The organism is Bilifractor sp. HCP3S3_D3, from assembly GCF_052063915.1.
In the GTDB taxonomy this organism is placed as follows: domain Bacteria; phylum Bacillota; class Clostridia; order Lachnospirales; family Lachnospiraceae; genus Bilifractor.
Genome location: NZ_JBQHWP010000011.1, coordinates 57,672 through 115,342, shown reverse-complemented (window position 1 = coordinate 115,342; position 57,671 = coordinate 57,672). Strand labels below are relative to the sequence as shown.

Genomic DNA, 57,671 nt, shown 5'->3' with positions numbered 1-57,671 from the left:
GATCCGACAGCTGTTCCATCAGCTGATCCGTGAACGCCCGGATGGTTTCCGCATCCAGCGGATCTCCCTTCTGATTCAGCTCGGTCGTGACACGATCTTCCTCGTTCATGACCTTGATATTTTCCCGGACCGCTCCCTCCGCCATATATGCCTCATAATGAATACCGAGCGCCTCCAGCCCCTTCGAAAAGTCCTGCCCGTTCTTCGTGTAATTGATGCCGAAGGTCCGCACCGGAATTCCAAGCTGATTCAGCACGATGGAGACGTTAATTCCTTTTCCGGAAAAATCTGACCGCTTCGTCTGAACGCGGTTCAGCCCGCCATAGGAAAATCCACGGATGGTGAGGGTTTTGTCGATACAGGGATTCATCGTTACTGTTGCGATCATGATTGTTCCTCGTCTCCCTCATACGCCGCGATCTTCTCCAGGTAATCATCGTCCGACAGCGTCTCCATCTCATCGAATGGAATGGTGTATTCATAGTTATTGATAATCCGGAGGTATCGGCTGTCCAGATCAATGATGTACACATAGTCCACGACATCCGCGTAGTCCTCGCTGTTATACAGCTTCATCGAGCCCTTTCTCCAGAGAAGCCCCAGGATATCGCCCGACCGGTCCGTTCTCGCGTCCGTCTGCGTCTCATCATAGGGAATGAACTGACACCCCTGGACGATCTCTGCGAACTTCTCCATCTCATCGTTCCGAAGCCGATCCTGCAGAAAGTGCAGGATGTTCAGGCCGGTCATCGCCGGATGTCCATCCTCCGGTCCGAACTTGTCGATTCGTTTCTTGTCCTCAAGGAAAATATATACTGCGCTGGAAATTTCCATATCTGATTCCTTCCTGATCATACATATGACAGCTGCGTTATTCATATTCTGATGCACCATCCGCTGGGCATAGTGTTCTGTTATTATCTTACTGTATAAAGCCGTCGTCAAGCGAGCAGTTTTTGGGCATGCAGAGCATGCACAGGAAACTGCATGCTTGAACGACGCTAACATGTATGAGCATGGAGCGGTGTGAAACACCGCGAGAATGCGAATACATGTGGCAACTGCGAGAGTTGCGAAGCAACGGAGCAGCTGGCTTTATACAGTATGTGGCACGACTTATCGTATGGGGGTTTACTATATATCGTCTGAATCTGGTCTGAAAATTTTATTTTCGTCGAATTCGTCAGCCTCTGAATAACTGCGGAAAGCATTACCCGAATTAATAGTGACGGCATGAAACTTCAAGCTTCTTTGAAGTCGTCAGCCCCTGAGTGACTGCAGCAGCGGAAGCTCCCGGCGCACCTTGTCCACCAGCGGCAGGTCCAGATCCGTGATCTGCACGCCCTCCTTTTCATCCATCTCTGCCACGACATCTCCCCACGGTGAAACCACCATGGAATGTCCCCAGGACACGTAGGAAAAGGATGGATCTCTGGCGTCCGATGTCCCGACCATATAGCACTGGTTGTCGACCGCCCGCGAACGGAACATCAGCTCCCAGTGCGCAGGACCCGTGGTCATATTGAAGGATGCCGGAACAAGCACCACCTTCGCGCCGGACAGGACCATCTCGCGCACCATCTCCGGAAACCTGCAGTCAAAACAGATACAGATACCCATCCTGCAGAACTCCGTGTCGAAGACGGTCGCCCCCTTTCCAGCTGTCAGCGTATCCGATTCCCGGAAATGCTGCCCGCCCTCTACATTGATATCAAACAGATGCGCCTTCCTGTGCTTTGCGATCTGTCTTCCCTCCCGGTCAAACACATAGGCCGTGTTGTATACGCGGCCCTCTGCGTCCACCTCCGGGATGGACCCGGCAGACAGATAGATCCGATGCTTTCTCGCCATATTGGAAAGCTGTTTCCAGCTTTCGCCGCCTTCCGGCTCCGCGTATCCCGGAAAGCAGGAGGTCTCATAGGGCGTCGTGAACATCTCTCCGACCGCCACCAGATCAACCGCTTCCCCGTCGAGTCCGTTCAGCTTCTCCGCCAGCATGTCCAGATTTTCCTGTTTGTTTTTGTACACATGCGATTGAATCTGCGCAATCCTCATCGATGTCCTCCTGTTTCGCTTATAACGCTTCTGACGCAGTATACGGCAGTATGTGGCAGTATGGCTCCATAATGAATCATATAGCCATTTGTGGTTCCTTTGCTCTGCTGTACTTCTGTTTGCTGTTCTTTTGCCTTGCGGTTCTTCTGCTTAGCGGTTCTTTTACTTGCCTAATGATTTCGACACAAACTCAACCGGATGCTTTTGGATTTATTATTTCCTTATTCATTGTAGCCTGTGCGGCCGCCCTCTTCAACGGCTTACATGACTTTTTCTTTCTTCCTTAATAAAAGATATAACAAATAATCGCAAATACAACAAGATAAACCAGATATCATCCCGATATCATTCATTTGTTCTTCCGCGATTCGAGATGTATATCCGGAACCAGACCTATGACTGCATGTAACCTGCAAATTCTAGATTTCTTTCGCCTGTCCATGCTGTCTCAAGCGAAGAATTCCGCCTTTTCTTCATTTCCGTCGCCCGGCCGTTCTGGCTCATGCGAAGCTTTCAGCCTTTTCTTCATTTCCGTCGCTCGGCTGCTCTCTCTCAGGCGACGATTCTCGCATTTTCTTGATTTCCGCCGCCCGACAAGCTCTTCTTTTGTTTTGATGAGTTTTGATGAGTTTTGATGAGTTTTAATCATCCTGTCAGATATCATACTGCCGTCTTTACGCCGTCAGTACAAGAAAAACGCGGTCATATGACCGCATTTTTTCTTGTACTGATTTTCTGAGAATTTATCTGTCCTCAACGTATTTCGTACGCACTTTGTCTTGCTTACTCAAAGATCGGCTTCAGCGCTGCCGCGAGTTCTTCCTTCTCGGCCTCGGCCTCCGCAAGATCCTTTCCCTTTGTCGTATAGTACGCCTTGATCTTCGGCTCCGTCCCGGAAGGACGCACAACAACGGAAGCGCCGTCCTCGAGACCGTAGATCAATACATTGGCCTTCGGAAGGCCTGTCTTCTCAGGCTCCTCATAATCGGTGATGCTTACCACCTTCCTGCCCGCGAAGTCTGCCGGAGGATTCTGGCGAAGCTCCGCCATGATTCCCGCCATCTTGTCCATTCCGGAAAGTCCCGGGAACTCGAAGCTGTCCACCTTGTTCAGGTAACGGCCGTACTCCCTGTAGATCTCCTCCAGACGCTGTTTGATGGAGGAACCGATGCTTCTGTAGTACGCCGCCATCTCGCAGATCAGCATGGATCCAATGATGGCATCCTTGTCGCGTACATACGGGCCTGCGAGATAACCGTAGCTCTCCTCAAATCCGAAGATGAAACGATCCACTTCTCCAGCTGCTTCCAGCTGCGCGATCTGATCGCCGATCCACTTGAAGCCGGTCAGCGTATGTCTCAGCTCCACGCCGTAATGCTTTGCCACAAGATCCGCCAGCGGAGTCGATACGATGGACTTCACCGCCACCGGGTTCTTCGGCATGGTTCCCTTCTCGATGCGTCCGGCGCAGATGTAATCCAGCAGAAGCACACCCATCTCATTTCCGGATACCAGCTCATATGAGCCGTCCGGGCACTTCATGGCAATGCCGACACGGTCCGCGTCAGGATCTGTCGCCAGCATCAGATCCGCACCGGTCTTCTTCGCCAACTCAAGTCCGTATTTCAGGGCCTCAAAAATCTCTGGGTTCGGATACGGGGCGGTTGTGAAATATCCGTTCGGGTACTCCTGCTCCGGAACAATCGTGATATCCGTGATTCCGATATCCTGCAGAACACGGGTAACCGGTACGAGTCCGGTTCCGTTCAGCGGAGAATACACGAGCTTCAGTCCCGCGGTCTTTGCAAGGCCAGGTCTTACCTGTCTCGCCTCGATCGCGGCATATAATGCCTCCTTGCAGTCGTCGCCGACGAACTGAATCAGCCCCTTCTCAACACCCTCCGCAAAGGACATATACTTTGCGCCTGTCAGCACATCGGTCTTCTGAATCGAATCGTATACAACAGCAGCCGCGTCATCGGTCATCTGACATCCGTCCAGTCCGTAAGCCTTATATCCGTTATACTTTGCCGGGTTATGGGAAGCGGTCACCATGATGCCGGCGTTGCACTTGTAGTATCTGGTCGCAAAACTCAGTGCCGGAACCGGCATCAGCTCATCGTAGATGCGCACCTTGATTCCGTTTGCCGCGAGCACGCCCGCCGCATCTCTTGCAAAATTCCATCCCTTCAGACGGCTGTCATAGCTGATTGCCACGGTCTGCGTTCCGCCCTGGGTCTTCACCCAGTCCGCCACACCCTGGGTGGCCTGTCTTACAACCCAAATGTTCATCCGGTTTGTGCCGGCGCCGAGCGTTCCGCGAAGTCCTGCCGTTCCGAACTGTAATTTCACCGCAAAACGGTCCTTGATCGCCTCGTCATCGCCCTCAATATCACGAAGTTCCTTCTTCAGATCAAAATCAATGAGATCCGCATTTAACCAGCGTTTGTAATCGTCCTGATACATTTGATTCCTCCGTTCTTCCTTATCATTCCGGATATTTGCATGGGTCGGCTGCCGCCTGAAAACAGGGGATTCCCGTTCTGACTATCCCGTCGGAGCGCCTCCGTCTTTACTGGCAAAACCAACAAATCGGTTTTGAAGCAGGCACGTATTTTCGTGCTTTTCATGCAAAATAATTTTACTGAATTTCGTATAGCTTGTCAAGGAATGGGCAGTTACTGGCATGGGGAATGGACAGTTGCGGGCAGGGGAGCGATCCTCCCCGGTTTTTTAGAATTCTTTTACCTCAAGTCCACACTTTCGACACAATTATCCCGTAATGTATAAGTCAGACAGCTGATAGACATACCGGCTGTCACATCTCCCCCCTCATTTAAAGAAAAGACGTCGAAGTGAGTCAGAGTCGCTTCGGCGTTTTTGTGTTACAATAATATAAAATATAAAAGGAGAAACACTATGTCCAGATACCGCCGGCGCAGACGCCGTTCTCATATATTCGGAAACGTTCTGCTCACACTCTTTTTGCTGCTCATTGTCGCAGCTGCTGTTCTCTATGTGAACCGCAGCCACGTTCAGAAGCTGGCCGCGGACGCAATCACGGATAAGCTCAGCGATACCATCACAGAGCAGATCCTTGAAGCTGCCGGAAACAGCCCTGACTCCTCTGCCATTCAGCAGGCGATTGGCTCCATCTCCGATTCCGACAAGGAAGAGGCCGCACAGATTCTGCAGAACCACCTGACGCCGTCCACCATTGCTGCCGCAGGCTCCTACATCCAGAACCGCGACTACGACGGGCTGATGCAGTACGCAAAAGAGAATCTCAGTACCGAAGAATATGACAGGCTTTCCGAACTCTACGAGAAGTACGCGTCCCAGCTTCCCGGCTGACAGAGCAGTAAGAATCCCGCCTCATATTTCTTTCAAATTACCTTGTACAGGTCTGAAATTAACCTCCCTTTAACGCACATTTAGCTGTCCGGTGATAGATTCGCACAACACCTTTTACTATTGTAAAGATAGCAGGAGGTGTTACTATGAATGCGACTACGAATACCATTTCGAATACTTCAAATACAATTATAAACAGTACAGATACTACCACTAACACAATACGGAGGTTCCATATCTTCTCCTCCAAAAAGTTGTCCCCGCAGAAGAGAATATCAATTATGGTGCGTCTGTCCTGCCTCTCATTTCTGGTGGTACTGTTCACCATAATCTGGAATCTCTGACATTGTTCACAGCTTTTTCGCTTTTTCTCACGCCTCGGTTGTGCTAAAATTCTTTTCGTTAATGAATACTGACACTGATGAGAAGAAGGGTCTTTCGCGGAAGAAAGTCCTTCGATACAGCGCATCTTACGAAGGTCATGCATAAATCCTTCCATTCAGCACAGCTGAGGAAGGGAAAAGGCGAAAATTATGAAAAACAATTACCGAATCTTATCTTTACTACTAGTACCCGCTCTTGCCACGGCGATGCTTGCCGGATGCGGCTCCTCATCTTCCACCAGGGTCAGTGCCCAGACACAGTTATCTCCCGCGGCAGTTGACGCGAATTCTGATGATACTGCAGCGGATGCGGATCTGGTCTCCGACGCGGACTGGTCCGTCGATTCCGCAGATACGATTCTGGATTCCATCCTGTCCTCAGATCTCACCGACAGCAAGGTGGTTCTCGATGTTCCCGAGATTCTGCAGAATCCCGAGCTTCCCACCGGCTGCGAGTCCGTCGCTCTTACAATCGCTCTGAATTCCCTTGGATGTGACCTTCAGAAAACAGAAATTGCCGAAAATTATCTGGAATACGGCGACAATCTTGCTTACCAGTACGCAGGTGATCCCCACACAGAAAGCGGAGCCGGCGTTTTTGCGGGAGGAATTGTGAACGCCGCCGAGAAGTACATCAAGGAAAAAAATCTTGACATCGCGGCCATCAACACCTCGGGCACCTCTCTGTCCGATCTGTGCAAGGTCGTTGCGGCAGGATATCCCGTCGTTATCTGGGGCACGATGTATATGTCGGATCCCCTGATCACATCGCAGTCCTATGAGTACGACGGATACACCTATACCTGGTATCAGAACGAGCACTGCATGGTTCTGGCCGGCTATGACCAGGATGCCGGAACCGTCGTGATCAGCGATCCCCTCTCCGGAATTGTGGTCCGGGATGCCAACGCGTATGAATCCTATTTCAACGAAACCGGTATGTACTCCGTTGTCCTGATGAACAAAAGCGGTGTGAAGAAAACCGATCTGGACACTTCAAAAACGGACTCCGACAGCAAGGGTACTTCCGGCTCCGACGCGCCCGACAATATCGACGATATTATCAGCAGCCGCCAGAATACCTCAGACTACTACTACAACCAGTATCAGTCCTATGGCAGTCAGCCCGGAGGAACCTGGTATGAGACTTCTCCCGCTGTATCCGGGGGTACATCCACATACGATGGTTCTTCCTCATCCGGAGGATCTTCGAGTGGCTCTTCCGCGAATTCACAGAATGCTTCCGACTCCGGAAATCAGCAATCCTCCGGCAGCGGTGATTCAGGACAGGCAGCCTCTCCGTCCGGCGGTAATTCCGGAACGAATACAGGAACCGGAGACGGGGTTTCCGGCGGAACAGGCGGCGATGTCACGGCCGGAACTGCAGGCAGTGCCGGAACTGACGGCGGTGCCACGGCAGGAACTGCAGGCAGCGGTGCCGCGGCAGAGACCGGCGGCGGTGCCTCTGCTGAGACCGGTGGCGGAGCTTCAGCAGGGACAGGCGTCACAGAAAGCACAGGCGGCGCAGATTATTCAGCGCCATCTCAGGATGCCTCCGCAGCCACCGGAAACGCAGCCGGCGGGGAGTCCGGTTCCTGATTCCTCATCCTTCCTTTCCGTTATATACAGTAAACGGCCATACGATAAGCCGTGTCACATTCGATATATTGTGACACACACTGTATAAGCTGCGGATTGCTCCGTGCCCCGCACTTTCACAAACCTTGTTTATTTGCGGAAGTACCTCAATTCTTATTCTACCCCTCCGTTAATTTTTCCTTGTTCTCCCCTGCTTCTTCCCGGCTCTGCTGCATCTCCAGAATCATCATGCTGAGCAGCAGATACATCCGGAGTTCCGGATCATCCAGATCCTCCTTCAGGATGCTCTGAATCTTCCCAAGCCGGTAGGTGATGGTATTCCGATGGGCGTACATCTCGGTAGCGGTTCGCTGAATGGAGCGTTCACTTTCCAGAAATGTCTTCAGCGTGTCGTATGGCTCGGTTTTTCCCTTTCGCACCTTCTGCTCCCACAGGCGGACCACCGCCGGATGGCAGGCACAGATCTTGTCCTGCATGGCCGGTGTCTCGATGATAAACCGGCTGGCATAGCTTCCAAACCGGAAGATATGCCGGAGAAGCTCATCCTCCTCCATCAGTCTCTCATCCCTTTTTCCTGCCTCCAGAGCGTACACGGCCTGCCTGTACAGGGACGGGATGTTCTCTATGCCGCGCACCTGCAGACTGAAGCTGCTGTACACGGAATTCTGCTCGGTAAACGACACCAGAAAGGTCTGAAAGACGCGATCCCGATAGAGGTTCCGGTTGGTCAGAATAATCACATACGGCGATTTCTGGAGCACAAAGCATCCCGAAAAATTGTGCATGATCGCATGCTCGATGACGTTTCTGGCCTTCGTGGGATTCATCCCGTTGTCCATTCCCTCCGGATCCAGCAGCGCGATCTCAAAATTCTCATCCTCACTCCAGCCAAAATGGGCGAGCTGACGCAGAACCTTCTCCTTATCCCCTGAATGTTCAAAAAGATAATCATACAGCGGATTCTCGGGTCTCACCTGATTCTGCATCGCGATGCCGATATACGGCTGAAGAATCTGCCCAAGCCTGTCCAGAAGCTGCACATCTCCCGCATTCACCACGTGGCCGCGCTCGACGACGGAAATCCTTCCACACTCTGTATTGCCGATATACAGTGCCTTGGAAATGCCGTGAAACGAATTCTCCACCTTCTGCTTCCAGTGAAACACAGAGCAGCTCTCCCGGTTCTCCGGTTCCAGATTCTCATACTCAATCTGATAGATACTGTTCAGAGATGAATAGCCGTAGCGGGCGATGTACTGCCACTCCGAATCCATGGATTCTAACTTGTCCACATGGCTCATGGCCAGAACCTTGGTATTTCCGTCCTGTATCAAAATCGGATTCCGGAAGATAAACTCCGTCTGCTCGATGATGTCCCTGTAATTTCCTTTGCGGACATCCTCCTCTACCCTGGCCTCCCAGTCCTGATAATAGTCAAATACGCCCTGAAGGATCTCAAACGCCTCCAGAACACTCAGATTATAGATCTGGATACGGTCTCCATCTTCGCCCTCATAGACGACATAATCCTTTTCCGCATAGACATGCACACAGTTCGTTGCATAAGCCAGCCGCGCGCTGCTCAGAATCGGCCTGGCATCCTTATGAATCTCCGTCCGGATATCCATAAGCGGTGCCAGACGGTTGGCGATCATCCACATACTTAATTTCATTTTTTCTGCTCCATTTACGCCTCGCCCGTTTGCGCGGCATGTCGGCTGCTGTATAAGTTCTTCGAAAAAACAGACCGACAAAGTCGGTCACCTGCAGAATTGCAAGAGTGCGGAGCACGGAGCAATCCATAGCTTATACAGTTACTTAGATTTTCTGTATTTTAATATATAAAATATTACTCCCTTCTGTCATTTTGTGCAATAAAGACCAATAGCGTGCCCTTTCGGACACGCTATTTTATCTGAAAGTTTTATTTTTTTGTGCAAGCAATGAAGGGAACCGTCATCTCCTCTGCGGTCAGTCCCGCATAACTTCCGATCTTCTTCTTCTCCCGCTTCCTCCGCTTCCATCCAAGGCTCACGTCTCCGGCGGCAACCGCCAGATAGTCCCCGATGGCACCGTACGTCTTCTCTCCGGGGTGCCCGGATCCGAGCAGTCCTCTGTCCAGAACCTCTTCCCGGCTCAGGAGAAGAAAATCACTTCCGAACAGATCGCGGAAAACCTCCTCGAATTCCAGCTTCCTCCCATCCCTGATATACAGAGCCGCCGCACGCGGCTCTACGGAGGGGGCTCTCTCCAGAAGTCCGGCAAGATGCGGGTAATCCTCCAGATAAATCCAGTGCGTATCGATCATTCCGTGATCCGAGGTGACAACCACCAGCGAATCTGACAGATCTCCGGAGAGCTTTTCGATCTCGCGGTTCAGAAACCGCATCCGGTTGTGTGCCTTTCCGGATGCCGCGCCGAAAGTATGCATCTCCAGATCCGGCTCATCCCAGAACAGACAGATATATTTCTTCCCGGAACCTGAAGCGATTTTCCGGATCCGCTGCATCGCCTGACGGAAGCTCCAGACTCTTTCACCCTCGCGGTGCGAGAGATAATGCGTCTCCACCAGGGAATCCGCCTCGCGAATCCGGTCTGATAGCGGGCGATACGGAATATACTTCAGCGGAACATTATAGTTCGCCGCCTTCTTCCGCGTCCCCTGTACCCGATTGCAAAAAAGCGAGATGTTTCGATCCACCTCGGAAAAATAAAGGTCTCTTCCAAGCCACGAATGCTCCAGCGGCGATTCCCCGCTCTGCAGCGTGGCGCATGCCGCGGCTGTCGACGAAGGGAAAACCGCCGACAGATCACACACTTTATTTGCCCGAAGAAAATCCATCTCCGACAGATGCCGGTTCAGATTTGCGGTTCCCATCCCGGACAGAACAATCACAATCACGCGGTCCGCGCCCTGCCCCAGAAGCGAATCCATCTCCGGCAGTGTGGTATGTCCATAATCACAGACTCCGTAATATTTCAGAACGGAAGCTGTCAATGCCAGAAGGCTCCTGTCATAATCCGGATATCTGATCTCGCTGCTCATGCTGCTCCTCTCAACCTGTTACTGTATAAGTCCAGTCGCAATGTTCTTGGCCCACGGGAAGCTTGCTCACCAGTGGGCAAGAACATTAGCGACGACAACAGGTATGAGCATGGAGCGGTGCGAAGCAACGCGGGAATGCTCATACCTGTTAGCGGCACGGAAGCTGCGAAGCAGCGAAGTGACGCGGGGACTTATACAGTATGTGGCACGACTTATCGTATGATAGTTACTGTATAAGCTCTTCGAAAACGCAGACAGTAACTTTTCCTGTTATTTTAACACGAAACTCTCTATACTTATCATCTTTAGAGAAATATAATAAATCCCCCGGCATGGCCAAGGGATTTACCTGCAGGATCAGGATTGTTAAAATGCGCAGCACGGACCAATCCGTAGAATCCATAGCTTTACAGCTTGTGATGCCCCGCCTGCGGGGCATTATGGTTACTTATTCTCAGTTTTTCACAGCTTCCGTCATTATTGCCTTCCAGTTTCAGATATCGCTGTTCTCAGACACCGGAAGCGCCATAGTTGGAAAGCACGCGGGCGGACGGGTCGTTGACGTCGCAGCCCTCCCACTCCTTGTTCGGCATCCAGTACGCCGGAATCAGCTGATCCTGATCCGGGTAGTACTTCTCAAAAATCTCGCGGTAGAGAAGCGATTCTTTCGTAAACGGCTGCACATAGGTGTACTTCTGGATTTTTTCATGGAATTCCTCATCTGTGTAGCAGCTGTCCGCGTATTCAATGATATCGTTTCGAAGAGAATGTCCCACCGCGTCGGAGAATGCGGCCTTCTCACGCATCAGAATGCTGTGCGGGATGCACGCGTCCTTCTCGAAGGCGTGACGCAGAAGATACTTTCCGATTCCATAGGTGTTCATCTTCTTCTCCGGATCAATGTGCATCACGTAATCCACGAAATCCAGGTCGCCGAACGGAACTCTCGCTTCCAGCGAGTTCACGGAGATGCAGCGGTCTGCGCGGAGCACGTCGTAGACATTGATCTCACGGATCCGCTTCTCGGCTTCTTTCTGGAATGCCTCCGCGTTCGGCGCGAAATCCGTATATTTGTACCCGAAGAGCTCATCGGATATCTCACCGGTCAGAATGACGCGGATGTCGGTGTTCTCATGAATCCACTTGCACAGCAGATACATGCCGACGGAAGCGCGGACCGTGGTGATATCGTAGGTTCCGAGCGCCGCGATGACAGGATCCAGGGCATTGATGACGTCGTCTCTCGTGATGATGACCTCGTGATGGTTGCTGTGGATATATTCCGCGACCTCTCTCGCGTATTTCAGATCAATTGCGTCAATATCCATTCCGATGGCAAAAGTCTCGAGAGGCTTGTCCAGCATCTTCGCGGCGATGCCGCAGACGAGCGACGAATCCAGGCCTCCGGAGAGAAGGAAGCCGACCGGTGTATCGGAATCCAGCCGTTTCCGGACACCCTCGACCAGTTTATCATGGATGTTCGCGCTGATGGTCTCCGCGTCATCGTGGCTGTAATCCCCGCCGACATATGACGGATCATGATAGGTGTGGAACTCGCCGTCTTTATAGTAGGTGCCCGGAGGGAACGGATAAATCTTGTCGCACAGACCGATCAGGTTCTTCGGCTCAGAGGCGAACAGGATCACATGTCTGCTGTCATACCCGTAGTAAAGCGGACGGATGCCGATCGGATCCCTCGCGGCGATGTACTCGTCCGCGTCCGCGTCGTAGATCACCAGCGCAAACTCGGCATCCAGTTTGCGGAACATGGAGACGCCGTATTCCTTATAGAGCGGGAGAAGAATCTCACAGTCGCTGTCTGACCGGAAAGTATACCCCTTCCGGATCAGCTCTTCCTTCAGAGGACGAAACCCGTATATTTCTCCGTTGCATACGCAGTAATTGCCGTTCAGTTCAAAAGGCTGCATTCCTTCCGGTGTAAGACCCATGATGGCCAGACGATTGAATCCGAGAAATCCCTTTTCTGTGTTGATCAGTCTGGAAGCATCGGGTCCGCGGGAGGTGGTTTTTCTCAGGGCTCTGGCAAGTGCTTCTTCCGATCCGCCTTCACTGCAATAAGCTAGTATACTGCACATAATCTCATCCTCTTTCTTTCATAATGTAAACAGCGCCACATACGTATAAGATGTGGACTGCTGCGTGCTGTTCGCGTAAAAAAACAGGCAAAGATACTCTGCTGAAAGCATCTTTGCCTGTCATCAGTTTCCTATTCTATAAGAATAAGAGCCCTTTGAAAATACTTATTTTGAAGTATGTGTGATCCGACTGTTCCGGAATCCGCGCATATCACAGCCGCCGCAGTCAGTACAGACTTCCAACTATGTACAACGCGTGGCGCGCCTCTTCCGGGGCGTGACGATTTTATCCTCACGCTTCTCTCATGTTGGTGTAGCCCATCAGATACTCGTCGACGCTGCAGGCGCACTTTCTGCCTTCGGTGACCGCCCAGACCACCAGGGACTGTCCGCGGTGCATGTCGCCGGCTGTGAAGACCTTCTCCACGTTGGTCTTGTAATGGTCCGGCTCTGTTTCAACGGTATTCCTGGCCGTGAGCTTCAGTCCGAATGCCTTCGCCACATAGTTCTCGCACCCGGTGAACCCGGCAGCAATCAGGAGCAGATCGCAGGGAAGAGTCTTCTCCGTTCCCTCGATCATGACCATCTTGCGGTTTTCAAATTTGACCCTGACGGTCACGATTTCCTTGAGGTTGCCTTTTTTGTCGGTGTGATATTCCTTGACTGTGGTCTCGTAGACTCTCGGATCATGACCGAACAGACCGATCGCCTCTTCATGACCGTAGTCGGTCTTCTTCACACGGGGCCACTGCGGCCACGGATTGGAAGCGCTTCTCTCTACCGGCGGCTCCGGCATCATTTCAAGCGCTGTGATGGATTTGCAGCCGTGCCGGATCGATGTACCGATACAGTCATTTCCGGTATCGCCGCCGCCGACAACGACGACGTTTTTGCCCTTCGCGCTGATGAAATCCTTCTGCTTCAGAAGGGTCTCGGCATCGCGGCTTGCCTCGGTCTTCCAGACACCGTCCGTCATGCCGTGATCGAGAAGGCTCTTTGTCGTCGCCTTCAGGAAATCAACCGCGTAGTAAATCCCGTGAATCTTGTCCGGATCCGCTCCCGCAAGGGCTCTTGGCTGCTTTGCGCCGCACGCCAGAATGATGGCGTCATATTCCTTCTCGAGCTCCTTCACAGACTCCTCTCCGATATTCACACCGGTGCGGAACACTACACCCTCTGCTTCCATCAGCTTCTGACGGCGGCAGATGACGCTTTTGTCGAGCTTCATGTTCGGAATGCCGTACATCAGGAGTCCCCCGATCCGGTCTTCACGCTCAAAAACGGTCACCGAATGACCTCTGTGATTCAGCTCGTCCGCCGCGGCGAGTCCGGAAGGACCCGCTCCTACGACAGCTACCTTTTTTCCGCTTCTGACCTGCGGAATCCGGGGCTGAATGTACCCTTTCTCGAAGGCGGTCTCAATGATGAACCGCTCATTGTCATGAATCGTCACCGGGTCCCCGTACTCGCCGTTGATACATGCCTTCTCGCAGAGCGCGGGGCAGACTCTTCCGGTGAACTCCGGGAAATTGCTGGTCTTGATCAGTCTGCTGAAGGCGTGCCGGAAATGGCCGCGGTACACCTGGTCGTTCCACTCGGGAATCAGGTTGTGAAGCGGGCATCCGGTCACCATCCCGTTCAGCTTCATCGCCGACTGGCAGAAGGGAACGCCGCAGTTCATGCAGCGCGCGCCCTGCTCCATCCGGTCCTCTTTTCCGAGGGGCACATGAAACTCCCTGAAATTCTGCACCCGTTCTTTTACCGGAACATCGGCATTGTCTTTTCTGCTGTATTCAAGAAAACCTGTCGCTTTACCCATCAGGACACCCTCCTTGTTACTTCTTCGAACGCCTCAAGTACGGCATTCTCATGCTTTACTCCCTGCTCCTCGTACTTTCCGATCGCCGTCAGCATTCTCTGATAGTCGTTCGGCACGACCTTCTTGAAGTCGGGAATCCATTTTTCAAAGTCAGACAGAATCTCGGCCGCCCGCTTCGATCCGGTCTCCTTCTCATAATCCTCCAGAATGTTCTTCAGCTCCTGGATGTCGTATTTGTCCGTAAGCTCCTGAAGGGTAACCATATCCTTGTTCATCCTGCGGTAAAGGGTGTGGTCGGAATCCAGTACATACGCAATTCCGCCTGACATGCCTGCCGCAAAGTTCTTGCCCGTCGTCCCGAGGATAACGGCTCTTCCGCCGGTCATGTATTCCAGGCCATGATCGCCGCAGCCCTCCGCGACTGCCGTCACGCCGGAGTTGCGGACACAGAATCTCTCGCCCGCAATACCGGCCACATAGACCTTTCCGGAGGTCGCGCCGTAGCAGGCGACGTTTCCGATAATGATGTTCTCATCCGCACGGAAAGGTGCCTTCGGAGAAGGCACAACGACAAGCTTTCCGCCGGACAGGCCCTTTCCAAAGCCGTCGTTCGCATCGCCTTCCAGATAGAGGGAGAGTCCCTTAGGAGCAAAAGCGCCGAAGGACTGTCCGCCGCCGCCTACCGCGTGTACAACGAAGGTGTCGTCGTCCAGATCACTGCCGAATTTCCTGGTGATCTCGGATCCGAGGATGGTTCCGAACGCACGGTCCGTACTGGAAACCTTGAGCGTAATCTCCTGTCTGTCCGGTCTGCTACCGGCTTTTCCTGAAAGAGCGTCTCTGAACTTCGGAAGAAGAACCGCCTCGTCCAGCGTCTTCTCCAGATGGAAGTTGTATACGTCCTTCTGGTCGAAGTGCGATTTTTCCGCGTGTGCGTAGGACGGATCCAGGATCAGGTCCATATTGACCTCCGCCGCACGGTCTGTGATCAGATTGGTTCTCTTTTCCAGGCAGTCGGTGCGGCCGATCATCTCGTCCACGGTGCGGAATCCGAGCCTTGCCATAATCTCACGAAGCTGCCTTGCGATAAAAATCATGAAGTTCATGACATATTCCGGCTTGCCCGCGAAGCGCTTTCTGAGCTCCTCGTTCTGTGTGGCCACGCCGACCGGACAGGTGTCCTTGGAGCAGACTCTCATCATCATGCAGCCCATGCAGATCAGCGGAGCTGTCGCGAAGCCGTATTCCTCTGCGCCCAGCAGGGCGGCGATCGCGACATCGCGGCCGCTCATCAGCTTTCCGTCAGTCTCGATGATGACACGGTCTCTCAGTCCGTTCTGAAGCAGGGACTGATGCGCCTCGGAGACGCCGAGCTCCCACGGCAGGCCAGCGTTATGGATCGAGGAAATCGGCGCAGCGCCGGTTCCTCCGTCGTATCCGGAAATCAGGATGACCTGGGCACCCGCCTTGGCCACACCGGAGGCAATCGTTCCGACGCCGCACTCGGATACCAGCTTGACGGAGATCCGCGCGTCCCGGTTGGCGTTCTTCAGATCATAGATCAGCTGTGCCAGATCCTCGATGGAGTAAATATCATGGTGCGGCGGCGGAGAGATCAGAGCTACGCCCGGGGTTGAAAATCTGGTTGCGGCAACCCACGGATAGACCTTCTTGCCCGGAAGATGACCGCCCTCGCCCGGCTTTGCGCCCTGTGCCATCTTGATCTGAATTTCAGCGGCGCTGTTCAGGTACGCGTTGGTGACGCCGAAGCGTCCGGAAGCCACCTGCTTGATCGCCGAGTTCTTCTCGGTTCCGTATCTGGCCGGATCCTCACCGCCCTCGCCGGTGTTCGACTTGCCGCCCAGCCGGTTCATCGCGATGGCCATGGTCTCGTGCGCTTCCTTCGAAATGGATCCGAAGGACATGGCGCCGGTCTTGAAGCGCTTCACAATGCTTTCCACCGGCTCTACCTCCTCCAGCGGAACCGGATCCTGCTTCGGCGCGAATTCCAGAAGTCCGCGCAGGGTATGCGGTCTCTTGGAATCATCCACCATATCGGTGTATTCACGGAACTTGTCATAGTCGCCGGTTTTTACCGCCTGCTGCAGGGTGACGATGGTCTCCGGATTATACAGGTGGTCCTCCTTGTCCTTGCCGCTTCTGAGGTAATGGAAGCCTACGGAATCCAGAGAGGTATCCACGGACAGACCAAGCGGATCAAAGGCATGATTGTGGCGGAAGGTAATGCCCTCTTCGATCTCCTTGACGCCGATGCCGCCCACGCGGCTCACTGTTCCGGTGAAGTATTTGTCGATGGTCTCCTTGTCCAGACCGATCGCCTCAAAAATACGCGCGGACTGGTAGGACTGAATCGTCGAGATACCCATCTTCGCGGCTGTCTTTACGACTCCGCCGAGAAGGGCCTTGTTGTAGTCGGCAATCGCGGTGTGATAGTCCTTGTCCAGCATGCCGATATCGATCAGCTCCGCGATGCACTCATGAGCCAGATACGGATTGATGGCACGGGCACCGAATCCCAGCAGCGCCGCGATCTGATGAACGTCTCTCGGCTCCGCACTCTCCAGGATCAGCGAAACGGCCGTTCTCTTCTTCGTGCGGACCAGATGCTGCTCGACAGAAGATACCGCGAGAAGCGACGGAATCGGAACATGGTTCTCATCCACGCCGCGGTCGCTGAGAATGATGATATTTTTCCCGTTTGCATAGGCACGGTCTACCGTAATGTTCAGCTGCTCCAGCGCTCTCGCAAGGGAGGTGTTCTTGTAATACAGAAGCGAAACCACCTGTGCGTGGAAGCCCGGACGATCCAGCGACTTGATCTTCATCAGGTCGACGCCGGTCAGAATCGGATGGCTGACCTCCAGCATCGTGCAGTTGCCGCTCTTCTCATTCAGAAGATCGCCGTCCGATCCGATATATACGGTGGTATCCGTGACGATTTCCTCGCGGAGAGAGTCAATCGGCGGGTTGGTAACCTGCGCAAACTGCTGCTTGAAGTAGTTGAACAGAAGCTGGTGCTGTCTGGACAGTACCGCAAGCGGAACATCGTGTCCCATCGAAGCGGTCGGCTCGACGCCGTTTTCCGCCATCGGAAGGATCGAATCCTTGACGTCCTCATAGGTATAGCCGAATACCTTGTAGAGGCGGTCTCTCATCTCCTGGCTGTGTACCGGGATCTTCTTGTTCGGAATCGGAACGTCCTTGAGTCTCAGCAGGTTGCGGTCCAGCCACTCACCGTACGGCTGCCGGTGAGCATAGTATTTCTTGCAGTCGTCATCGGAGATGATTTTCTTCTTCTTCGTGTCGACCAGAAGAATTCTTCCGGGCGTCAGGCGGGATTTCTTCACCACATGTTCCGGCGGAATATCCAGAACTCCCACCTCAGAGGAGAGGATCAGCCGGTTGTCATCGGTGATGTAATACCGGGAAGGACGCAGTCCGTTCCGGTCAAGGGTCGCACCGAGCACATCTCCGTCGGAAAACAGAATTGCCGCCGGGCCGTCCCACGGCTCCATCATGGTCGCATAGTAATGGTAGAAATCCTTCTTGTCCTCGTCCATGAAACGATTGTGGTTCCACGGCTCCGGAATGGTCACCATCATGGCAAGCGGAAGATCCATGCCGTTCATATAGAGGAATTCCAGCGTGTTGTCCAGCATCGCCGAATCGGAACCCGACGCGCTGATCACCGGATAAATCTTGTCGATGTCCTTCTCCATGATCGGGCTGGTCATGGTCTCCTCACGGGCGAGCATACGGTCCATGTTGCCGCGGATCGTATTGATCTCTCCGTTGTGCGCAATCATGCGGTACGGATGCGCGCGGTTCCAGGACGGAGTCGTGTTTGTGGAGAACCGGGAGTGCACAATTGCAATCGCCGTCCGGTAATCCTTGTCCTGGAGATCGCCGTAGAACCTTCTCAGCTGTTTGACCAGGAACATTCCCTTGTATACGATGGTTCTCGATGAGAGGGAGCAGATATAGGTATCGTCGGAGCTCTGTTCGAACTCACGTCTCACAACGTAAAGCTTCCGGTCAAATTCAATTCCTCTTGAGAGCTCCTCCGGCCGCTCGATGAAGCACTGCATGATATACGGCATGCAGTCCAGCGCGGCCTTTCCGAGAATGCCGGGATTTGTCGGAACCGTTCTCCAGCCGAGCAGCTTCAGTCCCTCCTTCTCCACAATGACCTTCATCATCCGCATCGCAAAGGTGCGCTTCATGGTATCCTGTGGAAAAAAGAACATGCCGACGCCATAATCACCGGCGTCTTTCACTGCAATGCCCTCCTGCGCCGCGGCTTTGCGGAAAAAATCATGACTGATCTGTGTCAGTATGCCGACACCATCTCCGACTGTCCCGGTCGCATCCTTTCCGGCACGATGCTCCAGCTTCTCAACGATGGCAAGCGCATCGTCCAGAACCCGGTTGTCCTGGTGTCCATCAATGTTTACAACCGCACCGATACCGCAGGCATCATGATCCTTCTGAAGCTGTCGATACTTTCTGATATGCTGTGTATACTCATCCATACTTATTCTTCCTCATCTGTGCAGTCTGCAGGTAATGATCCCGCAGGATTTATGAGCTTCTGATTTTTTTATATAGTGATTATCAGGGATATGCAAGCATTTTTTGCGCCATTTGTTCTCACATTTTGCAGAACGTCTGCTATAAAATAATCATCCGGGCCGTTTCCTGTACTTGTCTTGTACTTTATTCCGGGCGGGCTCCGCTTTCCATTATGGTTAAAATCAATTACCCTGCAAATCTGATTTTAAATACAGTTTTAGGAACTGCCGCGTTTTTACCCGCGACAGTTCCTGATATTCACGATGCATTCCATTCTTCTGGCGTCCGGTCTCTGTGGATTTCCGTCTCACCGGCCGTCCTTTTCCGGATTTTCTTATCGAAGTGAGAAAAGAAGTTCTCCGTATGTCGGATACGGCAGATATTTCTCCGGAACGTAGATCTCCGCCGAGTCTACATAGCTGCGAAGGTTCTCCATATCCGTGAGGATCACGTCGTGATAGTAGCGAGCGCCCTCAAGGCCTTCGCGCTTCTCTGCTTTTGCTGTATCCTCGGTCAGCTTCGCCAGAGCGCTTCCGATTTCTCCGGAAAGGCTGTCCAGCTTTTTCAGGATTCCGGTCTCATATGCGCCGCCCTCATCTCCGAGCAGTGCCTTCTTCTGCGTGCTTTCCTCCGTCAGATCCTTCATATACCCGAGAAGTCCGCTGGTGAAGTCTTTCCGTACCATCTCCTCCATGGTAAGGGCCTCGATGTGCACGGTCTTGGAATAGTTCTCCAGGAAGATCTCATATCTGGACTCAATCTCTTCCTTTGTGAAGATTTTATGCTTTGTGAAGAGCTCCACGTTCTTACTGTCAAGCAGCTTCGGCATCGCGTCCGGAAGAGATTTCAGGTTCTCGAGACCTCTCTTCTCCGCCTCGGCAATCCATTCATCCGTATAGCCGTTGCCGTTGAACAGGATTCTCTTGTGCTCATCCAGAATCTTCTTCAGAAGCTTGTGAATCTCCGCGTCAAGATCCTCTGCCGCCACATCCTTGAGCGCGTCATAGATGCGGGAAAGAGACTCTGCAACAGCTGTGTTCAGGATGATGTTGGGGTCAGCTACTGACAGAGAGGAACCCGGCATACGGAATTCGAATTTGTTTCCGGTAAATGCGAACGGTGATGTACGGTTTCTGTCGGTCGTATCCTTGGTGATGTGCGGCAGTACATGAACGCCCATTCCCATCTTCGTCTTTCCGGTTCCCACAAAGGCAGTTCCGTCATCGATGGATTTCAGCACGGCGGCGAGCTCGTCTCCCACAAAGATAGAGATCACTGCCGGCGGTGCCTCGTTCGCTCCCAGTCTGTGATCGTTTCCTGCGGTTGCCACGGATACACGCATCAGATCCTGATAATCATCGACCGCCTCGATAACAGCCATCAGGAATACCAGGAACTGGGTATTCTCCGCCGGTGTTCTGCCTGGATCCAGAAGGTTCTCGCCCGTATCGGTGACAATGGACCAGTTGTTATGCTTGCCGGATCCGTTAATTCCCTCGAAAGGCTTCTCGTGAAGCAGGCATGCATAATGATGCTTGTCCGCCACCTTCTTCATGACCTCCATCGTCAGCTGGTTGTGATCCACCGCGACGTTGGCAGTTTCAAATACAGGTGCCAGCTCATGCTGAGAGGGCGCAACCTCGTTGTGCTTTGTCTTCGCCGGAACGCCGAGCTTCCAGAGCTCCTGCTCCAGATCATGCATGTATTCGGATACCTTCGGTTTCAGAACGCCGAAATAGTGATCCTCCATCTCCTGCCCCTTCGGTGCCGGAGCTCCGATCAGGGTGCGTCCGCACATCAGGAGATCCTTTCTCTGAAGGTACATATCCTTGTCGATCAGGAAATACTCCTGCTCGGAACCAACCGTGGTGTCAACATGTGTAACCTTCTCATTTCCGAGAAGATGAAGAACCTTGACCGCCTCCTTGGACAGTGCTTCCATGGAACGCAGAAGCGGGGTTTTCTTGTCCAGAGCTTCTCCGCCAAAGGAACAGAAGGCCGTCGGAATATAGAGAGATCCGTCCTTAATGAATGCCGGTGAAGAAGGATCCCACGCGGTATAGCCGCGCGCCTCAAAGGTCGCCCTGAGGCCGCCTGACGGGAAGCTGGAAGCATCCGGCTCGCCCTTTACCAGCTCTTTTCCGGAAAACTCCATGATTACCTTGCCGTCTCCGGTCGGAGAGATGAAGCTGTCGTGCTTCTCGGCCGTAAGTCCGGTCATCGGCTGGAACCAGTGTGTGAAATGCGTCGCGCCATGCTCGATCGCCCACTCCTTCATCACCGCCGCAACCGTATTCGCCACGTCAAGCTCCAGATGGCTGCCGTTTTTAATTGTCTTATGAACCGCCTTATATACGTCCTTCGGCAGACGTTCCTTCATAACCTGATCGTTGAATACCAGGCTGCCGAAGATTTCAGGAACGGATTTCACAAAATCAAGTCTTTTTTCTTCCACTTTTTCTACCTCCTATTCCGGGAATGCATCTCACAACAGTGAATACAGCTCCTCTGCAGTTCTTCCCCGCCTCCCGGCCGGCCCGCACACGGCCCGGCATTCCCGGAGACTGCTGCTTTCGCGTAACGAGATAAAACACGCTGCGCGAGTTTTATCTCGCTATCGCGACGCTCGCCGCACACGAATACTTCGCATTCGGCCGCGGCTCACTGTTCGCGTAAAAAAAGACAGGCAGAGATGCTCTTATGATTAAGCATCTTTGCCTGTCATCAGTTCCCTATTCTATAAGAACACGTCCCAAAATAAAATACTCATTTTTGTGTATAAGCTCTTCGAAAACGCATCCAGGATCGTCACACGCAAAGCGCGTGTAAGAGACTGGATGCGATTTCGAAGGCAACAGGTATGAGCACGAAGTGACGCGCTAGCGGCACGAAAGTGCGAATGCCTGTTAGGATTGCGAGAGTGCGAAGCACGGAGCAATCCGCAGCTTATACACAAGTCCAGTCGCAATGTTCCTGGCACGCGGGGAACCTGCTCAGTGTACATACCACCCGACCGGATTCTCCGGATGCAGATTAATATTAATCTGCTTCGTTTCCTGATATTCATCCAGTCCCTGTACGCTCAACTCACGTCCTATGCCGCTCTTCTTATAGCCGCCCCATGGTGCCTGGCAGAAGGTGGGCTGATCGCAGTTGATCCACGTGATTCCCGCACGGAGTTCTCTGGTGACGCGAAGTGCTCTCGCCCCGTCCCGGGTGATCACCGCTCCGGCCAGTCCGTATTCCGTATCGTTTGCAAGCGCTACGGCTTCCTCCTCTGTGTGGAACGTAAGCACGCTCAGAACCGGTCCGAAAATTTCTTCCTTTACGATGCGCATATCCGGCCTGCAGTGATCAAAGACAGTCGGTTCGATGTAATAGCCCTTGTCGCATCCGTTCTCTGTATAACGTTTTCCTCCGCATACGAGCTCGGCGCCTTCCTCAATTCCGGTCCTGATGTAGGACAGGATCTTGTTCATCTGGTCCTCGGAAACCACAGGTCCAAGATCCGGATTCTCCATTCCGGGGCCGATGGTGACCTTGGATGCCTTCTCAGCCAGCCGCTTGATGAAAGCATCATGGATTCCATCCTGAATGATCAGTCTGGAAGTGGCCGAGCACACCTGGCCGCCGTTGAAAAAGATTCCGATCATGACCCATTCGACCGCGGCTTCAAGATCACAGTCATCGAAGATGACCACCGGAGATTTTCCACCAAGCTCCAGACCTACCTTTTTCAGGTTGCCGGCTGCCGCCCGCGCGATTCCCTGGCCGACCTTTGTGCTTCCGGTAAAGGTGATCATATCGACATCCTCACTCTCCGCGAACACATTTCCAACATTTGATCCGCTGCCCAGCACAAGATTTGCCGTTCCGGCGGGAAGCCCTGCCTCTTCAAAGAGATGAAACAGCTTTGCAGTGGACAGGGGTGCCTTGGAGCTCGGCTTGAATACCAGGGAGTTTCCGGCTGCCAGACAGGGCGCCAGCTTCCAGCAGGACATCAGCAGCGGGTAGTTCCATGGCGTAATCTGCGCGCAGACACCCACCGGCTCCTTCACGGTCATATTCAGCATTTCACCGAATCCGTTATTGGTTGCATAAGCGCCGCCCTCCGGCTTGTCGATCAGGCCGGCATAATAACGGAAGCATTCGGCGGCGTCTGAGACGTCACCCTCCGCCTCGCGGAGCGGTTTTCCATTGTCCAGGGTATCTGTCACGGCCAGATCATGGGTATTCTCATCGATCAGCTCCGCAATCCGATACAGGATTCCCGCTCTTGCCACACCCGGCATATCCCTCCAGGTGCGGTCTGTATAAAAGGATTTCTTCGCGGCGGCGATGGCTTCCTCCGCATCCTGCGGCACGCTGTCTGTCACAACACCGATCACACTGCCGTCTGCGGGTCCGATCACTTCCTCTGTTTTCCCGGATACGGATTCCTTCCAGACACCATTGATATAATTCTTTACGACTTCCATCCGTTTCCTCCTTGTATATAGGTTTTGCGAGAGTACACAGCACGGATCCATCCGGAGCTTATGCCGCATGTGGTGCTATTCTTACATAGCGCTTACCCTGCTGCTCATGCAGACAACGAGATAAAACACGCTGCGCGAGTTTTATCTCGCTATCGCGACGCTCGCCGCTCTTACGTCCGCGAGCGACTCATCCAGTCTCGTGATAACATCCTTGATATCCTGATCGGAAATAACAGCTGTCGGCTCGAAACGAATGGTCTTCGCGTTCACCAGTGTTCCCGCTGTCATGACTCTGCGCGCGAACAGTCCCTTAGCGGTTGCGTAGCCGACCTCGCAGTTCACAAACTCAACGGCGAGCATCAGTCCCTCTCCACGGACCTCCTGAATGATATCCGGGTACTTCTCAGCCATGGACTGAAGTCCTGCCTTCAGAACCTTTCCTTTTTCTCTGCATACGCCCGGGATATCGTTCTTCAGCATATAGCGGATCGTTGCAAGTGCCGCCGCGCAGCATACCGGGTTTCCTCCGAAGGTCGGAGAGCCAAGCAGCCACGGGTTGTCGATCAGCTGCTGTCCCCACATCTTCGGCTTGAAAATGATTCCGGTGATCGGCATGATGCCGCCGCCGAAGGCTTTACCGAAGGTCATGATATCCGGAGTAACTCCCTCTGCCTCACACCTCCACATCGTGCCGGTACGGCCCATGCCGGTCTGGATCTCATCGAAGATCAGCGCAACGCCGGTCTCGTCACAGATGTCACGAAGCTGCTGCAGATATCCCTTCGGAGGAACGATGACTCCCGCCTCACCCTGAATCGGCTCCGCGATAACTGCCGCAACACTCTCACCGACTGCCTGAAGATTCTTGATTGCCTTTCTTACATCCTCTGCGTTTCCGTACTCAACATGCTGTACCTGCTGTACCATCGGTGTGTACGGTACACGGTAGGTATCCTTGCCTCCTACAGAGATCGCACCCATGGATTTGCCGTGGAATGCGCCTACCATGGAGATGTACCATCTGCCGCCGGTAGCGATACGTGCCAGTTTCAGAGCCATCTCAACGGCCTCTGCGCCGCCGTTTGTGAAGAAGCACTGCTGCAGGTCACCCGGGGTGATGTCCGCGAGCGCCTTTGCCAGATATCCTCTCAGCGGATCAAGCAGCTCCTGTGAGTGAAGTGCCTGATGATCGAGCTGTTTCTTCACGACGTCAAGGATTTCCGGATTTCTGTGTCCGCAGGTGTAGATTCCGAAGCCGCCGAGACAGTCGATGAATTTCTCACCGTTCAGCCCGTATACATACGCGCCGCCGTCCTCCCACTCCAGAACCGCTCCGCCTTCCGAATCGGAGGATACGGACTTTCTGTATTTCAGCCAGCCCGGGCTGACATAGTTGTTGAAGTAATCCAGCGTCTCTGCAACCATTCTCTTCTTCTCGTCTTTCGGAATGTCCTTGCTGTCCGTCTCGATAAGACCTATAATACGATCCAGATCCTTGATTGTCTTTGCTGTGTCTGCCATAGTTTTTTCCTCCTGTTTATAACTGTTGATAACTCTGTAAACTGACAGTCCTATAACTGCAGGTCCTGTAACCGCAGATTCTGAAACAGCAGGTTCTGTTTCCGCAGATCCTTTCCCTGCGGATCCGGGCAGCTGTACATTCAGGCAGCAGCTGCTTCGGTTTCCTGCAGATACTGATAAAAAAAGCGCATCCGTCATGACGAGTGACAGATACGCCTTTGTATCGGTGCTGTTATATTTAACTGCTGGTTATATTCTAGCAAAGTCCGAAAGCCGTTGCCATTCCCGGATTCTGCGATTTTTATACTTGATTTCCGGTATTTGCAGGTACTTTCTTCCAGGATACCATAATCCTGTACAATCCCGCGATGCCGCAGCTTCCCCGCATGATCCCGTGGTACTGCAGCTTGTCCGCACCATCTCCACGTGCACACAGCTTCTGCATGATGCCGGTATTCCGGCCGGCCTGTACATCGATAAACACGAATGAATCTAATGCCTTAAGCGCAGCACAGATACTAAACAAACCGACTTAAAATGAGGTGACAGAATAATGGATACCAATCATCTGCTGATCTTCAGTGATCTCCTGTATTCTTTGTATACTTCCAACGATGCAGAGGGAATCAACCACGATCTCCTTTCCTATCTCCGGATGCTGATTCCGAGTCCCTACGCCAGTCTTCTGACTGCGGACCCTGATGCGCCCCGCTTCACCTTCAATGGTGTGTACTGCGATCCGGCAGATTTTACCGCCGCGGAGCAGAAATACATCGATAACTACGAGGACGACGAAATCCAGTGGATGCTCCACTCCAAGGTCTCCACGGTGCTTCGGGAAAGCGATCTTCTAAAGAACGAAAGCCGCCTTCATTCCGCGATTTATGAAAAGTGTTACCGCCCATATCATATCTATGACACCCTTCAGATGTCGATCGTGTATGAACGGAAGTTTCTGGGCGTGATCACACTGTTCCGCACCCGGGAGGATCCGCCCTTCTCAGAAGACGACATGACGCTGCTGAAGTCTCTCGACAAGCATCTGAACTTCATCTACGGCCGTCTGCTTCTGAAAGCTCCGGACACATTTCCCGCAAATTCCGCATCCGCAGTCCTCACCACAGAACGGGCAGACGCCCTGATCGAAAAAGCCGCTCTGACCCGGAGGGAGGCTGAGATCGTCCGGCTTGTCATGAAGGCGCTTCCAAATGCACAGATCCGCGAACAGCTCCATATCACGGACAACACCCTGCAGAAACACATGCAGAACATCTACCGGAAGCTTCATATCTCTTCACGGCTGGAGCTTTTCCGGATCATGTCCGGAACGGACGGCGCAGGGACCGGTCTCTGACCGTCCCTGATTTTCCTTTCTTAATCATTCACCTGTTTACAAATCTTCAGCGCATCATTCGTGATTTTGCCGCAGCACATCGTGAAGACGACACGATTGTCCATGATCTCCTCCTCCGGCATGGTGAACAGGTTCTCCTTCAGCACAATGATGTCCGCATATTTTCCCTCCTCGAGGCTTCCGATCCTGTCCTCCATGTGGTATGCGCGTGCGGCGTTGAAGGTATACCCGGACAGAACCTGCAGCATCGTCAGTTTTTCCTCCGGATTAAATCCTGTCGGATGATGCTGATAATCCTTTCGCGTGACTGCGGTATATATCGTCTGGAACGGATCAATGCCGACCACAGGAAAATCGGTTCCGATCGCCAGAGTTCCCGTCGCCTCGGCCATGGAGCGAAGCGGCCATTCATAGCGGATTCTCTCTTTTCCGATATGAAGGATCTTGCCGTTCTCATCCAGAACCAGATGTGCCGGCTGCATGGACGGAATCACGTGAAGCTTCCGGAAGCGTGGGATATCCGAGGGATCGATATTCTCGATATGCTCAATTGTATTGTGATAATCTCTGTCCCCGTTGGCGCGGATCGAATCCTCGAAGAGGTTCAGCGCCATCCGGACGGAGCCATCCGCAATGCAGTGCAGCCTGACGGAAAATCCTTCCTTGTTCGCGGCGATGACAGACTGTCTGACATCGTCATACTCCCGCAGAGGCACCCCGATTCCGCAGGTATCCGGCCGGTCTGTGTAGGGTTTCAGTAGAAGACCGGTGTAGGTCTCCGTAACCCCGTCAAGGAATCCCTTCACGCCCGGGATGTCAAACCATTTCCCGGCAAACTGCTTCTTCCATTTCTCTGCCGCGGAAAAATCCGTATAACCGAACAGCCGCGGAAACAGATACAGATGAGCGCTCATCCTGTCCTCTTCTGCCATCGAATGAATCATCTCGCAGAGATGATTGTTCTCCTCATTATAATCGGGTGCGAACATCTCGCTGAGCGCGGTGATGCCGTACCCGGCCAGAACCTTCTCGAAATCCTCAATAATCTTCCGATACTCATCATCCGGGAAGGTGCGGAACACCTTATCCGCAGGCTCATACGCAGCCGGCTCGATCAGCATTCCACTCAGCTCTCCATCCGGAAGAAGACCGACAGAACCGCTCTCAGGCTTCATATCCGGCGTAATCCCGCACAGTTGAAGTGCCGCACTGTTCAGCCAGTAGCTATGCGCGTCCGCGCATTTCAGCAGAACCGGACGGTCCGGAACCACCGCGTCGAGACTTTTTTTCGTCGGAAGCGTCGTCGTCCTCCACTTCGGAAGAAACCATCCGCTTCCCCGAATCACCTTCTCCTCCGGGTGCTTTGCCGCGTATTCTCCGACGATCCGCGCACAGTCGTCCTCGGAGACCGAATCCGCGATCTCACTGCACACATGCTCGCTGTTCTCCATGGCTCCGGTAAAAAAATGCGTGTGCGCATCGATAAATCCCGGCATCACCAGCCGGTCGCCGAAATCCAGAACTTTTATCCCATCCGGAAGCGACTCTGCTTCCTTTTTATCCGGAAGCACCTCTGCTTCCCTTTTATCCAGAAGCGCCTCTACGTTCACATCATACGGAAGAATTTTCCGGATCACTCCATCCTCCACAAGAATCGACTCCGGGGAAGGCAGAGCGTCATGTCCGTTGTATACCGCCGTACTTCTGATCAAATATTTCATAAAATAAAGTCCTTTCGTTTGCTGCAGGCAGAAACTCACTGCCTGTCATTTACTGCAGGCGAAATCCACTGCACTGCCTTTCGTTTGCTGCAGGCGAAAACCCACTGCCTTCAGGCAGTGGGCAGTTGACGATCATCGTCTCACAAACTGAATTTCCGTCTGACCGCGTCCGTAAGATATTCCGCAGTGCCCTGCACGCCGAACAGACTGCTGTTGATCATGATGTCCTTATACCTCTTATCGTCCGGCAGATAGCCCGCGTAATGCATCTGATATTCATCTCTCGCGTCATCTACCGCCTTGATCATGCGGCGTGCCTCCTGCTCCTCCAGCTTCAGATCATAGATGCAGTGATGCAGTCTGTCCGAATAGGAAGCATAGATATAGATATGCATCGTGTTCGGCATCTCAGCCAGAATAAAATCCGAGCACCGGCCGACGATAATGCAGGATTCCCTCTGCGCCAGAAACTTAATGATGTTCTGCTGTGTATGAAAAATCTTGTCCTGCACATCACTTGTGCCTCCGCCCAGCGGAAACTGCATCCGGGAGAACGGATTCTCGACGCCCTTCCTCGCCGATTCCTCCGATTCCTCAATCACCGAGGCCGGAAGATCCAGCTCCTGCGCGGCCTTCTCAATCAGATCTCTGTCGTAATACTCGACTCCCAGATCCTCTGCCATACGCTTTGCGATCGGTCTTCCCATGCTGCCGAACTGCCGGTTCACGGTTACCACAAATTTACTCTTGCTCATAATCATTCCTCTTTCTATATAAACAACCGGACGGTATGAAGCGCCACGTCCTGTATGGAGCACCACAGGCTGAGTGAAACACCACCGCTATACGGAGCACCGCAGGCTGTATGAAACACCACGCGCTATACGGAGCACCACAGGCTGTACATGTCCGGCTACAGATTTCCTCCCGCAACAATTGCCTGATCACTGCCTGTCCGGATATTTACGCATCTCATATCATATCCGATAACCTGCTGCGCTACATGACAAATCCGATAACCTGCTACGCTACATGACAAATCCGCAGACCAGATACGCAACAACCGAGGCACCGGCAGCTATCAGCACATAAGGCAGCTGCGATAGTGCGTGCTCCATGTTGTCGATGCCGGCGCTCTGCGAGGACAGCAGCGTCGCGTCTGTGTAGAAGCACGCGTGGCTTCCGAAAGCACCTCCGGAAATAACCGCTGCCATGATCAGGATCGTATTTGCGCCAACCGCTGCTCCAAGCGGAAAAACAATCGGAGTTACGATAGCGCTCATGCCCCAGAGAGATCCGGTTGTGAATGCCAGCACCGCGACAAGAACGAAGGTAACCGCCGGGAACACAGATCTCGTAAGAACGGGCTCCGCAATCTGAATGATGAAATCCGTCATCTTCATGTCGGCCAGCACCTTTTCCAGAGAAAACGCCATGATCAGAAGGATCAGGATCGGAAGCATGTCGGCAAATCCCTTGCAGATCGTCGTATAGAAATCCTCCATGCGAATGACCTTTCTCGGAATGTACATCACAAAGCAGACCAGAATGCCTACCACGACCGCAAGAAGCAGATTGCCCGTCGCGATCGCGAGAGCGACAAGCACACCCATCGGAATGATGAAATCCCAGATATTGCCTTCCTCCGTGTATCCCTCTTCGTCATGATTGTATTTGCGGCTCTTTTCGCTGTATACCATACCGGTTTCGGCGACACGCTGGTACGCCTTCTTCATCGTACCCATCTTCGGCATGACGCCAAGGCAGAACAGGAACACAATCAGAAGGGTGAAAATCGGATAGAACAGATACGGAATGGCGTGCGTATAGGCCTGAAGACCGGTAGCGTAGCCGAGCTTCTGCACGCTGTCCTGATCAGCGAAGATGCCCGCGTAGAAAACTGCCCATGTGGAGAACGGAAGCATAACGCATACCGGAGCGCCCGTCGCATCCAGCATGTAAGCCAGTGCCTCTCTCGGGATCTTTCTCTTGTCATAGACACCCTTCATGCACACACCGATGGTCAACACATTCAGATAATCATCTACAAAGATGAGAATGCCCAGAATGAAGGAAGTAAATAACGTCTTGCGTTCCGTGTTGCAAAATTTGGAAACAAGCCGTGAAAATCCATAGCTTCCCTTCGATGCCGTCAGCAGCGCAATCAGGCTGCCGAACAGTCCGCAGACGATGATGATCCAGACATTTTCAGCGAGTGTGTCCTGGATGAGCTGACACCACTTTGTCAGGAAACTCCCTTTATAATAAACCAGACACGCGAGCAGTGATCCTGCAATCAGAACCTCTGCGCACCTTTTTGTCAAGACCGCAATAACGATAATAGCCAGGATAATAAATACTGAAAGTAAACCGGTTGACATGTGCTTCACCTCACTACTTATCCAAAAACCAATCAACAGTTACTCTGGAGAGACGTCTCTGAATACCCGATACACAACACGATATATAACACAATATACACAATCCAAAAACCGTGTACAATCTTCCTCGCGCTTCGTGTGCGACAGTCCTCTCCGCATTATCAAACAGCCTTGCAGATGTCACGCAACGAGTCCAATCGACAGCTCTCTCCGCGCTATCAAACAGCCTTGCAGATGTCACGCAATGAGTCCAATCGTTCAACCGACAGTCCTCTCCGCGTTATCGGAAAATCTGCGAAAACAGAAAAGGGCATGCAGAATAAATCCACATGCCCCTTTGCACTGTCTGTATTCAGAATATAGGATACGATAAAAAAAAAAGAAGTATCCGGCTGTCTGCCAACGATACTTCCTTGTATCACAGATGTCTCTGACTTTTATTTATAGGAAAATCATAGCAACCTTTTTGCAGTATGACAATACCCGCGGTCCGGTATTTTTTTAACAGAAATCAGTTAGGTTATCGGCCTCTTCAAATTCCTTATACTGCCGCTCTGCCTTAGTTTTTTTCAACAGAAATCAGTTAGGTTATCGGCCCGCGGTTTTTCTGAAGAGCAGAAATTCCATGACTTAACGTTATCCGTGGGCAGCGATCACACGGCTCGCGCCGGTCTTCCGCCTTCTTCGACAGTTTTGATATCCTCTAGCACCATCGTCATGCTGCGGGCAAAGGAAGCGCCGGTGATTCCGCCGATGTGCGGACTGAAAATAATCCTTCGCGAAATCTCCCGCGGCTGTTCGAGCAGCACATGATCCTTCTGCACCGGCTCGCAGTCGAGGGTATCCAGTCCGGCCATTGCCAGCTTTCCGGATGCCAGGGCGTGAATCAGCGCATCATCCTCCACAAGCTCTCCCCTGGATGTATTCACGAAATATGATCCCTCCTTCATCTTGTGGAAGAAATCAAAGTCCGCCATGTATTCCGTTTCGGGCGTAACGGGAAGGTGCAGACTGACAATATCGCTCTGTTCCAGCAATCTGTCCAGCGGCAGATATTGCACGCCGTACTCCTTCTCCCTCTCTGCCGAGAGGGGATGTCTTTTATAATAGAAAATATCACGCGTTCCGTAAGCCTTCAGAAGATGTGCGGTACGCCTGGCAATATTTCCGAATCCCACCAGCCCGACCGTGCAGTCAGACAGCTCCCTCAGCGATCCTGACCGGATATATCCGCCTTTTACCTGAATCTGCCGTCCGTCCCGGACCGCCTGGTCTCCGTTCACCACATCCCGCAGCATTCCAACCATCAGAAGAACCGTCTGCTCCGCTACCGCGGAAGCATTCATTCCCTGACTGCTGCAGACATAGATCCCGCGATCAGCAGCCGCCTCTGTGTCGATCTGGTCATAAGCCACTCCCTCAGAGTGAATCATCCTGAGATTCGGCATCCCGGCGATCAGGTCACCGGATACCCTCGAGATGGCATCCGCTACAATGTAATCCGCATCCTTTGCCTGGGAAAGGTACTCGATATCCGTCAGCCCCCTCGGCATGTCTATGATCTCCAGCCTGGAGAGATACGGGTTTCCGGCTGCGTACTTCTCAATATTTCCCTTTTCCCCGATATGTAAAACCTTCATCAATAATTCCCTTTCATATATCTACTGTATAAGCTCTTCGAAAACGCAGACAGGATCGTCGCACGCGAAGCGCGCGTAAGAGACTGTATGCGATTTCGAAGGCAACAGGTATGAGGATGAAGCGCGAACGCGCGAAAGCCTCATACCTGTAGGATTGCGAAAGTGCGAAGCACGGAGCAATCCGTAGCTTATACAGTGTGTGGCACAATGTATCCGCTGAGCTGCCGGAACTTGTACCTCCGCCGGTTGTTCCTCTGATACCCGTTCTTCCATGTCTGTTCTTCTGTCGATTTTTCTATTATGCACTTCTGTCATCAGAAGGTTCAAGACCAGAAGCGCCGAACAACAAGACAAAATCTATCTGTCCTTACCTGCCTGCTGTGCAGATTCGTCATATTTTCAGGAAGCTCTTCTGATTTTTTTGTTGATTCGGTACAGAAAATTGCCTGATTATGCTATTCCCGTATTGACGAAATATCCTGAATACGATAGATTAATACTATGAAAGTATGTTAAATATTGCACAATCTTTCGGTAATCTGAAACAGACTCAGAAGTGATGACTCTGGGTGTTTTTTTGCGGTATTCACCGCAAAAGGGAAATGCAGTACTATTTCTATTGACAAGGAGGATGTCAAGTTATGAAACGTCTGAAGGTTAACAAAGAAGCCGAGTGCATGAACTGCCTCACCTGCGTTCAGGTATGTGCGAATACCTATTTCAAGAGCGACGATCTGGATCTTGCCGCTCTGCGGATCGAGACGGTAAACGAAGTATTCCCCTTCGAGACCAAACCGGTAACCTGTATTCAGTGCGGCAAGTGTGCCCGGAACTGCCCGCAGAACGCTATCACACAGAACAAATTCGGCGTTTACATGGTGAACAAGAAACTCTGCACAGGCTGCGGAACCTGCGTTGAGGTCTGCCCGATGCATGTGATGAGAAAGGATCCCGCAACCGAAAAGGCATTCAAGTGCATTGCCTGCGGCAAGTGTGCGCAGGCCTGCCCGATGGACTGCCTGTTTATTGAAGAAAAGTAATAGCCCGGAGCGACAGACGCCCGGTGAAGGCACACCGCGCAAGCGGGTCCCTCACCGGGCGTCTGTTGTATCCGCTCTTCGAAAACGCAGACAGGCTGCCTGCCGCGAAGCGCACGTAAGAGGCTGTATTCGAATGCCTATAGATTGCGGGAGTGCGTAGCACGGAGCAATCCGTAGCTTATACCGTTTGTGCCACGATGTAACATATGGTAGTTTACTGGGTGTGAAAAATTAGTGAGTACTGATTATATCTTTACTGATCCAATCTTATAAAATATAAGGATTGATGATTGAATTGATTGAGATGAAATTTGAAAGGAATTGCTCAATGATTAAGAAAACAGCCGCAATTAACGACCTCTCCGGCATGGGACGCTGTTCTCTGGTGGCGGATATTTCGGTTCTCTCCGCCATGGGAATTTCCGTGAATCCGGTACCAACCGCTGTACTGACGGCACAGACCGAATACACGGGATACTACTCCAGAGACTGCACCGCGGACCTGCCGCATTATCTCTCGCACTGGTCCTCGCTCCATGCCCGCTTCGACGGCATTCTGACCGGCTATCTGGCGGATTCCTCTCAGACCTCTTTCGTCAGAGATTTCCTGAAGCATTTCAAAAGCGGAGAAACCACACTTCTGGTCGATCCTGTCATGGGAGATGACGGCTTCACCTACGCAAATTTTTCGCCCGATCTGCTCCGCGACATGAAGGTTCTCGCCAAACAGGCCGATATCCTGACCCCAAACATCACAGAGCTCTGTCTTCTGACCGGCGCCGAACCCGCAGAACTTCTTTCCTCTCCCGCAGCGTCGCTTCTGGAACAGATCCGGGACCGGGCCCGTTCCCTTCTGAACAAGCCGGGAAAAACAATTCTCGTCACGGGTTTATCCGGGGAGCTCTGCAGTCACTCCGCTGACGGAACACAACCGAAGATCGGCAATCTGCTTGTGAACAGCGAGGGAGAAGCTCTGTATCTCTTCCCGCACGAAAAAGGGCACTTTTCCGGAACCGGCGATCTTTTCGCCGCCATTGTCCTCGGCGGACGTCTCAACGGATGGAGCTGGGACAGAACCGTCAGGACTGCCGGAGACTTTCTGTCCGCCGGCGTTCACGACTCCATCGCAGCCGGCACTTCCTTCCTCGACGGAATTAATTATGAAAAGTATCTGCCGATGCTGATGCCGGACATACGCTCTGACATTCGCTGACGAAATATGCATGGCTCTCTCAGACTCCGGTCTTCACGTCTTTTGCTCAGAGGATGGGCAGCCATGACCTGACTGGAAATTCAGCCGGACATACGCTATGGCCGCAAACTCAGACAGACATACGCTATCGCTGCAAATTCAGACGGTCTCAGGCGCCGAGGAGCAACGGAAGGGTGAGCTTGGCCAGTCCGAGGAAGATAAAGAATCCAAGAACATCGGTCGCCGTCGTCACGAAAATTGAGGACGCAACGGCCGGATCCGCATGGATTTTATCCAGCACAACAGGAACCAGGAATCCGAAGACACCCGCGACGATCATATTCCCGATCATGGCGATGAACACAATCACTCCAAGATAGAAATTTCCATAGATCAACCAGACAATGACGCCTGTCACAAGACCATTAGCGGCACCGTTGATAATGCCAAGCAGTATTTCCTTAAAGAACCCCTTCATCGCCTCCGCGAACGTTATCTTGTTATGCGAGAGCTCACGGACCAGGACGGACATTGTCTGCGTACCGGCGTTGCCTCCCATTCCGGATACAATCGTCATGATCGCAGAAAGAGCGACAACCTTATTGATGGTGCTCTCGAATGCCTTTACCGTGAACGAAGCGAGAAATGCCGTCGCAAGGTTGACCAGGAGCCACGGAAGCCGGAAACGAATCGACTGCCCGAGGGAGGTCTTGAGGCTTTCCTCCGAGCTTACACCGGCCATCTGAAGCATATCCTCGTCATGCTCCTGAATGATGACGTCGATGACATCATCTACGGTGATGATTCCGAGAAGCTGTTTCTTCGCGCTGACAACCGGAATTGCCTGCAGATCGTATCGGGATACCAGCTTTGCGACTTCCTCCTGATCGACCTCAGGAGTGACATAGATCACATTGTCGTGCATGATATCACGGATCAGCTTTGACCCGGGACTCGACAGGAGATCTCTCAGATCGACGGTTCCCGTCAGACGATGTGTCCGGTCCGTCACGTAAATAATCTCGATAACCTCGGTCTTTGGCCCGATCTCATGAATCTTGTGAATACCCTCGGATACCGTCAGATTCTCATTCAGAGCCAGGTAAGCCGTGGACATCAGGCCTCCGGCCGATTCCTCCGGATACTGGAGAAGGTTTGTGATGATCTTCCGGTCATCCGCCTTCATCAGGTTAAGAACCTCTTTTCTCCTGCCGGTAGGGAAATCTCCCAGCATATCTACGATATCATCCTTCTGCATATCCGCGAACATATCGAGAAGCGCATGATTATCCAGAGTTTTCGCAAGACGGATCCGCATCTCATCGCTGGACTCCTCCATCAGCGCAGTTCTGTTCTCATCATTCAGAAGCTGCATGACCTTTGGAATTTCCTCGTCCTCGAGTGCTTCCACGATCTGTGCGAAGTCAATGGCTTCCATATCGCTGAAAATCTCATTCAGCTTCTTGCTGTCACCATCCTTTATACAGGCCTCGACCATTTCCTTCCGGTCTTCCAGCTCCTCTGTATTTATCATCTCATTCAATGAAATCACCTCCCGACGAAAGTTCTTCGAAAATGCAGACAGGATCGCCGCAGGCGCAGGCAGACGCACATGCGGAAACTTAGCGCACTTATCGTCGTTTTTTCGAACATACCGATAATATCATAATCCACGGCAGGATGCCACCGCACGGTTCGATGAATCCGTTCTTTTTTGCACCATTAACATTCCTTCACCTCCTGTTAACAATCCTCCGGCTCACTGTTCGCGTAAATTCGAAAAGCGGCAGGAGACATTTCTGCCTTCCTGCCGCTTTCACAGATCTTTCTGCTATATCGTGATGATCTTTTCTTAATGTATCTCAGAAGCATCCTGGTCTTTGGAATTCCCGGGAATACCGGTCCTTACCTCAGACTTCCTTGTAGTCAGCGTCTACGACGTCATCGCCGCCGTTATTGCCTGCGCTGCTTCCGCCCTGAGCGCCGCCCTGCGGGCCTGCGCCTGCGCCCGGATTCGGGCCGCCCTGGCTCTGCTGCATGTTCTCGTACATCTTCGTGAACAGAGCCTGTGAAGAATTCATCAGTTTCTCCTTCGCCGCCTTGATGTCCGTTACCTGCGCGTCGGTCAGACTTCCGTCTGCCGGAGCCTTCGCGAGCAGATCCTTCAGTGCGTTCAGGTCTGCCTCAACGCCGCTCTTCTGATCCGCCGGTACCTTGTCGCCGACTTCCTTCAGAGCCTTCTCTACCTGGAATACCGTCGAATCCGCTTCATTCTTCGTATCTACGGCTTCCTTTCTCTTCTTGTCCTCAGCCTCGTACTGCGCTGCCTCTTTGACTGCCTTGTCGATCTCCGCGTCGCTCATGCTCGATCCGGAAGTGATCGTGATGTGCTGCTCCTTGCCAGTTCCAAGATCCTTGGCGGATACATTTACAATGCCGTTCGCGTCGATATCGAAGGTTACCTCGATCTGCGGAACGCCGCGCATTGCCGGCGGGATTCCATCCAGACGGAACTGTCCGAGAGACTTATTGTCTCTGGCGAACTTACGCTCACCCTGTACAACGTTGATATCCACTGCAGTCTGGTTGTCCGCTGCCGTGGAGAAGATCTGGCTCTTCTTCGTCGGAATTGTGGTGTTTCTCGGAATCAGCGGTGTTGCGATTCCTCCCATGGTCTCAATGGAAAGGGTCAGCGGTGTGACATCGAGCAGAAGCACGTCTCCGGCTCCAGCATCTCCAGCCAGCTTGCCTCCCTGAATCGATGCGCCGATTGCCACGCACTCATCCGGGTTCAGGTTCTTGCTCGGCTCATGTCCGGTCAGCTGTCTTACCTTGTCCTGTACCGCCGGGATACGTGTGGAACCGCCGACCAGAAGGACCTTCGCAAGGTCAGATGCGGTAAGTCCCGCGTCGTTCAGAGCGGTTCTTACCGGCTCTGCGGTCGCTTCCACAAGATCTGCGGTCAGCTCATCGAATTTTGCCTTTGTCAGGTTGAGATCCAGATGCTTTGCGCCGTCCGCCGTAGCGGTGATGAACGGAAGGTTAATGTTCGTGGTGGTCGCGCTCGAAAGCTCGATCTTTGCCTTCTCTGCCGCCTCACGGATTCTCTGCATCGCCATCTTGTCGCCGGAAAGGTCGATGCCCTCCTGCTTCTTGAATTCACTTACGATATAATCGGCAACTCTCTTATCAAAGTCGTCGCCGCCCAGATGGTTATTGCCGGCGGTAGCCAGTACCTCGATGACGCCGTCGCCGATCTCGATGATGGACACATCGAAGGTGCCGCCGCCGAGATCGTATACCATAACCTTCTGCTCTTTCTCATTGTCCAGGCCGTAAGCCAGCGCCGCTGCTGTCGGCTCGTTGATGATACGCTTTACATCAAGTCCGGCGATCTTGCCGGCGTCCTTTGTCGCCTGACGCTGTGCGTCATTGAAATATGCCGGGCAGGTGATGACGGCCTCTGTGACCTTTTCTCCCAGATAGCCTTCCGCGTCGCTCTTCAGCTTCTGCAGAATCATTGCGGAGATCTCCTGCGGAGTATAGCTCTTGCCGTCAATGGTGACTCTGTAATCGGAGCCCATGTGACGCTTGATCGATGAAATCGTGTGATCCGCGTTTGTAACTGCCTGACGCTTTGCCGGCTCGCCTACCAGACGCTCTCCTGTCTTTGTGAACGCGACAACGGACGGGGTCGTACGGCTTCCTTCCGCGTTCGCGATAACGGTGGGTTTTCCACCTTCCATAACGGCTACACAGCTGTTTGTTGTACCAAGGTCAATACCAATGATTTTTCCCATAATCTATTTCCTCCTTTTCGGATGAAGCATCCTCCGCACCGGAAAATCATCTGATCGGTTTCCTGCGGATTTCTTCTGATGTCTGATTCTTATTTGTGGTTTGTTAGCACTCATCATGTACGAGTGCTAACGCTTACAATCCTTATAGTACCACGGAATTTCCGGATGTCAACTCTTATTTTTTCAAATTTAAAATTAAATTTTATTTTTTCAAATTTTAAATTTTACCAAAATAATATTTTGGACGATTCAGCACTCCTGTTTCAAGGACCTGTGGTTCTCTCGATGTGAGAAGTCCGGCAGCCTTCGGCTCCGGGGCACCTTATCATTTCAGCCGCAAAGGAGTCCACAAACGGTTTTTACCGCTTACGTTTACCGCTTGCAATAGTGATGCCGAAAAGCTGAAATCCGTGAAAATGCTAGATATTTGCTAGATGAAAAAAGAAAAGATCCCCGGGAATCCTTATATTTAAAGGCTTTCCGGGGATTTGTATGATGCTGGTGGTCGGACTCGAACCGACACGGTGTGTAAGCACCGAGGGATTTTAAGTCCCTTGCGTCTACCTATTCCGCCACACCAGCCTGTGTTAAACAACACAAGAAATTATATAGTAATTTTTATGAGATTGCAAGTTATATTACTGTATAAGTCCAGTCGCAATGTTCTTGGCCCACGGGGAGCTTGCTCACCAGTGGGCAAGAACATTAGCGACGACAACAGGTATGAGCATGGAGCGGTGCGAAGCAACGCGGGAATGCGAATACCTGTTAGCGGCACGGAAGCTGCGAAGCAGCGAAGTGACGCGGGGACTTATACAGTGTGTGGTGCCCCCAAAAAATCCGTTTCGCACATCCCTTTGCCTCAGAAAACGCAGGAGATCAGCGTCAGAATTGCCAGTCCTCCCTGCATCAGGATGATCTTCGGGTTGCTCGTCACGCTTCCATACAGCGCGACCGCAACAATATAGACCATCAGGCAGATCACAGCCGCCTTGCTGGCAAACGCAAATACAGCCAGCAGGATCAGCACGGCGATCAGACCGTTGTAAACGCCCTGGTTCTTAAACAGAACCGAAACATTTTTCTGTTTAAGTTCGTCCGTCGTCATGCCGAACACTTTCGAAGTCTTTTCTGAGCTTGTCGCAATTGTTTCCAGATAAAAGATATATAAAAATTCAAGCGCTACCAGCACCGATAAAATTTTTGTTACAATATTCATAGTTATCCCTTCTCGCATCAATTCCAGGGAGCAGATGCAGTTCCCCTTGCTTTGAAGCCCCGGCCCGGGACTTCAGCGGCGTGCCTTTCTCTTCAGATCATAGATCGCGACATCATCCGGATTCTCGCTTTTGTGTGCGAACACCAGTGCGCCGGAGGCAGGAATCGTTGTCTTGAGGACGCCGGCTTCCACGGGAACCTCTTCCGTATCCCCAGAGCAGCCGTCCCTGTCGCATCGGAAAATTCGCGTCAGACTGTCCTTGTGCGCATACCGGTTCAGCCCTGCCGGCCACACAACGACTTCCATATAATAATCCTCCTGCCGGTTATTCACCAGAACGATGATCTGCTCCTCCTCGTTAAATCTTCCGTATGCCAGAACATTGTAATCCTTGTACAGAAGCTTCAGCGATCCAGTCCGCAGGGCTGAATGATTCCTGTGTACCGCAATGATCCCCTGGTAAAAACGGATCAGGTCCTCATTTTCCCTGCCCCAGGGATAGGTCCGGCGGTTATCCGGATCCGTGAATCCGCATACACCCGCTTCATCGCCATAATACACGGTGGGTGCTCCCGGCCAGGTCATCTGAATCACGACAGCGGTTCGCAGCACAGAAATATCGATGTCCTCTTCCGCCGCCCTGGTTCCGAGGTTCTGCACACGGCCGACCTTGTGATTCGTCCTGGTCAGAAATCTGGAATGATCATGGTTATCCAGTTCATTCATCGCCACCAGCAGCGAGGGCATGGTGAACGAGGCCATGTGATAACGCATAGCGTCCTCAAAGCTGTCCGCGTTGCCCAGGAGATCCTCCCGGTATGAGTCGCTGTGCTTCTCCATCCCTGTGAGGAACCATGATACCGGCTCCATGAACGCATCGTAGTTCATGACGGTGTCCCATTCATCACCCTTCAGCCAGGAACCCGCATCCCCATAATGCTCCGCCAGTATAATGGCGTCCGGATTCGCCTCCTTGACCTTCTGGCGGAATTTTTTCCAGAACTGATGGTTAAATTCCGAGGAATGCCCCAGATCAGCCGCCACGTCAAGTCTCCATCCGTCAGCGCTGAACGGCGGCGACACCCACTTACCGGCGATCCGGAGAATATCCTCCTGCAGCCTGATGGAATCCTCGTAATTCAGCTTCGGCAGCGTATCATGGCCCCACCACCCGTCATAATGGGAATTATACGGCCAGACAGAGCCACGCTGGAAATCAAAATAGTCGTGATAGGGGCTGTCCTCCGAGATATAGGCACCCGGCTCGAATCCCGGCCTGCCCTCGTAGATTCTCTCCCGGTCCATCCATTTATTGAAGGATCCACAGTGATTGAAGACACCGTCGATGATCACGCGAATGTTCCTGGCGTGCGCCTCTGCAATGAGCCTGGCAAACAGCTGGTTTCCCGCTTCCAGGTTCTCATGATCCGTCACACGGCTGATGTAGAGGCCCGCGTGTGTGTTGTCATGGTCCCCGGGCGCTAGAAGATCTCCCGACTGTCTGACAATCTTCCCCAGATGCGGGTCCACGTAATCATAATCCTGCGTATCATACTTGTGATTGGACGCGGACACAAAGACCGGATTCAGATAGATCGCCTCCACGCCGAGCTTCTCCAGATAATCCAGCTTGTCGATGATTCCCTGAAGATCTCCTCCATAGAAATTCCGCACGTCCATATCTGCCGGGGGCTGATTCCAGTCCTCGATTCTCTGTACATGCTCGTTGATATAGCTGTATTCATCGGTGAGAACGTCATTCGAGGCATCGCCGTTCCGGAACCGGTCCGGATAAATCTGGTACATGACGCATCCCTTCGCCCAGTCCGGCGTATGGAATCCCGGAATGATCCGGAACAGATAATCCGACGGCGCCTCTCTCAGCACACCGAGCTTACTGTAAAAGCAGGTATTGTTTCCTGCCACGATCTCAAAATAATACGAAAAAATCTCGTCCCGGATTTTGATCTGAATGCTGAAAAAATCAAACCCGTCGCGGCACTCCTGAAAGTGCATCCGCATTCTGGCGTCGCCATGGTGAAGATATACCGCATCCGCGTTATTTCTCGCCGTCCGGAACCGGATCGTCACCAGATCTCCAGGCTGCGGCTCCATCGGCTTCTGAAACATCTCTGTCTCATCACTGTAGAGCGCATTCTTCTTTAAAAGAGGCCGCATTCGTAGCGCATATTCAATTTCTCTGTCCAGATCATCCATGCCGATTTCCTCTTTCATTCTTCATTATTCATATGTAAAAAGGCAGCCTTATTCAGGCTGCCTTTTTGGAGAAGGTATTTCTCTTATGGGGTGTAGCAAAAACTATATAATGTATTGGGGGGTTTTTACGGTTATTATAGTAACACGGGTCCCTCCAAAAGTCTGCACAAAGTTAACAAATTTTGTTGTTCGGTTTTGTGCACCATTCACAATTATGATTCTGCAGCTCCATCTGCCGCAGCTTTTGCTTCCTCTTCAAAAATAGCCTCAAATTCTTTGCGGTTTAATTTTTCCTTTTCCATCAGCTGTTTCGCGCACTCATCCAGAACAAATCTGTGCTTCTCAATGATCTCGCGGGCTCTGCTGTGGCAGTTCTCGATGATTTCCTTGACTTCCTCGTCGATCGCAGCAGCGACGTTTTCACTGTAGGACTTCGTGTGACCCCAGTCTCTTCCAATAAATACTTCATTGCTGTCGCCCTGGTCATAGTTTACCAGACCCAGCTTGGGAGACATGCCATATTTTGTGATCATGGCCCTTGCCGTCGCCGTCGCCTGCTTGATATCCTGGGATGCTCCGGTCGTGATATCGTCAAATACCATCTCCTCGGCCGCGCGTCCGCCCAGATCCACAATGATCTGCTGGATCATCTTGCCCTTAGTCATGAACATTTCATCGTTCTCCGGCTGCGGCATGGTATATCCTGCTGCGCCTGGCCCCGTGGGAATGATCGAAATCGTGTATACCGGTTCCATCAGATCCAGAACATGGAACAGAATAGCATGTCCGGTCTCATGGTAGGCAGTGATTTTTTTCTCCTTCTCGGAAATCACACGGCTTTTCTTCTCTGTGCCGATACCGACCTTGATGAAGGCATCCTTGATATCCTCCTGGCGGACATACGCCCTGGAGTCGCGCGCGGCATGAATTGCCGCCTCGTTCAAAAGATTCTCCAGATCCGCGCCGGTGAATCCCGCTGTCGTCTGCGCGATCTGCTTCAGATCAATATCATCGCCGAGCGGCTTGTTCTTCGCGTGAACCTTCAGGATCTCCTCTCTTCCTCTGATATCCGGCGGGCTTACTACAACCTTCCGGTCAAAACGTCCCGGACGCAGAATGGCCGGATCGAGAATATCCACACGGTTCGTGGCAGCCATCACAATAATGCCCTCGTTGACGCCGAATCCGTCCATCTCGACCAGAAGCTGGTTGAGGGTCTGCTCCCTCTCGTCGTGTCCGCCGCCCATTCCGGTTCCGCGACGTCTGCCGACCGCGTCGATCTCATCAATAAAAACGATACACGGCGCGTTCTTTTTTGCCTCGGAAAAAAGATCTCTTACCCTGGAGGCTCCGACACCGACAAACATCTCCACAAAATCCGAGCCCGAGATGCTGAAGAACGGAACACCGGCTTCGCCGGCAACCGCCTTCGCCAGCAGCGTCTTTCCCGTTCCGGGAGGTCCCACGAGGATGACGCCCTTCGGAATCCGCGCTCCAACTTTCGTATATTTCGAGGGATTCTTGAGGAAATCCACGATTTCCACCAGATCCTCCTTCTCTTCCTCAAGCCCGGCTACGTCTGCAAAACGAACCTTGCTCTCCTTGCCGTTTGTCATCGACGCATGGCTCTTGCCGAAATCCATCATCCGGCTGTTGGCGTTACCCGCGCCTCCCGCGGATCTTGCGAGGAATCCCGCCAGGATAACCACCAGAAGAACACCCAGAAGAAACGGAATGAGAATCGTGCTCCATTCTCCGGACCGGGACACGTCAGACACCGTATAACTGATGTCATGATCTTCCAGCTCCTGAATCGCATCGTTGACATCCGTGACATTCACCACATATTCCGTTCCATCCCGCAGGGTGAACGAAACCTTGCCTGTGGGCACCTCGGCGTTCTGGCTGATCTCTGCACGGCTGATCTCGTCGTCCTTCAGATATTTCTCATAGGCCGATGCGCTGACCGCGCGGTTTGACTGCATGAGAGTCGGTATAATCAGGAAAAAAGCGATGATCACGGCCATGATGATCAGATACACCGCCATCCCTCTTCTGTTGTTCGTTCTGTTCAAAGTCTTCTGCTCCTTACTCTGCCGTACTATCTCGTTATCGAGATGCCCGCGTCAATTACCCCGGGCTGTTATTCTTCATGCGCAAAAATCGACATCTCGTTATCGCGATACCCGCGTCTATAACCCCGGGCTGTTATTCTTCATGCGCGAAAATCGACATCTCGTTATCGCGATGCCCGCGTCTATTACCGGGCGTCCTCGTCATCAAAAGAAATGACGCCAATGTACGGAAGATTTCTGTATCTCTGATCGTAGTCAAGTCCGAATCCGACGACAAAATTGTCCGGAATCCGGAAACCGGAGTACTCCACATTCACATCCGGCACGACGCGCCGCTCCGGCTTGTCGAGGAGCGTGCACAGACGAATGCTGTTCGGCTTTCTCTTCTTGAAAATCTGCAGGAGATAGCTCAGCGTTCTTCCGGAATCAATAATGTCCTCCACAATCAGCACATCCTTGCCCTCTATGCTCTGGTCCAGATCCTTCACAATCTTCACAATCCCGCTGGAAGAGGTTCCCCCGCCGTAGCTGGAAACCGACATGAAGTCCATGGTCACCGGGACGGTGATCTTCTTCGCCAGATCACACATAAATACCACTCCGCCCTTCAGGACGCAGATCATGGTGATCGTCCTGCCCTCATAGTCCCTGCTGATCTGCGCGCCCAGCTCGGCAACTCTCTGCTGTACCTTCTCCTCCGGAATCAAAACCGATACCTTCTCGCTCATTCGAAAATCCTCCTATATAAAATTATCATTATCACACTATTTCCCGCTTTATCCGGACAGCCGTCTCATGCCTTTTCCCGGACTGTCATCTCATGCCTTTCCCGGACTGTCGTCTCGTGCCCTCCCGGACAGCCGTTTGCCTTTTGCTTTTTCCGGACAATCGTCTGCTTTCCGGACTTTTCTTCGTCCGTCCGGCTTCCTCATTGGCATTTCATTTCCTCCGCGGTGATCTCCAGGATATTCTTTGTTTTGTCTGTAATCCTGCAGTCCCCGCTGATTCTTCCTCCGACCACCCAGAAAATCCGCTGGCCGGATGCCAGAAGAGGAATTTCTCCGCGTTCATCCCGCGGAATTTTTTCATTTATAAAGTAATCCTTCAGCTTCTTGGTCTGCCCGGTATCCGTGACGGCGATCCAGTCGCCGGCAAGCCGTGTTCGGAATACGATATTGGTTCCTATTTTATCATAGTCGAAGTACTTCGTATACCGATTTAGCGGTATTTTCTTTTCTGCGCCCGGGTATCCCCGCATTTGCCTGCAGGTAAACCTCCATCCTCTGAAAAAAAATGTCCCTTCTCCCGTCACCGGTACAGCTGCGCTCTGCGCAAGATCTGAACTTCGGCATGAAAGATCCTTTCTCTCCGTGCATAGCTCTGCGTCCCTGCGTGAAAGATCTCTGCTCTCACTGCATAGATCCGTTCCTCCTCGTGAAAGATCCCTGCTTCCACAGGATAGTGCCGCGTCCCCACGCACAAGGCGGATTCCATCGTATCGCCGCACCGCGCGGACCCCGTAAGGAAGATCCACTCCCTTTCCCGCGGACATGCCGAACAGCTCGCGGAGCTGTCGCAGCTGCTCACGCCCGAGGTCCTTTTTTCTTCCGGACACCATCTCCAGAGCATCCATCAGAATATAACGCTGTATAATCTCTGCTTCCTGCATCACCGCGTCCTTCAGAAAAACAATGACGCCGCCATCGCCATTCGAACCCACCTCCACCAGTTCGGATTCCCGCTTTCGCGCTTCCGCATGAAGGTATTCATCCGCCTCTGCCGCATCCTCGGCCAGCTCACGAATGTGACGCACCGCCTCCGGATTCAGATGCTCTTCCAGATACGGAATCACCCTTTGTCTCAGACAGTTCCTGCTGTAACCTTCATCCAGGTTTGTCGCGTCGGTCCGCCAGCAGATGTTCTGTTCCCGAAGCCACGCCTCTATCTCCCTTCGCCGCACAAATAAGAGAGGATGTATCACCATCAGCTCTTCCGTGCGCGCGTCTTCCCACGCCGTACCGTCCTCCAACGACGTCTGTTGATGGATCAGCTCTTTCGCGTGCGCGTCATCCCACGCGGCATCAATCCTGCTGACCGGACGGATGCCTGCGAGCCCTGCCAGAGAACTTCCGCGAACAGCCTGAAAGAGTGCGGTTTCCGCGAGATCATTTGCGTGATGCGCCAGCGCGATCTTCACTCCTTCTGCCGCACCCCCGCGACCGCGGACTTCTGTTACCCTTCTTCGTTTCGGATTATCTGCACGCTCACCTGTCTCTTCCGACAAGAATAGCCTCTCCGCCTTACCCACAGCATCCCGGAACGCCTGCTGCCGCAGAAGCCGCCCCGTCTCCTCGAGTCCCCTCTTTTCCCGCCTCGCGATTTCCGTGACCGGAAAAGAATATACATACAGAGGGATCTTTCTTTCACGACAGATCGTTCTCACATATTCCTCATCCGCATCCGCGTCCGCGCCTCTGATGTTGTGATTCACATGCACAGCCGCCAGATGGAAACTTCTCTTCTCCCTTAGAGCGTTCAGAACCAGAAGGAGACAGACGGAATCCGCACCGCCGGAAACACCGGCAATCACCACATCTCCCTCATCGATCATATGGAATCTGCGGATATAAGCATCCGCCTCTCTTATCAGATCCATCTGTTCACTCCCGATCCGCCGTCATTGAAAAAACCATATCCTCAGAATCAGATATCGCATCCCCTAATATCCGCCTTTCTTCTTTTCATCACTGAAAAAAACATATCCTCAGAATCGGATATCGCATCCCGTAATGTCCGGCTTTCTTCTTTTCATCACTGAAAAAAGCCATATCCTCAGAATCGGATATGGCTCCCGGTTGTTTCATCAGTCTCCGGCACCACTGTATGCTGTATCTCCGCCGGCATTCTCTGTCCCGGATTCCTTTTCTTCCGAAGATGCAGAAGATGACGACGTAGAAGAATCTGAAGAAGCGGATGTATCACCCTTTGTTCCGGCTGTATCCGATTCCCGGAAGATGATCTCTCCATCCTTGATCAGCCCCAGCTTGTCCTTCGCTACCTGTTCCTTGTAAGAATCGCTCTGTATATATTCCGACTCGCTGCGGATTTCCTCCGTGCGCTTCTCTTCTGCCGCAGTCTCCTTCTTGAGCTCTTCTATCTGTGTATTGCCTTCGGCGATTCTGCTGCTGAGCCTGGCGCTTCCCGCCATCAGTGCGATCATCAGCGCGATCACCACTGCAATGATACACAACATTGTTTTCTTATTCTGACGCATTCTGGTCCCCTGTCACAGAAATATATGGTATCCCGTTTGTGCCGCTTTCGCGTCACTTCAGAATGATATCCGCTTTCATCATACCGCTCCCCTTAAAACCCCCAGGCGGTCCGCTTAACATTCCCTCGCCTGCCTTGCATACCGCAAAACCAGGGATAGTTACCAAAACCGCGGGCAGTCTGTTTAACACTTCCCACACCGCAGGCCATCCGCATTTTCGAGGAGCTTATACGAAGTATAGCAGTCCGTTTTTGAAAAAGCAAGATTCCCGCGGACACAGTCGTAAGACAGATTCCTGCGGACACTGTTGTCAGACATACTCATAGGTCGACTGTGCGTCCTCCTTGCGGACGGTCTCCTGGACATTCAGCACCCGCACAGAAACTGTCTTCTCTCCGAAGAGAATATCGATTCTGTCACCAGCCTTTACCTCTGCGCTCGCTCTTGCCGTCTTCCCGTTCAGCAGGACACGCCCCGCATCACATGCTTCATTCGCGACGGTTCTCCGCTTGATCAGTCTCGACACTTTCAGATACTTGTCTAATCTCATGGCATTCCTTTCTGTCTTCTGCTATCCGGCTGCGTTTTCAAAGAAACTCAACCCGTATTAAAGAGTCATGCAGGCACTGCCCGAACGACAGGATGGGACTGCTGCATGGATCAGCCATGCTGCAGTCCCACCCTGTCATTTCACCTGTATAACGCTCTGCAACCGTGTAACCAAAAATTCACAAACTTTTTGCTCCATCGTCATAAAGTGACGTATTATCGTTACTCTATGTGATTATGTTCGCTTATTGCGAAATGAACATTATATATTGATGCACTTTATCCGGCCTATGATAAAAATACATCTATGAAGTTGTTAAAGAACAATTTTTATTTTGTTCATTGGGAGCATTATACGTGATTCGCTTTGAATATTCAAGACATCAACATTTTTGTTTTCTTCGCCTCCGGACGGAAATGATTATGTCTCTCTTTTCACCTTCGATGCAGACGGCACCAGTGATGTTCTCTGCGGCCAGTACACGGGCTTTACTGCATCCCTGGCCTTTTTTGCTGCTGTTCAGCTTTCCGTCAAGCTTTACATCCTGTATGCATCTGATGAAGAGACTTGCCGCCCCCCTGGAAAAAGCTTCTCCTAGCTCTCATAAGGAATAATAGTATCTCCGTCTGCCTGCATCTCAACCGGGTCGGTATCATATTCTGTCCCGAACATATCCTCGATTTCATACATGTACAGGAAGAAACCGTCGCCCAGATCCTCATCCTCCATGACAACATCATCGGACCATGTCACCGCATCGGTGTAATACCAGATTTCCTCGTCTGTGTCGGCTTCATAAGTGGGAAGAAGGAAGACAACCTCATCTCCTTCCTCCAGCGGATGAATCCCCCTGCTTGTCATGGAATCTCCGCCTTCTTCCAGACCGTCGTAGGTGCCCAGTACCCGATAAGCTTCCTCCGTAAAATCATAGACGGCGCGCAGGTTGGTTTCTTCCCCGTTCACTTCTGCCGGAATGGAATAAAGATTATAATTGTCCGTTTCTTCTATCAGTTCTGCGTTTACCGGTTCTCCCCCGACGGTCATCCAGGTGCCCCGGAAGTTATCACGGAACTGCCCGCTCTCCCAGTCTGCCTCGATATCATTGTCTTCTCCCAGATAGACAAATTCGGAAGCTGCTCCGTCCTCAGATCCGTCTGTCTCATACCACAGAAGAAAATGTACCGATTTCACCGCATCCAGCCCGGAGGTGATAGAAAGATTCAGAAACCCGTCTTCATCCAGGCTCTGTTCATATTGAATATCGAAATCGCTGCCAGTTACCGGAACCAGGTCTGACAGCTGGCTCTGCAGCTCATCCCCGGTGCCTTCCGCGTCCTGTCCCGCAGACTGATAGGCGCTCCAGGCTTCTGTCCAGTCAACAGAATCATAATTATCTGTCACCGCCGCGATATACTGCAGGTAAGGGGTATTGTCCGAGTTCTGCACGTAACCGGAAAGCTCTTCCTCTGTGACGCTGATCGGATAAAAGACGGAAAGTCCGTTGGAATTTTCACGGCTCTGTCCGTGGGTCTCGTACACTACGGCATCTTCCACAGCAGACAGGAGCTCTGTTCCGTCGCTCTGGACATAATCCTGCGTATTTTCCACCAGATTCGCCATGTCCACCATGTTACAGTAGCCCTCGGATTCCGTGTTTCCTCCATATGACTCTGTCCTGTCCGCGGCCCCGGCCACATCGTTCAGTGTCCGGACATCGCCTGCCGCAAGAGCCATTCCCCCGGTGTAGTCATCAAAAGCGCTGTCCAGCATGCTGATCTTTGACAGATTGACAACGGAAAGCGTTGCCTCATCTTCGCAGTCCAGCCGGATGCACTTTTCCAGAAAGGAATCGCAGATCACTTTCCCCAGCTCATCGCCTTTTAAGGCGGAATTCTCGTCCAGTGCATTCAGGATGGCCGCGTAATCCCATCCTTCCCCCGGTTCTGTCTCCTCCGAGGCAACCAGATAATAGCCAGCGCCGTCCACGACCTTGGCCGTCTCCAGGCTAGCCATCAGACAGGCGTCAAACCCGATAAAATCAAAGGTACAGGAAGCACTCCCAAGAGCGGCCTCCAGTTCCTCCAGCGTCAGGTTGTCATTCTCATAGAGCTCGTCATAGCAGACGCCTTCCGCATTCCCGCCGCCATGATCCCAGAGGATCAGCCCGTAATGCTCGCTCGGGTACTGCGATACCCCCCAGCTGATAAAGTCGGCCAGTGTGGACGGGTCGCCCATAGACGCAGATTCCGCGCTGCCAACCTCATTCAGACTTCCGTCCCGGAGCTCGTAGCGGCCAAGTTCATCCGCATCAATCCCCTCCCAGTTCCATTCCGAGGATCCGCCTGTCTCCACAATGACATTGACATCATCCGGGACAGAGGCGCTGCACATTTCTTCGATGTTCATGGAGGCCATGGCTCCCTGGCTCTCCAGGTCGGAACCGCACAGATACAGGAGCAGCGTCCATCCGGGCTGGTCGCTTCCGGCCTGTCCCGCCTGGAATTCTGCCTCAGTCCCGTCTTCTTCCGATGCATCGGCTGCCCCGTTTTCTTGTGCAGCCACATTGTCAGAATAACCCTGTACGTCCTGAGCGCTCCTGTTCTCTTCCTGTCCGCAGCCGGTAAGTCCTGTCCCGGCGGCAAGCAGAGCTGCCATAAGCAGAGCTGCGTATCTTCTTTTCATGTTCTGACTCTCCTTTAGCAGAATCCCTTTATGTCTCCTTCCACCCGTCCGCGATGGAAAAAAGGTACTGCTCATAAGCACGCTTTGCGGCAAAAAAGTCCTGACTGGTGGTTGCAATGGCGGCTGTGACACGCCCGTCTGCCTTCCCCGGCTGTCCGAAAATCAGGATGGGAACAGCGCCCTCCTGAATACATCTGTATTTTCGCAGAATACGGCCCCGGAGTACAGTACGGAAAAGCGGCGGCTGTCGGCAAAATCGGTTCTTGACACAAATCGTTTTATGCTGTGTAATTTTTAGATTTAATATTTCTTTTCCCAAAACCGCGCCCGGACAAGAACCACCAGCGCAGTTCCTGCCAAAACCGCCCTGGTCATGGCATGAAGCCCCGGATCGTATCCTACAAAGATCCATGTCACAGGATCCGCGCACAGCTCTGCCAGAAGAAACATGATCAGATCCATGCTGCCGATGATAACCAGGCTCTTTCTGAATAGATTTTTCAGCTCTGCCTGGTTCTGGGCGCCATACTGATAGGAAACAATCGGGGCGCTTCCATTTGCATACCCCATCAGAATCGCCGCAAAAATAAACGCCATATACATGATTGCCCCATAAGCGGCAACGCCGTCTGCACCGGCAAGCTCCTGCCTTTTTTATCGCCTTTTCTATCATCTTTTCTATTGTCAAGTACCAATTTTGATTTTTTTTGTCGATAAGCTGTACTTTTTCACACGCCGCTGTTCATGCATAATGTGTTTAAAGATATTGCAGACAACACATCATCTTTCTTCCCTAAAAAGATGATAAGGCTTTTGGTGAAATGAGACAGATCCTGAAGCCATCGTCCCACGGCAAATCTAATAAATCCGGGAATTAGCCCACAATATCAGGAGGAGAAATTATGAAAAACAAACTTGTCACGATTCTTGTAACTGGTGTACTTTCCGTTTCCGTACTCGCCGGATGCGGGTCCGGCAGCAATGCGTCCAGCGCATCCAGCGCATCTGCAAGCTCCGGCAGCTATACAGAAGACGCAAGCAGCTATGCAGATTCCGGCAGCTATGAAGATGTTTCCGGTGACTCCGTTGCGTCCGCAAGCGCTTCCGTGGATACTGCAAGCACTTCCTCGGACGGTACCTTCTCTCTTGGCGATATTACTGCTGATATGATTCAGACTGGCCTGTACGCAAAGGATGACAACGGAAATGAGCTTGTATTCGCTCTGTTCCAGGGACCGGATGCAAATAATTATGTAGCACTTATCACTGTGGATACAGATGGTACCGGAGACGTCCTCTGCGGACAGTACACTGCAACCCAGAAGGAATCCGGCGATGACGGAATTACGTGGACGGTACTGGACGGAACAGATGTATATACCGGTAATAGCTTCAGCATCGGATGTGTTGAGGGAGACGACGGCTCTGCTGCTTTCTATGATCAGAATGGCACTACCTACACTGCGGAGTACCTGGATGCAGATCAGACCATCACTTACTTTGGCACTGCAGTTGGTTTACTTGCGGCAAATGGTCAGTAAAAAGCCAGTTCTTTGCAGAGTCTGACCATCTCCAGGAAGACACTTTGTAAAAAGGGCGTGTGAAAAAACATTTCGTTTTTTCACACGCCCTTTTCTGTTGTGTTTCAAAATTAATTATGGAACGGGAGCCGGATCATGAAATCCAGCTCCCGTTTTTTTGCTTTTCAGCCAATTACGATTTTCCAAAAATCATTCGAACCAAATTATAATGTTCATGAACATTATAAAAAATTTTTGGTTACAAAAAACAACCGTTCTTCAGCAGCTGCTGTTATTTGATCATGTCCTTCAGAGCTTTTCCTGCCTTGAACTTCGGAGATTTGGATGCCGCAATCTCGATGGTCTCACCTGTCTGCGGATTTCTTCCGCTGCGCGCCGCTCTCTCAGATACTTCGAAGGTTCCAAATCCGACAAGCTGCACTTTATCTCCGTTCTTCAACGCTTCTGCTACAGTATCAATGAATGCGCCAAGAGCTTTCTCAGAATCCTTTTTCGAAAGTCCCGTTTTCTCGGCGATTGCTGCCACTAATTCGGTTTTGTTCATGTAATACTTCCTCCTAAAATTTACAATATATGGTCTTTTTATACTCTCAGACGCCTGATTTGTCAAGAAAATCCAGGTGTTTCAAGCATCCTCAAGAGTTTACTTTATACCATCCTCCGGCTTCTGACAACCGCCTTTTTGTTTTTTCCCGATTTGCACAGGATTTTTCCTGCGCACGGATTCACGATCTCTGTCTGAATTTAAATTTCTCGTCATGATCAGGGCATTTTTTGAAAATCGTCTGAACTCACGCCCGCTCTCTCACCTGCATTTTCAGTACAATAAACCGCCATGCGATACATCATGCCACATGCTGTACAAGCTACCGATTGCTCCGTTCTTCAGACGAGCCCGTACAGAAGCCGAAAAGAAATTCCCGGTTGTTCTTCTCCGGATCATCCAGCACAAGCTCCAGTGCCTTCTGGAGACAGACGCCGATCTCCGGTCCCTTCGGAATTCCTGCGTTGATCAGATCCCTGCCGTTAATCGCCAGGCCTTTCAGATCCACGCACTGATTCTCGCTGATAATCCTCTCTCCTACCTGAGCCACCCCGATCACACGGCGAAGCTTCTCCTCGCGCTTCCACTCGCTCTGCGCCATCGTATCCGCGTCCTGTACCCTGATGAAGAGCGGGAAAAGATCCTTCCCTACCTTATTGATAAGATGACGGACCTGCTTCTCATCCGGCTTTACTCTCCAGTCATGATAGATGATGAGCGTCCGCACCTGGCGGATGGTGTCGTTGTCCATCTTCAGCCGCCGCATGATCTTCACAGCCATGGCAGCGCCCTTCTCTCCGTGCCCTTTGAAATGATCAATTCCATTCGCGTCTGTCGTTCTGCATGCCGGTTTTCCCACGTCATGAAGAAGCATCGTGAAACGCAGAATTCTGTCGTTCTTCACCTCCGCCATGGAGACGAGAGTATGCTCGCCGACACTGTACATGTGATGCGGATTGTTCTGCGGCGTTCGCATCATCTCATCAAATTCCGGAAGGATGATCCTAGTGATCCCGGCCTGATAAGCCACCTTCAGATACTCCGGGTGGTCCGACGTAATCAGCTTTGTGAGCTCCGCGCAGATGCGCTCTGCACTGATCTTCGCCAGATTCGGAGCCAGCTTTACAATTCCCGCGATCGTCTCCGGATCAATTCCGAAATTCAGCTGCGCAGAAAAACGAACCGCGCGCAGAATCCGAAGAGCATCCTCTGAAAAGCGTTCCTCCGGGTTTCCTACACAGCGGATGCACCTGCGCTGCAGGTCATCCATTCCTCCGTAGAGATCAATCAGACCCTCTTCCTCATTGTATGCCATCGCGTTGATGGTGAAATCGCGGCGCTTCAAGTCCTCCGGCAGACTCGCCGTGAAGGTAACGTTCTCCGGATGACGGCTGTCCTTATATGTACCGTCAATCCGATAAGTCGTCACCTCATGCGCTCTGCCGCCCACAAGCACCGTCACCGTTCCATGCTCGATTCCGGTATCCACCGTCTTCACAAAAATCCGCTTCACCTGCTCCGGGAGCGCCGACGTCGTGATATCCCAGTCCTCCGGCCTTCTTCCCAGAATGGAATCACGCACACATCCGCCTACGATATAAGCTTCATATCCCTTTGCATGCAGGCTGTCCAGAACCATGCGGACAGTCGCCGGTATTCTTATCTTCATACTACAAAGTACCTTTCCACTCTCACTTCAGTTTTCCGGAGCTTCTCCGTCTGAACTTCTACCATAATAATCCGTTTTACAGCCTGATGCAAGCGAAGCGGTACCGTCAGCCTGTCAAGAGACTGTCAAGCGAAGCAGTACCGTCAGCCTTGACAACCATTTCTATTGAGGTTAGAATTTATGCTGATTGCGTTCGCGAAGAAACCGCAACCACATTAAGTACCGTTATGTACATGATCGATAAATAATCAGGAGTTCACTATGGCAAAGGATAAGAAATTAGTAGAGCAAATCACGTCGATGGAAGACGATTTTGCGCAGTGGTATACCGATGTCTGCGTCAAGGCCGATCTGATCGGATACACCAGCGTAAAGGGCTGCATGGCGATTAAACCCGCCGGCTATGCGATCTGGGAGAATATCCAGAATAATCTCGACGCCCGCTTCAAAGCGACCGGCGTTCAGAACGTATATATGCCGATGCTGATCCCGGAAAGCCTTCTCAACAAGGAGGCGGAGCTTGTGAAAGGCTTCGCTCCGGAGGTTGCTTGGATCACCCAGGGCGGATCCGAGAAGCTGACTGAGCGTCTCTGTGTGCGCCCGACTTCCGAGACACTGTTCTGCGATTTTTATGCAAAAGACATCCATTCCCACAGAGATCTTCCAAAATTATACAACCAGTGGTGTTCCGTTCTGCGTTGGGAGAAGACAACCCGTCCCTTCCTCCGCTCCCGTGAATTCCTGTGGCAGGAGGGTCATACCGCTCACGCAACCGCAGAGGAATCGGAAGAGAGAACCGTTCAGATGCTGAACGTCTATGCCGATTTCCTGGAGCAGGATATGGCTATCCCTGTAATTAAAGGACAGAAAACCGAGAAGGAGAAATTTGCAGGCGCAAAGCACACTTACACCGTCGAAGCCATGATGCACGACGGAAAGGCCCTTCAGTCCGGCACCAGCCACAACTTTGACGACATCTTCGCAAAGGCTTACGGCGTACAGTTCACCGACAAGGACAATACCCTCAAGTATGTGCATCAGACCTCCTGGGGAATGACCACCCGTGTCATCGGAGCCATGATCATGGTACACGGCGACAACAGCGGTCTCGTACTGCCTCCTCATATCGCTCCCGTTCAGGTCATGATCATTCCGATCCGCCAGGATGCCGAGGGCGTCATGGACAAGGCTCTCGAAGTAAAAACGGCGCTTGCCGCTGCCGGCGTCCGTGTGAATCTCGATGATTCAGAGAAGAGTCCCGGCTGGAAGTTCTCCGAGCAGGAGATGCGCGGCATCCCGATCCGTATCGAGCTCGGACCGAAGGACATCGAGAAGGGTCAGGCTGTTCTGGTTCGCCGCGACACCCGCGAAAAGACCATCGTCCCGATCGAAGAGATCCCGCAGCAGGTTCCCGTTCTGCTTGAAACCATTCAGACTGACATGTTCCGCCGCGCAAAGGAGCACCTGGACACCCATATCTATGACGCGACTGATTATGACACCTTCTGCAAAACTGTTGCAGAAAAGCCAGGCTTCGTGAGAGCGATGTGGTGCGGTGATGAAGCCTGCGAAAACAAGATCAAGGCAGATACCACGGCTACCTCCCGTTGCATCCCCTTCAAGCAGATCAGGATCAGCGACCGGTGTGTATGCTGCGGAAAGCCGGCAAAGCATGAGGTTATCTGGGCAAAAGCGTACTAAAAATATAATTGTTATGGCCTTCGAAATCGCATCCGGACTCTTTCGCACGCTTCGCGTGCGTCGTGCCTTTCTGCGTTTTCGAAGAGCTCTCTTTTATTACTCTGTATAAGCTTCGCGTCACTTCGCTGCTCCGCAGCTTCCGTGCCGCTAACAGGTATTCGGATTTCGCGCATTCGCGCTTCATCCTCATACCTGTTGCCTTCGAAATCGCATCCGGACTCTTTCGCACGCTTCGCGTGCGTCGAGCCCTTCTGCGTTTTCGAAGAGCTTATACACTAAAAAACGCTGAATTTACCGGAGATTTCTTGTGAACTTTTTTCGCAAGTTTCCCCTTCACATTCTGCAAGTGTTAGGTTATTATAGTAGGGCACACAAGATGTTGTGCCCTACTTTTTGTTTTTAACAAAATATAGTACATTCAAACAGGCAGAGTTCCAGAATCTGTTTTTTCACTACCCAGGGGGATTAGAAATGGAAAAGAAAGTTACTACAAATGTCATCAAACGAAATGGCGAAGAGGTTACCTTCGACATTACGAAGATCTGCAACGCAATTGCAAAGGCCAACAATGAAGTCGACAAGATTCATCAGATGAATCCGTATCAGATTCAGGCGATCGCTGACAATGTCGCGGACCGCGTCAGCCAGTCCCCTCACGCGGTCAACGTCGAGGATATCCAGGACATGGTAGAGACCGGAATCATGGAGATGCGCGGCTTTGAGGTTGCGCAGAAGTATGTCCGCTACCGTTATAAGAGGACGCTCGCGAGAAAATCAAACACCACGGACGATGGTATTCTCTCGCTGATCGAGCAGAACAATGAAGAGGTGAAGCAGGAGAATTCCAACAAGAACCCTGTCATCAACTCCACCCAGCGTGACTACATGGCCGGAGAGGTCAGCAAGGATCTGACAAAGCGTATTCTCCTTCCGGAAGATATTGTGCAGGCCCATGAAGCCGGAATCATTCACTTCCATGACTCCGATTACTACGCGCAAAAGGAGCACAACTGCGACCTGATCAACCTGGAGGACATGCTGCAGAACGGAACCGTCATCAGTGAGACCCTGATTGAAAAGCCCCACAGCTTCTTCACCGCCTGCAATGTCACCACACAGATTGTCGCTCAGGTTGCATCCAACCAGTACGGCGGTCAGTCCTTTACCCTCGCCCACCTCGCGCCCTTCGTGGACATCAGCCGGCAGAAGATCCGCAAGGAGGTCATCGCCGAGCGTCAGGAATGCGGAGAGGACATGGATGAGAAGATTATCAACCTCATCACTGAGCGCCGCCTTGCGGAAGAAATCAAGAGCGGCATCCAGACCATCCAGTACCAGCTCATCACTCTGATGACCTGCAACGGACAGGCTCCCTTCGTAACCATGTTCATGTATCTGGATGAGGTTCCGGACGGACAGACGAGAACCGATCTCGCCGCCATCATCCGTGAGGTTCTGGTTCAGAGAATGCAGGGTGTCAAGAACGAGAAGGGTGTATGGATCACCCCTGCTTTCCCGAAGCTGATCTACGTTCTGGACGAGGACAATATCCATCCCGACTCAAAGTACTACTATCTCACCGAGCTTGCGGCGAAATGCACCGCAAAGCGCATGGTTCCCGACTACATCTCCGCCAAGAAGATGAAGGAATACAAAAACGGCGATGTATATCCCTGCATGGGATGCAGAAGCTTCCTCACACCGGACAACGAAAGTGTACCGGAAGGTCTCTGCGACAACGACAACAAGTCCGGATCCAGAAATCACATCGACGGAAAGCACAAGTACTACGGACGTTTCAACCAGGGCGTCGTTACCATCAATCTTGTCGATGTGGCCTGCTCCTCCAAGAAGGACATGGACAAGTTCTGGGAGATCCTTGATGAGAGACTTGAGCTCTGCCACCGTGCTCTCCGCTGCCGCCACGAGAGACTTCTGGGGACACCTTCCGATGTTGCCCCGATCCTCTGGCAGTATGGCGCGCTCGCGAGACTGAAGAAGGGCGAAACCATCGACAAGCTCCTGTACAACAACTACTCCACCATCAGTCTCGGATATGCGGGTCTCTATGAGATGTGCGTATACATGACCGGAAAGAGCCACACCGACCCTGAGGCAAAACCGTTC

39 protein-coding genes, 1 tRNA gene and 1 pseudogene (2 of these 41 cut by a window edge) are annotated in these 57,671 nt (G+C 52.2%); 8 read left to right on the top strand and 33 right to left on the bottom strand.

Annotated features, from left to right (window positions below; all coding sequences use genetic code 11):
* The 5 genes from ACTNDI_RS08330 to ACTNDI_RS08310 all read right to left on the bottom strand — a co-directional run.
* Window positions 1-388, bottom strand: the beginning of a protein-coding gene (locus ACTNDI_RS08330) for a 1-phosphofructokinase family hexose kinase (RefSeq protein ID WP_441100521.1). Its footprint begins 551 nt before the window's first position; only the first 388 of its 939 coding nucleotides appear in the window; the start codon lies at window positions 386-388; the stop codon falls past the left edge of the window.
* Window positions 385-834 (bottom strand): hypothetical protein, encoded by a 450-nt coding sequence (locus ACTNDI_RS08325; RefSeq protein ID WP_441100520.1) that lies wholly within the window; start codon window positions 832-834, stop codon window positions 385-387. The genes ACTNDI_RS08330 and ACTNDI_RS08325 overlap by 4 nt, the downstream gene beginning before the upstream one ends.
* A 426-nt stretch (window positions 835-1,260) precedes the next feature.
* Entirely contained in the window at window positions 1,261-2,055 is a 795-nt protein-coding gene (locus ACTNDI_RS08320; RefSeq protein ID WP_441100519.1) for a carbon-nitrogen hydrolase family protein, read from the bottom strand.
* 448 nt (window positions 2,056-2,503) lie between these two features.
* Complete coding sequence (locus tag ACTNDI_RS08315) at window positions 2,504-2,704, bottom strand: hypothetical protein (protein WP_441100517.1); 201 nt, start codon at window positions 2,702-2,704, stop codon at window positions 2,504-2,506.
* A gap of 134 nt (window positions 2,705-2,838) precedes the next feature.
* A complete protein-coding gene (locus ACTNDI_RS08310) occupies window positions 2,839-4,521 on the bottom strand; it encodes a phospho-sugar mutase (RefSeq protein ID WP_441100515.1) in 1,683 nt (560 codons plus the stop codon).
* Between the two features lie 453 nt (window positions 4,522-4,974).
* On the opposite strand from ACTNDI_RS08310, the gene ACTNDI_RS08305 reads away from it, so the two are divergent.
* On the top strand, window positions 4,975-5,409 hold the full coding sequence (locus ACTNDI_RS08305; RefSeq protein WP_441100513.1) for a hypothetical protein: 435 nt from the start codon (window positions 4,975-4,977) through the stop codon (window positions 5,407-5,409).
* 58 nt (window positions 5,410-5,467) lie between these two features.
* Here the strand turns inward: ACTNDI_RS08305 and ACTNDI_RS08300 are convergent, their stop codons facing one another.
* Complete coding sequence (locus ACTNDI_RS08300) at window positions 5,468-5,737, bottom strand: hypothetical protein (RefSeq protein ID WP_441100511.1); 270 nt, start codon at window positions 5,735-5,737, stop codon at window positions 5,468-5,470.
* Window positions 5,738-5,942: 205 nt separating this feature from the next.
* Between ACTNDI_RS08300 and ACTNDI_RS08295 the strand changes: the two genes are divergently transcribed.
* The gene (locus ACTNDI_RS08295) at window positions 5,943-7,391 is read left to right on the top strand and encodes a C39 family peptidase (RefSeq protein ID WP_441100509.1); all 1,449 of its coding nucleotides are present in this window, start codon (window positions 5,943-5,945) and stop codon (window positions 7,389-7,391) included.
* 158 nt (window positions 7,392-7,549) lie between these two features.
* On the opposite strand, the gene ACTNDI_RS08290 is transcribed toward ACTNDI_RS08295, so the two are convergent.
* The 9 genes from ACTNDI_RS08290 to ACTNDI_RS08250 form a co-directional block, all read right to left on the bottom strand.
* Entirely contained in the window at window positions 7,550-9,064 is a 1,515-nt protein-coding gene (locus tag ACTNDI_RS08290; RefSeq protein ID WP_441100508.1) for a PucR family transcriptional regulator, read from the bottom strand.
* 251 nt (window positions 9,065-9,315) lie between these two features.
* Window positions 9,316-10,437: an alkaline phosphatase family protein gene (locus ACTNDI_RS08285; protein ID WP_441100506.1), complete on the bottom strand. Its 1,122-nt coding sequence runs from the start codon at window positions 10,435-10,437 to the stop codon at window positions 9,316-9,318.
* Between the two features lie 509 nt (window positions 10,438-10,946).
* On the bottom strand, window positions 10,947-12,533 hold the full coding sequence (gene asnB / locus ACTNDI_RS08280) for an asparagine synthase B (protein ID WP_441100504.1): 1,587 nt from the start codon (window positions 12,531-12,533) through the stop codon (window positions 10,947-10,949).
* Window positions 12,534-12,825: 292 nt separating this feature from the next.
* A complete protein-coding gene (locus tag ACTNDI_RS08275) occupies window positions 12,826-14,352 on the bottom strand; it encodes a glutamate synthase subunit beta (RefSeq protein WP_441100502.1) in 1,527 nt (508 codons plus the stop codon).
* The gene (gltB, locus tag ACTNDI_RS08270) at window positions 14,352-18,905 is read right to left on the bottom strand and encodes a glutamate synthase large subunit (RefSeq protein ID WP_441100500.1); all 4,554 of its coding nucleotides are present in this window, start codon (window positions 18,903-18,905) and stop codon (window positions 14,352-14,354) included. The genes ACTNDI_RS08275 and gltB overlap by 1 nt, the downstream gene beginning before the upstream one ends.
* Window positions 18,906-19,279: 374 nt before the next feature.
* The gene (locus ACTNDI_RS08265; RefSeq protein ID WP_441100527.1) at window positions 19,280-21,325 is read right to left on the bottom strand and encodes a glutamine synthetase III family protein; all 2,046 of its coding nucleotides are present in this window, start codon (window positions 21,323-21,325) and stop codon (window positions 19,280-19,282) included.
* 613 nt (window positions 21,326-21,938) lie between these two features.
* Window positions 21,939-23,423 carry an aldehyde dehydrogenase family protein gene (locus ACTNDI_RS08260; protein ID WP_441100499.1) on the bottom strand — a complete coding sequence of 495 codons (1,485 nt, stop codon included), beginning with the start codon at window positions 23,421-23,423 and terminating at the stop codon, window positions 21,939-21,941.
* A 141-nt stretch (window positions 23,424-23,564) separates the two neighbouring features.
* The gene (locus ACTNDI_RS08255) at window positions 23,565-24,944 is read right to left on the bottom strand and encodes a putrescine aminotransferase (RefSeq protein WP_441100497.1); all 1,380 of its coding nucleotides are present in this window, start codon (window positions 24,942-24,944) and stop codon (window positions 23,565-23,567) included.
* 301 nt (window positions 24,945-25,245) lie between these two features.
* Window positions 25,246-25,389, bottom strand: a complete 144-nt coding sequence (locus tag ACTNDI_RS08250) for a hypothetical protein (protein ID WP_441100495.1) — start codon at window positions 25,387-25,389, stop codon at window positions 25,246-25,248.
* Between the two features lie 108 nt (window positions 25,390-25,497).
* Between ACTNDI_RS08250 and ACTNDI_RS08245 the strand changes: the two genes are divergently transcribed.
* Window positions 25,498-26,298, top strand: a complete 801-nt coding sequence (locus ACTNDI_RS08245; RefSeq protein WP_441100493.1) for a helix-turn-helix domain-containing protein — start codon at window positions 25,498-25,500, stop codon at window positions 26,296-26,298.
* Window positions 26,299-26,318: 20 nt separating this feature from the next.
* Here ACTNDI_RS08245 and ACTNDI_RS08240 read toward each other — a convergent pair whose 3' ends face one another.
* The 4 genes from ACTNDI_RS08240 to ACTNDI_RS08225 form a co-directional block, all read right to left on the bottom strand.
* Window positions 26,319-28,019 carry an amidohydrolase gene (locus tag ACTNDI_RS08240; RefSeq protein ID WP_441100492.1) on the bottom strand — a complete coding sequence of 567 codons (1,701 nt, stop codon included), beginning with the start codon at window positions 28,017-28,019 and terminating at the stop codon, window positions 26,319-26,321.
* Window positions 28,020-28,159: 140 nt separating this feature from the next.
* Window positions 28,160-28,774, bottom strand: a complete 615-nt coding sequence (locus tag ACTNDI_RS08235; RefSeq protein WP_441100491.1) for an AAA family ATPase — start codon at window positions 28,772-28,774, stop codon at window positions 28,160-28,162.
* Window positions 28,775-29,047: 273 nt separating this feature from the next.
* Window positions 29,048-30,400, bottom strand: coding sequence for a Na+/H+ antiporter NhaC family protein (locus ACTNDI_RS08230; protein ID WP_441100489.1), 1,353 nt, complete (start codon window positions 30,398-30,400; stop codon window positions 29,048-29,050).
* Window positions 30,401-31,053: 653 nt separating this feature from the next.
* Window positions 31,054-32,040: an NAD(P)-dependent oxidoreductase gene (locus ACTNDI_RS08225; protein WP_441100487.1), complete on the bottom strand. Its 987-nt coding sequence runs from the start codon at window positions 32,038-32,040 to the stop codon at window positions 31,054-31,056.
* A 641-nt stretch (window positions 32,041-32,681) separates the two neighbouring features.
* On the opposite strand from ACTNDI_RS08225, the gene ACTNDI_RS08220 reads away from it, so the two are divergent.
* Window positions 32,682-33,080, top strand: a complete 399-nt coding sequence (locus ACTNDI_RS08220) for a 4Fe-4S dicluster domain-containing protein (protein WP_441100486.1) — start codon at window positions 32,682-32,684, stop codon at window positions 33,078-33,080.
* A gap of 328 nt (window positions 33,081-33,408) precedes the next feature.
* Window positions 33,409-34,293, top strand: a complete 885-nt coding sequence (locus ACTNDI_RS08215; RefSeq protein ID WP_441100485.1) for a bifunctional hydroxymethylpyrimidine kinase/phosphomethylpyrimidine kinase — start codon at window positions 33,409-33,411, stop codon at window positions 34,291-34,293.
* 148 nt (window positions 34,294-34,441) lie between these two features.
* On the opposite strand, the gene mgtE is transcribed toward ACTNDI_RS08215, so the two are convergent.
* The 12 genes and pseudogenes from mgtE to ACTNDI_RS08155 all read right to left on the bottom strand — a co-directional run.
* Window positions 34,442-35,806, bottom strand: a complete 1,365-nt coding sequence (gene mgtE / locus ACTNDI_RS08210; RefSeq protein ID WP_441100526.1) for a magnesium transporter — start codon at window positions 35,804-35,806, stop codon at window positions 34,442-34,444.
* A 376-nt stretch (window positions 35,807-36,182) separates the two neighbouring features.
* Window positions 36,183-38,072, bottom strand: coding sequence for a molecular chaperone DnaK (gene dnaK / locus ACTNDI_RS08205; protein ID WP_441100484.1), 1,890 nt, complete (start codon window positions 38,070-38,072; stop codon window positions 36,183-36,185).
* Window positions 38,073-38,568: 496 nt separating this feature from the next.
* A tRNA-Leu gene (locus ACTNDI_RS08200) sits at window positions 38,569-38,654 on the bottom strand.
* Window positions 38,655-38,934: 280 nt separating this feature from the next.
* A complete protein-coding gene (locus tag ACTNDI_RS08195) occupies window positions 38,935-39,291 on the bottom strand; it encodes a DUF1304 domain-containing protein (protein ID WP_441100482.1) in 357 nt (118 codons plus the stop codon).
* A gap of 72 nt (window positions 39,292-39,363) precedes the next feature.
* Window positions 39,364-41,508, bottom strand: a complete 2,145-nt coding sequence (locus ACTNDI_RS08190) for a glycoside hydrolase family 13 protein (protein WP_441100481.1) — start codon at window positions 41,506-41,508, stop codon at window positions 39,364-39,366.
* A gap of 212 nt (window positions 41,509-41,720) precedes the next feature.
* Window positions 41,721-43,583 carry an ATP-dependent zinc metalloprotease FtsH gene (gene ftsH / locus ACTNDI_RS08185; protein WP_441100479.1) on the bottom strand — a complete coding sequence of 621 codons (1,863 nt, stop codon included), beginning with the start codon at window positions 43,581-43,583 and terminating at the stop codon, window positions 41,721-41,723.
* Window positions 43,584-43,768: 185 nt separating this feature from the next.
* Window positions 43,769-44,311, bottom strand: coding sequence for a hypoxanthine phosphoribosyltransferase (gene hpt / locus ACTNDI_RS08180; RefSeq protein ID WP_441100478.1), 543 nt, complete (start codon window positions 44,309-44,311; stop codon window positions 43,769-43,771).
* Window positions 44,312-44,511: 200 nt separating this feature from the next.
* Window positions 44,512-46,239, bottom strand: a complete 1,728-nt coding sequence (gene tilS, locus ACTNDI_RS08175) for a tRNA lysidine(34) synthetase TilS (protein ID WP_441100476.1) — start codon at window positions 46,237-46,239, stop codon at window positions 44,512-44,514.
* 207 nt (window positions 46,240-46,446) lie between these two features.
* Window positions 46,447-46,857: an FtsB family cell division protein gene (locus ACTNDI_RS08170; RefSeq protein ID WP_441100475.1), complete on the bottom strand. Its 411-nt coding sequence runs from the start codon at window positions 46,855-46,857 to the stop codon at window positions 46,447-46,449.
* Between the two features lie 310 nt (window positions 46,858-47,167).
* Window positions 47,168-47,407: an RNA-binding S4 domain-containing protein gene (locus ACTNDI_RS08165; RefSeq protein WP_441100474.1), complete on the bottom strand. Its 240-nt coding sequence runs from the start codon at window positions 47,405-47,407 to the stop codon at window positions 47,168-47,170.
* 594 nt (window positions 47,408-48,001) lie between these two features.
* Window positions 48,002-50,089, bottom strand: coding sequence for a clostripain-related cysteine peptidase (locus ACTNDI_RS08160; protein ID WP_441100473.1), 2,088 nt, complete (start codon window positions 50,087-50,089; stop codon window positions 48,002-48,004).
* Window positions 50,090-50,389: 300 nt separating this feature from the next.
* Window positions 50,390-50,719 (bottom strand): annotated as a pseudogene (locus ACTNDI_RS08155) (MATE family efflux transporter); the annotation flags it as partial.
* Between the two features lie 272 nt (window positions 50,720-50,991).
* Here ACTNDI_RS08155 and ACTNDI_RS08150 point away from each other — a divergent pair.
* Entirely contained in the window at window positions 50,992-51,630 is a 639-nt protein-coding gene (locus tag ACTNDI_RS08150) for a hypothetical protein (protein ID WP_441100472.1), read from the top strand.
* Between the two features lie 271 nt (window positions 51,631-51,901).
* On the opposite strand, the gene ACTNDI_RS08145 is transcribed toward ACTNDI_RS08150, so the two are convergent.
* Both ACTNDI_RS08145 and ACTNDI_RS08140 read right to left on the bottom strand, forming a co-directional pair.
* Window positions 51,902-52,240 carry an HU family DNA-binding protein gene (locus ACTNDI_RS08145; protein WP_441100470.1) on the bottom strand — a complete coding sequence of 113 codons (339 nt, stop codon included), beginning with the start codon at window positions 52,238-52,240 and terminating at the stop codon, window positions 51,902-51,904.
* Between the two features lie 256 nt (window positions 52,241-52,496).
* A complete protein-coding gene (locus tag ACTNDI_RS08140) occupies window positions 52,497-53,843 on the bottom strand; it encodes a CCA tRNA nucleotidyltransferase (RefSeq protein WP_441100468.1) in 1,347 nt (448 codons plus the stop codon).
* Window positions 53,844-54,104: 261 nt separating this feature from the next.
* On the opposite strand from ACTNDI_RS08140, the gene proS reads away from it, so the two are divergent.
* Complete coding sequence (gene proS / locus ACTNDI_RS08135; protein WP_441100466.1) at window positions 54,105-55,544, top strand: proline--tRNA ligase; 1,440 nt, start codon at window positions 54,105-54,107, stop codon at window positions 55,542-55,544.
* A gap of 471 nt (window positions 55,545-56,015) precedes the next feature.
* On the top strand, window positions 56,016-57,671 hold the 5' portion of the coding sequence (gene nrdD / locus ACTNDI_RS08130; protein ID WP_441100465.1) for an anaerobic ribonucleoside-triphosphate reductase. 579 nt of this gene lie beyond the right edge of the window; only the first 1,656 of its 2,235 coding nucleotides appear in the window; its start codon is at window positions 56,016-56,018; the stop codon falls past the right edge of the window.

What these genes read in the sequence shown, in the direction of transcription:
- ACTNDI_RS08220 (WP_441100486.1), top strand. Translation starts at nt 32,682, where the DNA reads ATGAAACGTCTGAAGGTTAACAAAGAAGCCGAGTGCATGAACTGCCTC.
- gltB (WP_441100500.1), bottom strand. Translation starts at nt 18,905, where the DNA reads ATGGATGAGTATACACAGCATATCAGAAAGTATCGACAGCTTCAGAAG.
- ACTNDI_RS08260 (WP_441100499.1), bottom strand. Translation starts at nt 23,423, where the DNA reads ATGGAAGTCGTAAAGAATTATATCAATGGTGTCTGGAAGGAATCCGTA.
- hpt (WP_441100478.1), bottom strand. Translation starts at nt 44,311, where the DNA reads ATGAGCGAGAAGGTATCGGTTTTGATTCCGGAGGAGAAGGTACAGCAG.
- ACTNDI_RS08305 (WP_441100513.1), top strand. Translation starts at nt 4,975, where the DNA reads ATGTCCAGATACCGCCGGCGCAGACGCCGTTCTCATATATTCGGAAAC.
- ACTNDI_RS08265 (WP_441100527.1), bottom strand. Translation starts at nt 21,325, where the DNA reads ATGAAGGAACGTCTGCCGAAGGACGTATATAAGGCGGTTCATAAGACA.
- asnB (WP_441100504.1), bottom strand. Translation starts at nt 12,533, where the DNA reads ATGTGCAGTATACTAGCTTATTGCAGTGAAGGCGGATCGGAAGAAGCA.
- ACTNDI_RS08320 (WP_441100519.1), bottom strand. Translation starts at nt 2,055, where the DNA reads ATGAGGATTGCGCAGATTCAATCGCATGTGTACAAAAACAAACAGGAA.
- ACTNDI_RS08250 (WP_441100495.1), bottom strand. Translation starts at nt 25,389, where the DNA reads ATGCAGAAGCTGTGTGCACGTGGAGATGGTGCGGACAAGCTGCAGTAC.
- ACTNDI_RS08245 (WP_441100493.1), top strand. Translation starts at nt 25,498, where the DNA reads ATGGATACCAATCATCTGCTGATCTTCAGTGATCTCCTGTATTCTTTG.
- ACTNDI_RS08225 (WP_441100487.1), bottom strand. Translation starts at nt 32,040, where the DNA reads ATGAAGGTTTTACATATCGGGGAAAAGGGAAATATTGAGAAGTACGCA.
- ACTNDI_RS08240 (WP_441100492.1), bottom strand. Translation starts at nt 28,019, where the DNA reads ATGAAATATTTGATCAGAAGTACGGCGGTATACAACGGACATGACGCT.
- ACTNDI_RS08170 (WP_441100475.1), bottom strand. Translation starts at nt 46,857, where the DNA reads ATGCGTCAGAATAAGAAAACAATGTTGTGTATCATTGCAGTGGTGATC.
- ACTNDI_RS08295 (WP_441100509.1), top strand. Translation starts at nt 5,943, where the DNA reads ATGAAAAACAATTACCGAATCTTATCTTTACTACTAGTACCCGCTCTT.
- ACTNDI_RS08230 (WP_441100489.1), bottom strand. Translation starts at nt 30,400, where the DNA reads ATGTCAACCGGTTTACTTTCAGTATTTATTATCCTGGCTATTATCGTT.
- ACTNDI_RS08275 (WP_441100502.1), bottom strand. Translation starts at nt 14,352, where the DNA reads ATGGGTAAAGCGACAGGTTTTCTTGAATACAGCAGAAAAGACAATGCC.
- ACTNDI_RS08195 (WP_441100482.1), bottom strand. Translation starts at nt 39,291, where the DNA reads ATGAATATTGTAACAAAAATTTTATCGGTGCTGGTAGCGCTTGAATTT.
- ACTNDI_RS08160 (WP_441100473.1), bottom strand. Translation starts at nt 50,089, where the DNA reads ATGAAAAGAAGATACGCAGCTCTGCTTATGGCAGCTCTGCTTGCCGCC.
- ACTNDI_RS08310 (WP_441100515.1), bottom strand. Translation starts at nt 4,521, where the DNA reads ATGTATCAGGACGATTACAAACGCTGGTTAAATGCGGATCTCATTGAT.
- ACTNDI_RS08190 (WP_441100481.1), bottom strand. Translation starts at nt 41,508, where the DNA reads ATGGATGATCTGGACAGAGAAATTGAATATGCGCTACGAATGCGGCCT.
- ACTNDI_RS08300 (WP_441100511.1), bottom strand. Translation starts at nt 5,737, where the DNA reads ATGGTGAACAGTACCACCAGAAATGAGAGGCAGGACAGACGCACCATA.
- tilS (WP_441100476.1), bottom strand. Translation starts at nt 46,239, where the DNA reads ATGGATCTGATAAGAGAGGCGGATGCTTATATCCGCAGATTCCATATG.
- dnaK (WP_441100484.1), bottom strand. Translation starts at nt 38,072, where the DNA reads ATGGGAAAAATCATTGGTATTGACCTTGGTACAACAAACAGCTGTGTA.
- ACTNDI_RS08165 (WP_441100474.1), bottom strand. Translation starts at nt 47,407, where the DNA reads ATGAGATTAGACAAGTATCTGAAAGTGTCGAGACTGATCAAGCGGAGA.
- ACTNDI_RS08140 (WP_441100468.1), bottom strand. Translation starts at nt 53,843, where the DNA reads ATGAAGATAAGAATACCGGCGACTGTCCGCATGGTTCTGGACAGCCTG.
- ACTNDI_RS08215 (WP_441100485.1), top strand. Translation starts at nt 33,409, where the DNA reads ATGATTAAGAAAACAGCCGCAATTAACGACCTCTCCGGCATGGGACGC.
- ACTNDI_RS08285 (WP_441100506.1), bottom strand. Translation starts at nt 10,437, where the DNA reads ATGAGCAGCGAGATCAGATATCCGGATTATGACAGGAGCCTTCTGGCA.
- ACTNDI_RS08235 (WP_441100491.1), bottom strand. Translation starts at nt 28,774, where the DNA reads ATGAGCAAGAGTAAATTTGTGGTAACCGTGAACCGGCAGTTCGGCAGC.
- ACTNDI_RS08325 (WP_441100520.1), bottom strand. Translation starts at nt 834, where the DNA reads ATGGAAATTTCCAGCGCAGTATATATTTTCCTTGAGGACAAGAAACGA.
- mgtE (WP_441100526.1), bottom strand. Translation starts at nt 35,806, where the DNA reads ATGATAAATACAGAGGAGCTGGAAGACCGGAAGGAAATGGTCGAGGCC.
- ACTNDI_RS08315 (WP_441100517.1), bottom strand. Translation starts at nt 2,704, where the DNA reads ATGATTAAAACTCATCAAAACTCATCAAAACTCATCAAAACAAAAGAA.
- ACTNDI_RS08255 (WP_441100497.1), bottom strand. Translation starts at nt 24,944, where the DNA reads ATGGCAGACACAGCAAAGACAATCAAGGATCTGGATCGTATTATAGGT.
- ACTNDI_RS08150 (WP_441100472.1), top strand. Translation starts at nt 50,992, where the DNA reads ATGAAAAACAAACTTGTCACGATTCTTGTAACTGGTGTACTTTCCGTT.
- ACTNDI_RS08290 (WP_441100508.1), bottom strand. Translation starts at nt 9,064, where the DNA reads ATGAAATTAAGTATGTGGATGATCGCCAACCGTCTGGCACCGCTTATG.
- proS (WP_441100466.1), top strand. Translation starts at nt 54,105, where the DNA reads ATGGCAAAGGATAAGAAATTAGTAGAGCAAATCACGTCGATGGAAGAC.